This is a genomic window from Microbacterium marinum (genome assembly GCF_014204835.1).
Lineage (GTDB): Bacteria > Actinomycetota > Actinomycetes > Actinomycetales > Microbacteriaceae > Microbacterium > Microbacterium marinum.
The window spans coordinates 2540337-2594958 of the sequence record NZ_JACHMD010000001.1 but is presented as its reverse complement, the minus strand read 5'-3'; the positions used below and the strand labels follow the sequence as shown (position 1 = coordinate 2594958).

The window sequence follows — 54622 nt, the reverse complement described above, 5'->3', positions numbered from 1 at the left end:
CTGTCCGCCGATCAGGAAGATGTCTGCCTCGTGGTCCAGGAGGGCGGCGGCGATGGTGGGGCTGTGGGTGATGATCGTGCCGCGGAAGCTCTTCGGGAGCGCGTCGACCATGGCGAGCGTCGTCGTTCCGCCGTCCAGGATGATGGTCGCGCCCGGCTCGATCAGCCGAACTGCTGCCGCTGCGACCCGACGCTTGCTCTCGGGCGCGACCATCGAGCGTGCTGCGTAATCGGCTGTGGCTGGTGAGGCGGGGAGGGCCCCGCCGTAAACCCGCACGGCGAGACCTTGGGCGTCGAGTTCGCGCAGGTCGCGGCGGATGCTGTCCTCGGACAGCCCCAGCTCAGCAGCGATCTCCTTCGCGACGATGCGCCCGTCGGTGCGGAGGCGTTCGAGGAGGAGGTGCTTGCGTGCCGCAGCGAGCATTGTGCGGTCCTTCCTGTTTCTGCACGTTTCTGCTGTATTGTGCCGGATATGACCAAGCCTATGTTGATTCTGATCGCCGGGCCCTACGCATCCGGCACAAACGGGAACCCCGAACTGATGGCCCGGAACCTCAAGCGTCTGGAGGAGGCGGCCTGGCCGATCTTCCAAGCCGGCCACGTGCCGATGATCGGCGAGTGGGTCGCCCTGCCCGTGCTGGAGAGCGCCGGAGCGAGTGGGCCCACCGATCCGCTGGCGGCCGACGTGATGTATCCGACGGCCGAACGGCTGCTGCAGCACTGCGACGCGGTGCTGCGATTGTCCGGCGACTCTCGCGGCGCAGACCAAGATGTCGCGATCGCGCAGAGCCGTGGCATCCCGGTGTACTACTCCCTGGGTGAGGTGCCGAGCGCGGCGGGGTCAGCCTCGTGACTGGGTGAAGGCCCAACGGAAACACGCCTGGAGACGGCGTGCAGACCGAGCCGGGTGCGGCGGCGCCCTGAGGGCAAGGGTCGTCGCCGCAGTGGCGGCTTGTTCAGAAGATGTGCGCCTCGCAGGTGGCGAGGAATGCCACGCGTCGGCGCTGGAGTTCGCGGTACACGGTCGCGCGGGACACGCTGAACAGTTCAGCGATCTCGGCCTGGGTGTATTCGCCGCGGTCCTGCACGTCGAACAGGAGCTTGCGTTGCGTGTTCGACAGCTTCGGTTGTCTGCCCTTCAGATGTCCTTTCGCGCGAGCGACCGCCATCCCCTCCTTTGTGCGCATGCTGATCAGATCGCGTTCGAACTCTGCAACCATGGCGAGCACATTGAACAGGAGCCGGCCCACCGGATCTGTGGGGTCGTACCGACTCCCTCCAAGACTGAGCGCGACGCCTTTGATCGTCAGTTCGTCGGCGATGTCACGCGCGTCTCGCACCGACCTGGCAAGCCGATCGAGCTTCGTGACCACGAGCGTGTCGCCTGCTCGCACCGCCGCAAGCGCTTCGCGCAGCCCGGGTCTCGAGCGGTTCGTGCCGGTCAGCCCGTGATCGACGTAGATATTCGGATCAAGAACCCCGAGTCTTAGCAGCGCATCGCGCTGTGAGGTGAGGTCCTGATCGGTCGTGGAGACTCTGGCGTAGCCAATCTGTATTCCATCCATGGCGCCGAGCGTGCCACTCGCGAGACAGCCGCGCATCAGGGTGGATCCCTAATCGGGCATCGCGCGTAAGCGGGGCGGTCGCGTGCGACCAAGTGCACAGCTGCGGCTCCACGCGCGACCTGTTTCGGATCGAGCGCTTGCCGGAAACGATCGTTTTCGGTGGCACGACGGTTTTTGGTTACCGCGGCGGGCCGGAAACGGTGTCCGTTACGTGGTTTCGGCAGGCGTTTCCGGTGCGGATGCTGCTTCGCGTGTCGAGCTGTCGTCGTCCATCTCAGCGACACCACGTCGGCGGTGGGTGTTCTCTGCTTGGAGAAATGCGGCCGCGAGGGCGCCGGCCGCGAGGACGGTGAGGGTGATCGCGGCTGCGAGGAGGCTCGCACCGCCGAGCCATCCGGCGATGGGGTAGGTGATGAGGAAGCAGGCGTGGGAGAGCGCGAACTGGGCGGTGTAGACCAGGTTCCGGTTCTGCGGGGTGGAGGCTTCCGCGAGCAGGCGTGATGACGGGGTGTTCACGAGTGAGGTGCCCATGCCGAGCGCACCCCACGTCGCCAGCAGCAGCGGCCACCCGCTGGGGTTCGAGGTGAGTAGCCCGGTGATGAGGGTCGCGGCGGTGAGTCCGAGGACGATGAGGGTGCCGCCGAGGAGCATGGGGCGGGTGACGCCGAACCGGTCGACGAGCCAGGGGACGTTGAGGGCGACGACGAGGGAGCCGATGCCGTAGCTGGCGAGGGCGAGGGTAAGGGCGGTGTCGTCGAGCCCGAACACGCCGCGGGAGTAGACGACGGAGTTGACGAGGACGATCGCGGTGCCGGCGGCGACGACGATGTTGGTCAGCATCACGAACCGGAGCGTGGGGGTGCGTGCGAACACGCGCACACCGGTAGGGAGCCGCTGCCAGAACGTGTCCGATGAGGTGACGGGTTCTCGAGCGGGGAGCTTCGCGGTCACGACGAGGACGGCGGAGCAGGCGAAGCCGAGGGCGGTACCGAGGAACAGGTTGTTGTAGGAGACGACGGTGAGGAGCGCTGCGGCGATGATCGGGCTGAGTAGCGCTTCCAGGTCGTACGCGAGGCGCGACAGCGACAGCGCACGGGTGTAGTCGCGGGACTCAGGCAGCACGCTCGGGATGAGAGACTGGAACGCGGGCGTGAACGTTGCGGACGCTGACTGCAGGACGAACACGAGCACGTAGATCTGCCACGTCTCCGTCACCAGCGGCAGGGACAGAGCGATCGCGAAACGGATCGCATCCGCCCCGACCAGCACGGCCTTCTTCGGGAGCCGGTCAACGAGCGCGGCGACCAGCGGAGCGACACCGACGTAGGCGATCATCTTGATCGTCAGGGCGGTGCCGAGCACGGCGCCGGCGTTCTCGCCTGCAAGGTCGAACGCAAGCAGACCGAGCGCGACCGTCAACAGTCCGGTGCCTAGGAGGGCGAGGACCTGCGCCGAGAACAGCGCCCGGTAGGTCGCGTTTCGGAGGACGCGGATCATGCGTGGTGCCCCGGGGTCTCGTCCACCGCGTGCTCTGCTTGGCGGATCGCTTCGACGACGAGACGCATGGCGTGCTCGTCGGTCAGGCGGTAGAACGCCTTGTTGCCCTCCTGCCGGACCCGGACGATCTTTCCCCAGCGCAGCTTGGCGAGGTGTTGGGAGACTGCGGCGGGGCTGCGGTCGACGAGCTCCGCGAGGGTGTTCACCGACTGCTCCCCGTCGCGCAGCGCCAGCACGATACGGATGCGGGTCGCGTCCGCCAGGAGACGAAATACCTCGACGGCAACTTCGACGTACTCGCTCCCGGGAGTGAGATCATCCGCATTCGTATCTACGTGCATACGCAGATAGTACTACACGAGAGGGTGGCCCGAGCCGGCATTGAGAAAGAGCTAGCCCGAACCACCCTCCATGGGACTACGCGCGACGCATCACGAGCGGCGTCGACGCGCGAGAGTGACGGCGAGGAACGCGACACCAGCGGCGACGACCACCCCGCCGACCGCGAGCGTCACGACGCCCCACGTAGGGAGTCCGGCGGACTGGTCAGACTCTTCGGCTTCGGCGTCCGCGTGCGAGGTGTGCCCGTCGTCGTGGGCCTCGGAGACCGGTTCCGCATCGCCCACCGTGAACGGGATGGTGGAGGAGATGGGGTGCCCGTCACCGGAGACCACCCGCCACTGCACCTCGTAACCCGCGTCGGGCATGTCGGCGGCAAGCGGCACCGTCACGGCGGAGCCGTCGATCGTGACCTCACCGTCCACCCAGTCCTCGCCCGCGTCGTCGACCACGGCGATCTCTGCGCCCTGGGGGAGGACTTCGTCGGTGAAGACGAGTTCGACCTGCTGCGGGGCGGTGTCGAACTGCTGACCCTCGGTGGGGGAACTCGAGGTCAGGCTTTCGTGCGCGATCGCCGGAGCGCTGCTGGCGGTGATGAGGAGTGCTGCGAGGACTGCGGCCGCAGCGCCGCTGAACAGATGTGTGTGCCGCATGGGCATCCTTTCGGAATGTTCCCGACAGTGTGAGCGGGAACGAGCTGACACCCGCCGCAAGTAATGCGCGGGTCCGCGACGGCGACGCGCCGCCGCGTGGAGAAGGTCAGATACCGAAAGACAGCGGGGGGCCGCGATGCCGATCCCCCGGGAGAACGCACAGCGACCGCAACGCACGCACGACGCCCCGGACCACCTGGCGGGGAGAGTCAAAGGTCGCGGAGAGTGTGGCCGTGAAAGAGATGGTTTTCCGGTCCAGCCACGTCCGTGCTGCCCTGACGGCAGCCGCGGCAAGCAGCACAGACCGTTCCCCGACATAGATACCCGCGACCGTGATCACCGCAGCGACCGCGTGGGCAGCCCACATCACCCCGCCGTCATGGTCATGGGTCGTGGTGGCGGTGACCGTCGCCACCGAGGCTGCGACCTCCCCGTCGTGGTGACCGTGCAAGTGCCCGTGAAGCAGAAAAGCGCCTGAGGGGCCGCCGAGGGTGAACAAGGTGTGGAAGAGCAGCTGCGACGCGATCACCGCCACGGACAGGCGCCACATCGACAGGCGGTGACTCACCACCACCGTCGACACCGCGGACGCCAACACCAGCGGCACGAACACCCCGAGCCAGCCCGGAACCTCACCACCACCAGCGACATGAGACAGCAGCGCGACGAACGTCGCGAACAGCGCCACCAGACCACCGCGCGCAGCGCGAGCACCCCGATGCAGCCTCATACGACCATTGTCACCGACGGGATGCACTGTGCTCGCCGCGCCGAAAACGCCATCGTTTCCGGCAGGGGTGTCGTCTCGGCTGCCAATGTCACGACACGCCGTCGATGCGGTGGCCGAACCCCCCCCGCCGAAACGGCCACCCTCCGAAACCTCGCTCTGACGTTTTCGGCGCGACCTCGCGGTCTCTCGACTTGGTGTGGCTCGACCGGATCCCCGTGCGGGCATTGCCCGGATGAGGGACCACAGCGGGCGCAAGAGGCGACGCTGCATGTGGACTGTGGACGGATCAACACCGCGATCCCCTCTGAGCGACACGTTGTGCGATGTGCTCCATCCGGGCATGGCGGTGCGCCCTGCCGACGCCTATAGGCCAAGAACCAGGCTTCGCAGTCCCATCATCACCGCGCCGCCGCCGGACACAAGGATGACTGCGACGATCGCGGCAGCCACTACTGCGAGGATGACGACCAGGCGGCCGGTCGCCCCCCAACCGCCCTCGACCGCGGCGGTGATGGTGGACCACATACCCGCCTTGGTCTCAGCCTTCTTCGGATTCGGCGTTGTCATCGTCCATCACCTCCTTACTTGCGGGGTCCGGCTGCTTGCCTTGGCGTCGAGCCTGCGCGGCCTGCTGGAGAGCCTTGCGCGCCCTCAGGGAGAACTCGCCGTGGAGCACGTGCAGGGACGTTCGTCGGCGACCCTCCCCGGAGTCCGGATCGGACACCCAGCGCTCTCGGCTCTCCACGAGTCCCAGCATCCGTAGCTCGGCTAGGCCCTTCTCCGCGGCAGTTCGGGAGACGCCGTAATAGCGGTCGGCGCGGTCCACGGGCAGCTCAGCGTAGGGCTCCTGTCCGGTCTCCTTTAGGAGGATCAGGAGCACCGCGAGTGCGGGCCAGCTGAGCGTGCCGTGCAGCTCCTCGGTCCAGAACGCCGAGGGCAGGATGAAGTAGTTGTCTCCGGCACTTCCCTCGGGACGCTTGTACGCATCGCCAGAACCGCTCTCGTGCAGCGGTGTGACCTTTTTGAGCCGCTTCTGGTGGGTGCGGGTGACGAGCTGATTCTGTTCGAGAACCCCCCAGGCGTGGGAGAGGGACTGCGCGTTCCACGTCAGGGCGCCCGAAGCTTCGCACGTGAGGAACCGAATCCATGTGTCAGCGGGGAGTGCCTCATCGCTGCGGGACAACCACGACCAGTTGGTGAGGAGAGCCAGGTACAGCACCGCCGCGCGGTGGTTGCGTGCGAACTTCGGGAGAGTCCCAGGGTGGCTCTGTCCTCGCTCGGACGTGCGGGGGGACTGGACGAACGCGTTGCGTACCTTGGTGTAGCCGCTCGCGCCTCGACGCACGTACTCTTGACGTGTCTCCACGCCGGTGCTCGGCGGGGCATCCTCGGGGAACAGATTGGATTCGTCGGCATCGGAGGTGAAGGTTGGCTTCGGCATGTGGACACCATACCCCCTCGGTTGCCCGCGGTTTCGGTTTTCGCGGCACCTCACTTCGTCTTACGCGGCACAATGTGAGATAGAGGAACTCTGCTGAAACCGCTCGTGATACGGATGCACGGTCACGTAGGAGCCGTTTCGCCTGTCGCCTGCGCTCGTTGATCCCTACCAAGTGTCGACTCGCACGTTGTCGGCGCGGATATCGACGAAATGTGCACTGTCATGCCGTCCCGTCATAAACCTCGGTCGAACCCGCCTCGAGCGAGCACTCTTTGCTCGCAAGTTGCTCGAGGGTAGGCGCTCGGGGGATCTCGAGGTGCACGGGTCCTCCTGACCGGCGCGCGATGATTCACGGCGTCGACGCGGCTGGCCGGTGCGATTGCGCTCCTGGCCGGCGAGTCGGCCTCTGGGTACTCTGAGCGGCACTCTCCGCGTGCTCGCGCTCGCTCGGGATCGGCGTCGAGGAAGCTGAAGCGCGGCCTACGTAGCTGTGTCGTCTGCGTCCGGGTTGTCGACGTCGGGCCGTGCGCCCTGGACGAACGTCTCGATCGACTCGAGGTAGTACTTAACGCCGGCCGTCTGCTCGTCGTCATTCGTGAGTGGCGTCTCGACCCGGATCGTCGCTGTGACGAAGCTCTCATTTCCCACGGCGAGCCCGTCAGCTTCGGCGGTCGCTTCATCGGACATCGCCCCCTTGTATGCGGTGTTGGAGGCCGCGTCGATGATCTCGAACCGCTGGGTGCGCAGCACGAGGCCAGTGAGGATCCCACGACGAACGTTCACGTGGCTCACCTCGGGTGGCGCGTTGTCGATGAACTCGATCGCCGCCCGCACGCTGACGGGCTCAGCCGAAACGGCCTGAACCAGGTTGGTGTGAGCGATTGCAGTCGACAGCGTGAGGCCGCTCCCGACTGCGGCGAGCGGCTTGAGCATTGCGCGTAGCCGGCCACGAGTCTTCGGAGAGTGCTTCTTGAGCTCCTGCAGGAGCTGCGGGCCTTCGTTCGTCGCCACAGCTGCAATGAATGACGAGAGCTGCTCGAAGACGTTCGAGGTGACGTCAGTCGGCTCGACGACGCCAGCTGAGTCAATCGCCATGACCAGCACGAATGATGCCGCCTGCAGCTCGAGGGTCGAGACGCGCAGCTCGCGGGTGATCGGCGACTTTCGCTTGCCCACGTACTCCTTCGCGATCGACCCGATGGCGCCGTCGACGGCGACCTGCAGCTCGCCTGCGTTACGGGCAGGAAACTCCGTGATGCGCGCGCCTTCGTGCTCGACCTCGATCGCGAACAGCGTGCGCGACTGCGCCTGGGCGAGCGCAACGAGTCTCGACGGCTCGTACGGCTCGACGGTCGCCGTGGGCAGTGATAGCCGAGCGTCCTCGCTCGGCAACCACCGGGCCGGTAGGTCTTCCCCCAGCAGCTGCGAGATTGTCGGGACGGATCCCTGGCCGCCGAACGCGTCCTCGACCCACGCCCAGTCGACGCGGAACAGGGAGCTTCGCGCGGCCTCCGCGAACACCTCGCGGAACGGCACGATACCTGCCCGCATCGCACGAAAGCGATCACCGCTGACCGCGACGGCGAGCGTCACGAGGTCACCCGTCTCCTCATCCTCGTCGACGGTGTTCACGATGTAATACAGGTCAGGCATGCCGATCGACCGCATCGCGAACGTGCGCCGGCCGTCGAAGTAGACGTACGTCTCGACGTGCTCGAAGGGTGTGCCGACGAGATCGAGCGATTCGAAATCCATTAGCTCACCTCCAGCACTTCCACGATTGCGCCCTTTGGGACCAAGTCATAGGGGTTCGTCCACCAGTCGTGGTGACTGTGGCCCTCCGACGTGGGGCTGTGACGGAGGGGGCCGTCCAACGCACCGATCGTAACCTCAGCCACCGACTTACCCCTGACCCACGGTGTGAACGCGGTCGCTCCGCGGACGTCGGCGAGATCCGCAAAAACTGACAGGCCGTGCGCCTCGCAGTCGTCCTCCTTGCCGAACAGCTCGCCCCGGGGTGTCTCGTACGGGCGACGCCAGCAAATCGCCGTCGCCGCATCACCAACGGACATGCCCTTCGGCGCTAGGCGATAGTACTTTCCCGGCTTTGGTGCGGCGTCGGCAGGCGGGCAGTCAGGCGGGAACGGGACAGGCATCCTTCGAAGTAAACCATGAGCGCGAATCCTCCCGCGAGCAGCAGTCGCCGTGCGCACAGTCACTCCGCGCAGGCTTGTGCACGAGCACATCTGGCACGCGTAGGCCAGCCCGCTTAGCCGTCCAAGTCAGATTGCGCATTGGATGCCTCCCCCGCGCGGGTGGTTAACCGGAGGCTCCGATGGACGATCGCGGGCACGGCGTAGCATTCGTCCAATGAAGGGTCCTCGGGGAACTGACTCTACGAAGAAGGCATTGACTTGGCTCGTCATCAGCACGCTGACGGTCGTCCTGTCGGGTGCGCTGCTTGTGTATCTCAGCGCAGTGTTCACGAACCGTCCCGACGAGCTCTGGCTGGAGGCCGGAAAGGCCGGCATGCAGCTGCTCGTTTTGGGTGTGCTCGGAGGCCTTCTCACCGCTGGCTGGCAACGAGGTACAGAACAACGGAGTGCGGAGCGGGCTGAGCTCGCGGCACAACAGCAGCGGGATCACGAGGCCGCCGCGCGCGAGAGACAGACGGATTTGGAGGAGCACGAGCGCCGGCTTCAGAGGGAGCGGGAACTGCACGACCGCCAGCTCGCGACATTCCTACAAGTTGTGTCCGCGTACAACGGCGTCAAGGCGGTGCGTCGTCGACTGAAGAGCCTTGGGTTCGGTGACTCCGCGAGCCTTGTTGAGATCGACGAGTGGCAGGCGTCCGGATTCCACGAGGCGATGATGCAACTCAGCGAGCACCAGCTTGTGTTCGAGGCAATCGCGAGAGAGCTCCGCGAGACTCGATTGTTCGGCGAAGACTCGGATTCGATGGTGGCGGACTTGGAAGCCATCGAAAGCTACCTCAACAAGCACGTCGACTTCTGGGAGAAGCACGGCGCTGACGTTCGCAAGGGCATCGCCGCAGGCGCGGCAGCGCGAGGCGTACACGGCGTCGTCCGGTACTCCCCGTTCGAGCACGGCGTGGTGACCCACCGGCACCGATTGACTGAGTCCATGCACAGACACTTGTTCGAGCGCATCGATATCAGCGGGCCGGGCGGCTGAGTATCGTCACCCGCGGCCGTTTGCCGGTCGCCTCACGAGACATGGAAGTTGAGACACTGGTTCTGCGAGGATCTGCTCATGAGCGCAGCAGATCTCGAGGCCTCCTTCCCAGCCGTGAGAATCGAGTCGTGGACTCCTGAAGTCGAGATGGACACCGACGCGCTCGTCATGCATACGGTCTACGTCTTGCCGACTCGGACGGTAGTCGTGGACGAGTTGCCCGTTACGGTCTTCGACGACTCCGTCCGCTTTCTTCCGAAGTATGCACGCGCAGCCGGGGCGGAGGTACAGTTCGCCCCCATCCCTGGTGACCGTCGATTCGTGTCCGAGTACTCGCATGACCCGGGCGTCTGGGAGCTGGCGCTTACGTGCTACGGCTTCCTCAACGACTGGTTGATCATGGCGGTAACCGCATGGATCACCTCACGTTGTCAAGTGACCGGGCTGTCTGAGTCGGAGGCGCTGGAGCGCGAGATGGAACTCGAGATCGCCGAGTGGAAACCGAAGAAGGGCAAGTTCGTCGGGCTTCGGGTAAAGGGGCGAGGGTCAGATGTGATCGACGCGATACGCGAGCTTCGCGCGCTGGATGACTGAACTATGCGCGTTGGCGGCACGATAATTCAGTGGGGTCCAGTTCCGCCTCCGCGAGGACCGCTGCGAGATGCGTACCTCGACATGAATGGACGCGAACAGCTCCTCGTCGCAGAGAGCGAAATTGGACTAGCGATTATCGCCCTGGGCTCGTTGAACCCCACGGATCTCGATGTGCATCCCATCGAGTCAGAAGACGATGAGGCGCGACTTGAACAGCACTCGACGCTGAAGGCGCTCTGGGCCGACCGTCGACGTCAGATTGGCGGGACCAAGATCGCCGACGCCGAACCGCACATCCGATCAGCCGAACAGGCTGCCGTAAGGGCACTCAACTTTCTCGAAGATCACGCGCTCGGCGAAGCCGCGCACGAGGCCGTGCATAGAGCCGCTCAGTTGCGTCGTGGCTTGTTGGGTTGCCCCATTGAGTTCCGAGACGACGCCTACTGGACAACATGCCCGTTCTCCTTGGCGCACATCCGGGTCGGCTTTTCCGCGGGCATCACGGGATCGTTTGTTTGCTCGGTGTGCGAGAAGCCGATGGAGGACTGTGATCACCTCCCGGGAACGACATATGACCATGTCAAGCGCGGAGGAGACGGTTCATGCAACGTCTGTCACGAGTCCAACTGCGAGCACACTGACGGCGAAACCTATGCCGCTACGGCCACTCCCGTTGGCGTGGCTTTCAGCGCTCACGAGGTCTCCATGGTCCCGCGACCGATGTACCCGCAGGCGCGGTTCGGAGAGATCGAAGTCACTGACGATCTCGACTTTGAGGCTCGTGCGCTCGCGCAGGCGGGACGCTTGCACTGCGATGAATGCTTGGGGCCATGCGAAGGGCTGCTTGACGCGCGAACTTGGGCGTCCAGGGTCGGGCTGCCGATCGCATAGCCGCTGATGCGTACTATCGCGCGTCGAGTGCCGGTTGGCGCCCGAGCGCCAATACACGACGCGAACCCTCGGCGTACGTATCACGGTCGCTCTCCGGGCTTCGAGTGGATGCGCGGAGCGGTGTTTCGCCGCGGTTCAGGGGATGTCGTGGCCGAACGCGAGCAGGGTCCAGGGGGGAAGATCGGTTGCGGTGATGCGTGTCTCGTCCGGGCGCGCCCGGGCACCGAATTCGCGGTGCAGGTAGTCAAGCAAGTCGTCTCCGTACACGATCACGTCAGTCTGGTAGACGGACAAGACAGGAGCACGGGTTCCGTGCGGGGCGGCGGGGAGGTAGCGGTGCCCGTATAGCGGCACCAATTGCGGCCACAGACTGGTCTGAGTATCAACTACCTCGCGGCGGGCCCGTTCGTCCGACGGCCTCGCACCCCACGACGTAGGCCAGAACTCGTTGTTCTCAACATCGAAATGTGCGCCCTCCAGCGGCCACGAGATCGCGGCCCGGATGCGATCATCGTCCAGGTCTCGCCAGTTGAACCACCGGTCCCCGACGGGTAGCGCCTCGGATAGGAACTCGCGGTGGTCGGCGCCGAACTGCACGCCGTACGCGGACTGAGCGGCCACGATCTCCGCATCGCTCAGACCTGGCGTGAGGATCACACCGATGCCACGAAGGAGGTCGACGGCAGCGCTCTGAGACACCCCTGCAGGATATGGGGTGGCGATGCACTCCTCCTTCTCGCACTTCCAGTCGAGAACTCGCCTCGCACGAGTGTCGGTCGGCGCGCGAGAAGATTGCGGTGCGCCCACCACAGCGAGCCGCCGTCGCGAACAGGTGTCTCAGAAGGGCCGCCGTGAAAGACGCCCGCTGGCCGTCCGGTATGCGAGCGTAAGGGAGCTGCGTCCCGGCAGAGACTCTCGTGCGAGTCGAGTAGCGGCCGAGCGCCAATGTACGCAGGCGCGCCCGTGGGCATCGCCGTGCGGACCTCACGCAGTCGAGTGATCGTGCTGCCAGGACGAGGCGATCTATCTGATTACATGGCCAGATGGGAAGTCATTCCGGAATACCTGAGCCCGGTGAGGAGCGCATCCCTATTGCACAAGCGCTGCCGGGCCTTGAGGTGCACGCGCTCGAGCCAGGCGCGACCCCGGTCGAGGCGTTTGTACTCGTGAAGACTCTCGACGACGAGGGGTATACGTCATGGGCTTACCGCACGACCAACCGGCTCAACCGCGAGGAGCTGCTGGGTGCACTCACAGTGCAGGTAGCCGTACTGACGAAAGAACTGCGAGACGAATGGGACGACGACGAATAGCGCTCGTCACTTGCCGAGTGGGCGCTGAGCGCAGCCATCAGGGCTTCGATGCCTATCCAGAGGTGGGCCCCGTGGGGCTCGAACCCACGACCCGCGGATTAAAAGTCCGATGCTCTACCGACTGAGCTAGAGGCCCTCAGCGGTCAAGCCTACCGGCCCGCGCGGCTCGCGCTTCGCGCGTCAGCGCTTCTTCCAGGAGTCCACGATGATCCCGATCAGGATGCCGCCGGAGAGGCCGAACACAATCCCCATCGCGAAGTTGTCGAAGAACAGCAGCCCGATCGTCCCGCCGATGGGTATCCCGAGGGCGATTCCCATCGTGAGCCCGTTCGTCGAACCGCCGTCTTCGGAGTCTTCGTCGGTGCTGCTCATGCCTCGACGCTACCGACGGCGGTGCGACGCGGCATCCCCCTGCGGACGGAGCGCACGAAAAAGGCGACGCCGTCAAAGCCCGCAGAGCTTCAACGGCGTCGCCGGTCTAGAAGACCGTGATCACATCGGGGGCATCAGCACCGTGTCGATGAGGTACACAGTCGCGTTGGCGGTCTGAACGCCACCACAGATGACCGTGGCGTCGCCGTTGACCATGATCTCGTCGCCCGAACCGGTGACCTCGAGGTCAGCACCGTTCACCGTGGCGTGGGTGCCGTCGATGTCGTCCGGAGCGATCTGGCCGGGGACCACGTGGTAGGTCAGGATCGACGACAGCGTGTCGGCGTCGGTCTTGAGGCCCTCGATGGTCTCGGCGGGGATCTTCGCGAACGCCTCGTCCACCGGGGCGAACACGGTGAACTCGTCGCCGTTCAGCGTGTCGACGAGGTTGACGTCGGGGTTCAGCTCACCGCTGACCGCCGAGACGAGCGTCTTGAGAAGGGGGTTGTTGGATGCCGCGACCGCAACCGGGTCCTGCGACATTCCCTCGACCGAACCAGCGCCATCCGGCACAGCCTCGGCGTAGTCGGCGCAGCCGGCACCAACGAGGTTGGCGGCCGGGTCCATCGTGCCCTCGTCCGTCTCCTCAGGAGCCTGCGACTCCATGGGTGCCTGCGACTCCATCGACTCGTCGGTCGAGCTGTCGGTGCCGGTGGACCCCATCGAACAGCCGGCGAGAGCGAAGGCTCCGGCCAGAGTCAGAGAGAGTGCTGCGGTCATCTTCTTCTTCGTGCTGAGCATGATTACCTCCATGTGTTGGGACCGCCCTCTGCGGCGGCGATGTCTGGTCTTCGGAGTAGCTCAGGGAATGGATTGCAAGTTTTTCGAGATTCTTCGAAATGAATCCATTTCGGCTCCGTACGAGCCGACGCCGAGGTCGCGAAAAGGCCCGTTCACATTCGGTTCGGAGCAGGGGATGAGGCATGCTTATCGGGATGGTTATCGACGGTGTAGACGTCCCCGAAGACGGGCCCGCGGCGGATCACGCCGCCGACCTGCTGGTGCGTGTCGCCAGCGGCGACCAGGCCGCCTTCGCCGACCTCTACGACATGCTCTCGTCCCGCGTCTTCGGACTCATCCGGCGGGTCCTCGTCGACCCCTCTCAGAGCGAAGAAGTGCTGCAGGAAGTTTTCCTCGAGGTGTGGCAATCCGCTGCCGCCTTCGCTCCGAACAAGGGGCAAGGAAGAAGTTGGATCCTCACGATCGCGCATCGCCGAGCCGTAGACCGGGTGCGCGCATCGCAAGCAAGTACAGATCGAGATGTGCGCGTCGGAGCCCGTGACGCGCACACGCCTCAAGAAGGAATCGCAGAGCAGGTCGAGCTGCGTATCGAAGGACGCCGCGTCGTGCGGGCCCTCGGAACGCTTCCCGACCCGCAACGCGAAGCCCTCACCCTCGCCTACTTCGGGGGGTACAGCCAAAGTGAGATCGCAGCGCTGGTGGGAGCGCCGCTAGGAACGATTAAGACCCGAATGCGTGATGGCCTATCGCGCTTGCGTCAGGAGATGGGGGTGACACTGTGAACGAAAAGGACTTCGCCGAGCTCTCGGCCGGACACGCGCTCCACGCGCTGAGCCCCGAGGACGAGCGCGCTTACCGTGCTGCCCTCGAGACCCACCCGGAGTGGGCTGACCTCGTCGCCGCAGATGCCCAGGCCGGCGCTCTCCTCGCGGAGGGCTTCGGCGAGGAAGAGCCGCCGAGCGAGGTGCGTTCCGCGCTGCTGGCCCGTATCGCCGGGATGCCGCAGGTCGCTGCCTCGTTCGCGGGCGGGCCCGCCGCTTCGAAGCCCGCGCGCGACGTGCCGGTGGTCGACGAGCCGGCTGCTGCTGCTGAGGCGCCGGCTGCCGACGCGTCCGCCGCTGACGTTCCGCCCGTGCCGGAGGTGCCCGCCCCGGTCGCCGCCGAGGCTGAGCCCGTGGCGCCCACCGCCCCGCCGACCGAGGTCGTGCAGACCATCCAGCGCAAGAACTGGACCCGCGGACTGTTCGCGCTCGTGGCATCCGCTGCCCTGCTGGTCGGCATCGGCTGGGGAGTCGGCGCGATCGTCGAACAGGTGCGGACACCCGTCGAGGTGCAGGCGCTCGAGCAGATCGAAGCGGCGCCCGACGCGCAGTCGGTCGTCGGTCAGTTCGCCGACGGTGGCGAGGCGACCGTGCACTGGTCGCCGTCGGTCGGCAAGGTCGTGCTGACCACCGCCGAGACGCCCGAGATCGCCGACGACCGCAGCTTCGAGCTCTGGTACGTCCGTGGTGACGAGCCGATCGCCGCCGGCACCTTCGAGCCCGGCGAGGACATCACCGCCCTGTTGGACGGCGACATGGAGCCTGGCGACATCATCGCGGTCACGGTCGAGGAGCAGGGCGGATCGCCCGATGGCACCCCGACGACCGACCCGATCATCGCCATCCCGACCAACCCCGGCGACGCCTGACCCACCCCGCGCGACGCCCCGCTGCCGATCCGGTAGCGGGGCGTTGTGGTTGGGGCGTGTCGCTGGTGCGGCGCCCGCCCGTCCCGCCGCGGGTACCGTGGAGGGATGTCCGACGCGTCCCGCGACTTCCACAAACCGGTCCGCCGCTCACCCGACTCGTTCGACCGCAACTTCGCCGCCGACGACCCCGCCGAAGCCAGCCGGGTCGCGCACGCCACGGCATCCGCTCTGCTCTCCCGTGTGCGCGAGGCTCCGCACGACGAGGTCGTTGACCGCCTCGTCAGCTTCACCGACGCCCACGGCATCGCGACCATCGCGGAACTGTGGTCGCACTCGCCCGCGCGCTCACTGCCCGGAACGCTGTGGCGGCTCTACCTGCTGCAGCTGATGATCCACGACGACGCCGCCACCGCCGCGCTCCTGTATGAACGCGGACGCACGCGCCTCGCATCGGCCGACCCCGTCATCGCGGGCGCTCCCGCCCCGGCGAGCCCCGACGAACTCGTCGCGCTCATCGACCTGATCCTGCGCGGCGTGTTCGCGGGCGACTTCGCCCTCGCGCTCGAGCGTGCGTCGTCGTTCGCGCGCGTTGTCGCCTCCGGCGCGACCGACCTCGCCGACGACTACGACCAGACTGAGCCGCGCCGGGCTTCGCAGTTCACCACGCGCGCCCTGCGCCTCGACACCTACGCCGACGACCTGAACGCCGCGGCCGGACTCTGGCGGCGCGAAGGCCTCACCTGAGCGGATGCCGCGGGGGATCTGGCCGGGCGCGGCGGTGCGGTGCCGGTGCCCGGCGGGGGTGCGGTGCCGGTGCGCGGCGGGGGTGCGGTGCCGGTGCCCATCGGCATCCGGGCAGAAAAAGTGCCGGACCGCAGAACGCCTCTCGGCGCGTGGCCGCTCGGAGCGGCTGAAGATGGAGCCCGGGGTTACTGCGGCCCGGCTAGAAAAGTGTAACGAATCGGGCCGCAAGGTATTCCGATCGATGCCGAATCGGTCCGCGTTCCGCGGGACGGTGCCCGAAGGGATCCCGCCCGGAATGCGCCGCCGGGCGTGTCGACGCCATCGGCGGGGCGAGCGCCGGCGCCGAGCGTAGGCTCATCGCATGGCCTGGCGCTACGCACTCATGATCGACCCCGCGGCATCCGACGACACCCGCACCGACTTCGATTCGACCTTCTCCGAGGTCGACCCGTCGGCCCCCGCCCTGACCGTCGGCGAGCTCAGCACGCAGCGCGGTGACGGGATCTTCGAGTCCATCGGTGTCGTCGACGGACACGCGCAGGAGGTCGAGGCGCACCTGCAGCGTCTCGCGCACTCCGCGGAGATCTGCGAGCTGCCCGCCCCGCACCTCGGACAGTGGCGCGAGGCCGTCCGGCGCGCGGAGGCCGCCAGTGGCGCGGGGGAGTCGGTCATCAAGCTCATCCTCAGCCGCGGCGTCGAGCACGGCCCCACGCCGACCGCCTGGGTCACCGTCGCGCCGGCCGCCGACTTCACCGAGGCGCGCACGAGCGGCATCCGTGTCGCCGTCCTCGACCGGGGGTACAGCATCGACCTGCCCGGTCGCGCGCCGTGGCTGCTGCTGGGCGCGAAGACGCTGTCGTACGCGGTGAACATGGCCGCGATCCGCGAGGCGAAGCGCCGCGGTGCCGACGATGCGGTCTTCGTGAGCTCAGACGGCTTCGTGCTCGAAGCGCCGACGGCGTCGCTCGTCATCCGGCGTGGCGACACGTTCGTGACGCCCGCGCCGAACGGTGGCATCCTCCACGGCACCACCCAGCTCAGCCTCTTCGAGCACCTCGCCGACCGCGGCTTCGCGACCGCTTACGAGACCCTGCCCGTGAGCGCCCTGTACGAAGCGGATGCCGCGTGGCTCCTCTCCAGCGTCCGCCTCGCCGCCCCGATCACCGCCGTCGACGACCGTCCCCTCGCCGTCGACGCCGACCTCACCGCGTCCTTCAACGCCTACCTCCTGAGCCCCCGCGACTGAACCGTCTCGCGCGCCTGGCGTGCACAGTGGCGGATCGCTCGAGCGACACGCCGACGCGAGGCGCCACCGACCGGCATGTCGGACGTCCGATCCGCCGTTGTGCACGCGGCGTCGCGGGTGCCCGACGTCACACGAGGGCGAGGGCGCCGAGGATGGCCGCCTCCACGAGGTCCCATCGGTGCACGACCAGGGCGTAGTCGAACCGCAGCGTGGTGTACCCGCTCGCGGCGGCGACCGCGTCCCGCACGAGATCCTTGTGGCGCAGGGCCGGCCCGTCATGGTTCCCCCGACCGTCTGTTTCGATCAGTAGCCAGCCGTCGATGACAACATCGACCCGTCCGACGCCACCGATCGCAACCTGGGTGCGGATGTCGAATCCGTGTCCTCGGAGACGCCAGCGCAGCAATGATTCCAGTCCGCTGTCCGCATCATCCCGCGCGGCGTCAAGGGCTTCTCTGGTCGTCGCATCAGCCTTCGCCCGCAGCCACCCGAGAGCATCCGCAGACAGGCGCCCCAGCCGAAGCGCCGACTCGAGCGTCACGAAGAACGACTCCACTCCCATGCAGCGGCGGATCTGCAGGAGAATCCGGGCCAGGTCATCTTCACAGTCATCGGATGCCGCATCCCAATGCGTCACGCACTCACATCGTCGGTGGCGCTGGTGCCCTCCCGGCCCCACCCACACGTGCGTCTCACTGGGCGGTTCGAGAACCCACAGCCCGAGATGACGGGCGGCGCTCACGCAGGCAATCTCGCCGCCGTGCGCTGCTGCCGTGCGGACCGCGGAGCACGCGGCATCCGTGGCATAGATTCCGCGGCGGGGGCGGGTCAAGTGACCAGTCTTGAGTGCCGCTTCTATCTGCCGGCGGGAGACTCCCGCTGCACGCAACATCTCGTAGGTGGCGATCTGCGTTCCGGTGCACACGGGGCAAGGCTCGTCCGCGAGCCCAGCTTCGAGGGACGGGCGCGAGAGGACTGGGGAGAGGTTGGGCCAGATAGGTGTTGGGGAGAGTGTCGACGCCTTCTCGGCGGCTCGGGCCGAGCCTGCCGGTGTGCACAACGGCGGAGCCCACGCCCCGACACGCCGGTGGGGCGGTGCTGAAGCGGGGTGTCACACCCACCGATCCGCCGTTGTGTTCGACGCACGCCGGAGGCCCCAGGCCCAGACCCTAGGCCGCGCGTCGCACTGCCGCAACCCTCCCCGCCCGCACGCCACCACGAACAGACGCGCCGGCACGGAACCCGAATCCGTGCCGGCGCGTCACCGGCGTCGTCCAGCCCCCCGGCTGCGACGCGGGTCACCCGAAGCGGCCCGAGACGTAGTCCTCGGTGGCCTGGACGGACGGCTTGGTGAAGATGGTGCCGGTCTCGTCGTACTCGATGAGCTTGCCGGGCTTGCCGGTGCCGGCGATGTTGAAGAACGCGGTCTTGTCGGAGACGCGCGAGGCCTGCTGCATGTTGTGCGTGACGATGACGATCGTGTAATCGCTCTTGAGCTCCTGGATGAGCTCCTCGATCGCGAACGTCGAGATGGGGTCGAGGGCCGAGCAGGGCTCGTCCATCAGCAGCACGTCGGGGGAGACGGCGATCGCGCGCGCGATGCACAGACGCTGCTGCTGACCGCCCGAGAGGCCGGAGCCGGGCTTCTCGAGCCGGTCCTTGACCTCGTTCCAGAGGTTCGCACCGCGCAGCGACTTCTCGACGAGCGCGTCGGCGTCGGACTTCGAGATGCGCGAGTTGTTGAGCTTCACACCCGCGAGCACATTGTCGCGGATCGACATCGTCGGGAACGGGTTGGGCCGCTGGAAGACCATGCCGATCTGGCGGCGCACGAGCACGGGGTCGACACCCTGGCCGTAGAGGTCTTCACCGTCGAGCAGCACCTCACCCTCGACGCGGGCGCCGGGGATGACCTCGTGCATGCGGTTGAGGGTGCGGAGGAAGGTCGACTTGCCGCAGCCGGACGGCCCGATGAAGGCCGTGACGCTGCGGGGCTCGATGTCGAGGGACACGCCCTCCACCGCGAGGAAGTCGCTGTAGTAGACGTTGAGGTCGTTGACTTCGATGCTCTTTGACACGTCGGGTACTTTCTGTCGGATGCCGCGGGTCAGCGGCCGAACTTGGGGGCGAACTTCTTCGCGACGAAGCGCGCGATGAGGTTCAGAGCCATGACGATGATGATGAGGGTGAGCGCGCCCGCCCATGCGCGCTCGAGCGCTGCGGCGATGTTGGTGCCCGGGTTCTGGAACTGGTCGTAGACGAAGACCGGGAGGGTCATCATCGCGTTGTCGAACGCGTCGACGTTGAGCGACTGCGTGAACCCGGCGGTGAGCAGCAGGGGCGCGGTCTCGCCGATGACGCGGGAGATCGAGAGCATGATGCCGGTGGTGATGCCGGCGATCGAGGTGGGGAGGACCACCTTCACGATCGTGAGCCACTTCGGCACGCCGAGGGCGTAGCTGGCTTCGCGGAGCTCGTTGGGCACGAGGCGGAGCATCTCTTCGCTCGAGCGGACGACGACGGGGATCATCAGCACCGAGAGGGCGACCGAGCCCATGAAGCCGGTGTTCAGGCCCGGGTTGACGAGCGCGACGACGGCGACGATGAACAGACCGGCGACGATCGAGGGGATGCCGGTCATGACGTCGACGAAGAACGTGATCAGCTTCGCGATCCGGCCGCGGCCGTACTCGACGAGGTAGATCGAGGTCATCAGACCGATCGGCACCGAGATGAGCGTCGCCCATCCGGTCACGATGAGCGTGCCGTAGATGGCGTGGATCGCGCCGCCGCCTTCGCCGACGATGTTGCGCATCGAGTACGAGAAGAACATCGGGTCGAACCGGGCGATGCCGTCGGCGATGACCGTGAACAGCAGCGAGATGAGCGGGAGCAGCGCGATCGTGAAGGCGATCGAGACGAGCACGGTCGCGAGGCGGTCGGCCGCACGCCGCCGCGTCTCCACGACGCTCGAGAGCACCACGAGGACGATCGCGAAGATGATCACGCCGATGAAGACGGCCCCGGCGATGTTGAAGTCAGCGACCTCGCCGCCCGAGTTCATGATCGCGAAGACCGCGGTGGACAGCACGAGGCTTGCGGCCAGCAGCGCCCACGGCATCCATGCGGGCAGCTGGCCCGCCGTCAGCGAGTTGCCGACAGGCGTCTTGGTGGTCGGGCGGGTGAGGGTGGTCATCAGTTCGCTCCCGAGAACTCGGCCCGGCGGTTGACGATGTAGCGCGCGATCGCGTTGACGGCGAACGTGACGACGAAGAGGATGAGGCCGGTCGCGATCAGCACGTTCACGCCGTCGCCGTAGGCCTCACCGAAGTTGAGGGCGATGTTCGCGGGGATCGGCGTCGGGTTGTTCGAGTTGAGCACCTGGAAGGTGACGGCGCCGGTGGCGGAGAGGACCATGGTCACGGCCATCGTCTCGCCGAGTGCGCGGCCGAGGCCGAGCATGGCGCCCGAGACCATGCCGCCGCGGGCGAAGGGGAAGACGGCCATGCGGATCATCTCCCAGCGGGTGGCGCCGAGGGCGAGGGCCGCCTCTTCGTGCAGGACCGGGGTCTGGAGGAAGACCTCGCGGGTGATGGCGGTCATGATCGGGAGGATCATGACGGCGAGCACGAGGGATGCCGTGAGGATCGTGCGACCGGTGGGCGAGACGGCGCCGGCGAAGAACGGGATCCAGCCGAGGTTCTCGTTCAGCCAGACGTAGAACGGCTGGAGGAGCTGTGAGAAGACGAGGGCGCCCCACAGGCCGTAGACGACGGAGGGGATCGCGGCGAGCAGGTCGATGATGTACCCGAGCACGGCGGCGATGCGGCGCGGCGCGTAGTGCGAGATGAAGAGGGCGATGCCGATGGCGAGCGGGGATGCCACGACGAGAGCGATCACCGACGCCCACAGGGTGCCGAAGACGAACGGCCAGACGTACTCCCAGAAGGGGCGTCCGTTGAGGAACTGGATCTTCTCGGGGTCGCCCGTGAAGGCGGGCACGCTCTCGATGATGAGGAACAGGGTGACCGCCGCGAGGACGATCAGGATGATGATGCCGGCGCTGAGCGCGCTGCGCGAGAAGACGAGGTCTCCGCGGCGGCGGACGGTCCGCTTCGGGGTGGCCTGGTCGGTGGTGACCGACTCGGTGGTGGGGGGCATCGCAGTCCTCGGGATGGAAGCGGGCGGACGTGACTGCTGCTGGTGCCTCCCGACGAGCGGGAGACACCAGCAGCAAGGGTATTACTCGGAGGCGCCGATCAGGTCGATCGCAGCCTGGGCCTGCTCAGCGACCTCGGACGACAGCGGTGCGGAGCCGGCGGCCTCGTTCGCGGCGGCCTGGCCCTCTTCGCTGACGATGTACGCGAAGTACTCGCGGACGATGTCGGCGACAGCGGCGTCCTCGTACTCGACGCAGCCGATGAGGTAGCTCACCAGGGCGATCGGGTACGAACCCTCGGGGGCAGCGGCGGGGTCGACGGCGAAGACGAGGTCACCCTCGCCACGGCCCTCTTCGAGCGGCGAAGCCGAGACGAGCTTGGCGGCGGCGTCAGCCGAGAACGCGACGAACTCCTCGCCGACCTGGACGGCGGCGGAGCCGAGCTCGCCGACGCGCGATGCGTCGATGTAGCCGATGGTGCCCTGACCGCCGGTGACGGCCGCCTCGACGCCGGAGGTCTGCTGGGCAGCCTCGGAGCGCGTGGTGTCGACCGGCCACTCGTCGGCGTCCTCGTACGGCCATGCGTCGGGAGCGACGGAGGCGAGGTACTCGGTGAAGGTGCCGGTGGTGCCCGACGCGTCACCGCGGAAGACGGGGGTGATGGCCAGGTCGGGGAGCTCGACGCCCTCGTTGACCTCGGCGATCGCCGGGTCGTTCCACTTCTCGATCTTCTCGTTGAAGATGTTGCCGATGAGCTCGGGGGTGAGGTTCAGCGAGTCGACGCCCTCGAGGTTGAAGACGACGGCGACGGGCGAGATGTACGCCGGGACCTCGACGATCTCGTCGGTCGCGCACGCGCCGAAGCCGCCGGCCTCGAGCTCCTCGGCGTTGTACGCGCGGTCCGATCCGATGAAGTTGCTCGAACCGGCGATGAAGTTGTCACGGCCCGTGCCCGAACCGGTCGGCTGGTAGTTGATGGTGACGTCGCCGTTGGCGGTCTGGAACGCGGCGGTCCACGCCTGCTGGGCGGCACCCTGCGACGATGCGCCGGTGGCCTTGACCGTGCCGGAGAGGGTGCTCTCGGAGCCGGAGTTCGAGGAGTCGCCACCGGGGGCGGGCTCGTTCGCCGCGCAAGCGGAGAGGGAGAGAGCGGCGACGGCTGCGACAGCGCCCAGGCGGGCGATGCGGTTGAGCTTCACGTGTGATCCTTCGGATTTGATCGGGAACACCCCGGTGCAGGGGCTGGGCTCGACGCTAAAGTCCGCCGGTGTCCAGACTCCGGTGCCGAGGTGAACGACAGGTGAACGGACCTGGTCCGATCGGCGATGCCGCGTTCCGGATTGTTCATCCGTTGGAATGGATGCCGCGCCGCGGCATCCGGATCACACTTTGGGGTCGTGGGTCTCGATCGCGACGATGCCCGACCCGGGGTTCGTCGCCGACAGGTGGACGACGGAGAAGGCGCCGGTCTCGAGCGCTGACGCGCTTCCGAGGTACGACCCGCGGAGGGTCCCGGTCGCGAGGGCGAGCTCGCTGAGGATGTCGGGGAGCACGGGACCGTGCGAGCACAGGACCACAGGTTTGCGTGCCCGGATGCGCTTGCCGATGACCGAGCGCGGGTCGGACGTGCCCGCTTCCCACGCGTCCTGGGAGAGGGCGGCCGTCGTGCGCACCTGCGTGCGGAGAGCCTTCGCGAGAGGCGCCACGGTGTCGGCGCAGCGGACGGCGTCGCTCGAGATGACCTTGCGCACGCCGAAGGCGCGCAGTGGGCCGACAGCCGCCTTCGCCTGCCGACGCCCTCGGTCGGTCAGTGGCCGCTCCGCATCGGGACCCGACCAGTCCTCGCGGGCGACGGCTTTGCCATGTCGCAGCACGACGATCGGAAAGGTGGCGAGGATGCCGTCGTCGACGAAGGCGAGGAAGTTCTCGAGGATCTCGATGTCGACGGGGTAGCTCAGCCGTGCCAGTGCCTTGCGAGGAGTGAGCCACTCCACGGCGGCGATCTCCTTGTTGGGTACGAACGTCGACGCCCGGATCGCATCGTCGGACGCCTCGGCGCTCCAGTAGTGCACGATCTTCTGCCGCTTGCTGGGCAGCCGGTACTTGGACACCCCCACGGGCACACCGAGGGCGACACGGATTCCGGTCTCCTCGAAGATCTCGCGGGCAGCGGTCTCGGCCAGCGATTCGCCGGGCTCCACCTTCCCCTTCGGGAGGGTGAGGTCGGCGTACGCCGTGCGGTGGACGACCAGCACGTGCAGCTTGCCGTCGACGAGTCGCCACACCACACCGCCGGCTGCGTAGACGGCGGTGTCGGTCATCGCACCGCCCGTGCGCGCCGGCGGCGCTGCACCTGCGTCATCGTCTTCTCCTGGAGGTCGACCAGCGGGGCGCCGTCGGCATCGGTGCTGCGCCGGGTCCACTCGCCCTCGGCCCCGAGGTGCCACGAGCTCGTGGTGTCGGCCATCGCGAGGTCGAACAGTGCCGTGAGCTCGGCGAGGTGCGCCGGCTCGACGACGCGGACCAGCGCCTCGACGCGGCGGTCGAGGTTGCGGTGCATCATGTCGGCGCTGCCGATGTAGATCTGCGGGTCGCCGTCGTTGTGGAACGCGAAGATACGGGAGTGCTCGAGGTAGCGGCCGAGGATCGAACGGACCGTGATGTTGTCGCTGACGCCCGGGAGGTCGGTGCGCAGTGAGCAGATGCCGCGCACCCAGACCTCGACCTTCACCCCGGCCTGGCTGGCGCGGTAGAGCGCGTCGATGATCTGCTCGTCGACCATCGAGTTGACCTTGATGCGCACGCTGGCGGGCTTGCCCGCGCCGGCGTTGCGTCGCTCGTGGTCGATCTGGCGCAGCAGCCCCTTGCGCAGGTGCAGCGGCGCGACGAGCAGGCGCTTGAACTTCTTCTCGATCGCGTAGCCGCTCAGCTCGTTGAACAGACGGGTGAGGTCGCGGCCGACCTGCTCGTTGGCGGTGAAGAGACCGTAGTCCTCGTAGATGCGGCTGGTCTTCGGGTTGTAGTTGCCGGTGCCGATGTGGCTGTAGCTGCGCAGCACGCCGTCTTCCTCGCGGATGACGTGCAGCAGCTTGCAGTGGGTCTTGAGGCCGACGAGGCCGTAGACGACGTGCACGCCGGCCTTCTCGAGCTTGCGCGCCCAGACGATGTTCGCGGCTTCGTCGAAGCGCGCCTTCACCTCGACGAGGGCCAGCACCTGCTTGCCGTTCTCGGCGGCGTCGATGAGCGCCTCGACGATCGGGCTGTCGCCCGACGTACGGTACAGCGTCTGTTTGATGGCGAGCACGTGCGGGTCGCGGGCAGCCTGCTTGAGGAACGCCACGACACTCGTCGTGAACGACTCGTACGGGTGGTGGACGAGGACGTCCTCCTTGCGGATCGCCGCGAAGATGTCGGCGCGTCCGTTCTGCTCGGGCGGCTGGAAGGGTGTCGCCGTCTTCGGCACGTGCGCCGGGTAGCGCAGCTCTGGCCGGTCGAGTCCGGAGAGCGCGAAGAGTCCCCGGAGGTCGAGCGGCGACGGCAGGCGGTAGACGTCGTGCTCGGTGATGTCGAGCTCGTCGAGGAGGAGGTCGAGGGTGACGTCGTCCATGTCCTCGGTGATCTCGAGGCGGATCGGCGGGCCGAAGCGACGGCGGAGGAGCTCGGCCTCGAGGGCCTGGATGAGGTTCTCGGTCTCGTCCTCCTCGATGACCATGTCCTCGTTGCGGGTCAGCCGGAAGGTGTGATGCTCGAGGATCTCCATGCCCGGGAACAGGTCGTCCAGGTTCTCGGAGATGAGCTCCTCTATCGGCAGGTACCGCACGTGCGCGTCGGCCGTCTTGACCTCGACGAACCGGGGGAGCATCGGGGGAACCTTGAGTCGCGCGAACTCCTGGCGTCCGGTGCGTGCGTTGCGGATGCGAACGGCGAGGTTCAGCGACAGACCCGAGATGTACGGGAACGGGTGCGCGGGATCGACGGCCAGCGGCATCAGCACGGGGAACACCTGCGCCGAGAAGTACTCGTACAGGTCGCTGCGCTCGTCGTCGGCGAGGTCCGCCCAGGAGACGACCTCGATGCCGGCCTCGGCGAGGGCGGGGCGCACGTCTTCCGACCACACCCGCGCGTGGCGCTCCTGCAGCTCGTGCGCAGCCGTGGAGAGATCGGTGAGGACGTCCTGCGGGGAGCGCCCCACGTTCGTGGGGACGGCGAGCCCGGTGATGATGCGGCGCTTGAGTCCCGCGACGCGCACCATGAAGAACTCGTCGAGGTTGCTGGCGAAGATCGCGAGGAAGTTCGCCCGCTCCAGGACCGGCAGGTTGATGTCCTCGGCGAGCTCGAGCACGCGTTTGTTGAACGCGAGCCAGCTCAGCTCGCGGTCGAGATAGCGGTTGTCGGGCAGCTGCGAGTCGTACGCTTCGATGACGCCATCGAAGTCGTCGTCGTCGGCGTCGCCCAGTCCGGAGTCGTGAACCTGGGTGTCGATCATCCCCACATCATTGCAGGGGCGAGTGACCTCCGAGTGAACATGGCGCGCTCGGCGCCGCGGTCATGGGTCAGGCCGGGCTGCCGGGGAGCTGCTCGTCCTCGTAGACGTTGAACCGGTAGCCGACGTTGCGGACGGTGCCGATGAGCTGCTCGAGGTCGCCGAGCTTCGCGCGCAGCCGTCGCACGTGGACGTCGACGGTGCGCGTGCCGCCGAAGTAGTCGTAGCCCCAGACCTCGCTCAGCAGCTGCTCGCGGGTGAACACCCGGGAGGGGTGCGTCGCGAAGAAGTGGAGGAGCTGGAACTCCTTGTAGGTCAGATCCAGCGGGCGCCCGTGCACCTTGGCGGAGTACGAGGACTCGTCGATCGTGATGCCCGATGTCTGGATCCGCGTGGACACCTGCTCCTTGGACACGCGTCCCATCGACAATCGGATGCGTGCGTCGACCTCGGCGGGTCCGGCGGTGCCCAGGATGACGTCGTCGATTCCCCAGTCGGACGACACGGCGGTGAGGCCGCCTTCGGTGACGACGAGCACGAGGGGCGCGTCGGCGCCCGTGGTGCTGAGGATCTTGCACAGCGACTTCGCGCCGACGAGATCGATCCGCGCGTCGACGAAGATGATGTCCGCACTCGGCGCATTCACGAGCTGGGCGGCTTCGGCGGGGATCTGCCGGACCCGGTGGCTGAGCAGCTCGAGCGCGGGCAGGACGGCGTCGCCGCTGGGTGCGGAGCTCAGAACGAGCAGCTGTGCCAAAGGGGATCCCTCCCGATGCGGACCCGGAACCGGTCCCATCCTAGAGCGTGCCTGGATGCCGCCTGTGCATGCGTCCGTGCGGGCGCCCCGCCGGTGCGCAACAATGGACGACATGGCCACGCCCGAGTTCCCGCTCCGAGACCGCATCGGCGGTGTCGTCGCCGTCTGGGTCCTCGCCGTCGTGGTGGCCCTCGCGATCGGCGTGTTCGCCGAGCCGGAGTGGCGCGGCGCGTGGCTGCCGGTGGGTCTCGGGGCGTGCTTCTTCGTCGCCTTCGCGATCCAACTCGCCTACGGCCGATCGCAGGGCTTCATCGTGCGGGTGTCGGCGAGCGTGCTCGGCGCGATGCTCGTGATGGGACTCGTCGGCGCGGGCTTCGCGCTCGCCGAGCTCTTCGCCGGCTGAATCTGCGCGCGGCGCTCCGCGCCGACCGCTGCGCGCCGCGCGTCGGTAAAGTGGGGGTATGGACCTCCTCGCACTCGAGCTCTTCTTCGTCGGACTGCTCGGTCTCGCCTCGCTCGCGATCGTCTTCGTGTCCGGCGTCGTCATCAAGAACCTCTACCGCGGCCAGCGCTGATCACGTGATCGAACTGCCGACCGACCTTCCGGCCGATCTCGTCCCACTGTCGTGGCTGCTCGGCGTCTGGGAGGGCAACGGTGTGCTCGACTACAACGCGGGCGGCCTGTCGATGACCGGCGAGTTCACGCATCGCGTGAGCTTCAGCCACGACGGCGGCGACGCCCTGAACTACGCCGCCACGGCGTGGTTCGAAGGTGAGGACGGAGAGCGACACAACCTCGTCGCCGAGACGGGGTACTGGCGGCTGTCGCGTCCCGCGACGGAGGAGGATGCCGGCCCGGCGCTGCTCCCGGCTCTTCGCGCTCGTGCGGCCGCGCGTACCGTCGACGACGTCGAAGCGCTGCGTGCCGACGGCGGCGGCTTCGAGATCGAGGTCGCCCTCGTCCACTCGGACGGCATCAGCGAGCTCTACCTCGGCCAGGTCCGCGGTCCGCGGATCGACATCGCGACCGACGCCATCGTCCGTCCCGCCGGCGCTAAGGACTACACCGCGGCCACGCGCATGTACGGGCTCGTGGACGGCCATCTCCTCTGGGCGTGGGACATCGCCGCGCTCGGCAGCGAGCTCGGGTCGCACGCATCCGCCCGATTGGCGAAGCTCCCGTGACCGAGCCGGTCCCCGTCCCCGCGGCCTTCGAGCCCTTCGCCGCCCTTCCGGGCGCGGTGACCGACGCGAGCGGCATCGCCCACCTCGGAAACCCGGTGCGCGAGCAGCGCGACCTCGCGGCAGGACGCGCCCTCGCGCCGCTTGCCGACCGCGCCGTCCTCACCGTGTCCGGCGAGGACCGGCTCACCTGGCTCGACTCCATCACCTCCCAGGCGCTCACCTCGCTGGCGCCGGGCGTCGGCACCGAGCTGCTCGTGCTGGACCCGCAGGGTCACGTCGAGCACGCGGCATCCGTCGTCGATGACGGCGAGCGCACCTGGCTGCTGGTCGACCGCGACCGTGCTGCCGCGCTGGTGGGCTGGCTGCAGCGCATGCGGTTCCGGCTGCGGGTCGACCCGCAGGACGTATCCGACACCTACGCCGTCGTCGGCGGCACGTCGAGCGCCGTGGCGCCGCTTCCCGCCGCGGCGGTGTGGCGCGACCCGTGGCCCTCGGTCACCCTCGGCGGATGGGGCTACTCGCCGGTCGACCCGCATCCCGGCGGAGAGCGCGACTGGTCGGAAGCCATCGTCGCCGTCGCCGACCTCGCACAGCTCGCGGACTCCGCCGTCCGAGGCGATCAGCCCCTTGCCGGGTCGCTCGCCGTCGAGGCGCTGCGGGTCGCGGCGTGGCGCCCACGCGCGAGCCATGAGGCCGACGGGCGGACGCTGCCGCACGAGGTCGACTGGCTCCGCACCGCCGTGCACCTCGACAAGGGGTGCTACCGCGGCCAGGAGACGGTCGCCAAGGTGCACAACCTCGGACACCCGCCGCGGCGCCTCGTGTCGCTCCAGCTCGACGGTTCCGATGCGGAGCTCCCCGAGGTCGGCGCCATCGTGCGGCGTGAGGGTACCGAGGTCGGCGCGATCACCTCGGTCGCCCGGCACCACGAAGAGGGCCCCATCGCCCTCGCGATCGTGAAGCGCTCCGTTCCCGTCGACGCTGCCCTCGAAGTCGATGTGGCCGACGGCGTGATCGCCGCCGCCCAGGAGGTCGTGGTGCCGCCGGATGCGGGACGCGCGGCATCCGTCCCACGTCTGCCGCGGCTCTCGCAGCGGCGATGACGACCGAGCCGCCGGCCACCGCTCCGGTGCCGACCGCGCGGCGGTATCCGCGCGAGGGGTGGGCGCGTCTGCGGGAGTCGGCCCCCGCGATCGTGCAGCTGGTGGTCGCCGCGAGCGCCGCGTTCTCGATCGCCCACTACGGGTTCGGCCACCCCGCGCCGCTCATCGCCGCGACGGTGACGATCTCGAGTCTCGGGCTCGTCCGCGACGCCCGGCCCCGCCGCGTGCTCGAGACCGTCGTCGGCATGGTGCTCGGAGTGTTCGTCGCCGAGCTGGTGGTGCTCCTCGCCGGCAGCGGGTGGTGGCAGCTCGCCCTGACGCTGGCGGCGAGCCTCGCGATCGCGCGTTTCGTGTCGCCCCAGCCCGCCTTCGCGATCGCGGCGGCGATCCAGTCGATCATCGTCGTGGTGGTGCCCGCTTCGGCGCCGTTCCTCCGACTGCTGGATGCCGCGATCGGGGGCGTGATGGCGCTCCTCGTGACCGCGCTCATCCCGCGCAGCCCACTGCGGACGGCCGTCGCCGATGGTGCGCGGCTGTTCCTCGCGTTCGATCAGGCGGCCGGCACGGTCGTTCAGGGTCTCCGCCGTGGGAGCCGGGTGCGCGCGGAGCGCGGGCTCGAGAAGGCACGCGATCTGCAGCGGCTCGTCGACGACTGGCGGGTGTCCGTCGAATCGGGGCTGGCGATCGCACGGATCTCGCCGTTCCTGCGGCGGCAGCGTTTCGAGCTCGAGCGGCACGAGCGCATGCGGGCCAGCATGGACCTCGCCGTCCGGAACCTGCGCGTGGTCGCGCGTCGCGCGGTCTACCTGAGCGACGACGGGCGCGAGCGCGAGACCGCGGCCGATCTGCTCGTGGAGCTCGCCCGGGGCGCCGACCTGCTGTCCAGCTCGCTGACCGACATCGCCGACGAACCGATCGCGCGCGCCACGCTCGCCGCGGTCGCCGCACGTCTCGACCCGATCGCGCTGGTCCCCGACGGATCTCTCGGCGACCAGACCCTCGTCAGCGCGCTCCGCCCGCTCGCGACCGACCTGCTCTGCGCGACCGGGCTCGCATCCGCCGAGGCGCGATCCCTGCTGCCGCGCGTCTAACCCGCGACTCCGTCTGCGGGGGCGACCGCGCTCCACGGAAGGGTGACTTCGCCGAGCCGCCAGCGCGACCTGCCCTGGACCGGCCAACCCGCCTGGTCGAGCGCGTCCAGAGCGGCGCGCCAGCGCTGTTCGGGCCCGAAAGCGGATGCCGCGACCGCGCGCGTCCACTCCACCTCCAGTGCCGCGAGGACGTCGTGGATCCGCTCACCGGCGACATTCCGGTGGATCAGGGCCTTCGGCAGCCGCTCGGCGGCGACGGAGGGGGAGTCCAGCCCGCTCAGGCGCAGCGAGATCGTGAGCGACCGAGGTGCGGCATCCGACCCCACCTCCACCCACGTGCAGATCCGGCCGAGCTCATCGCACGTGCCTTCGACGAGGATGCCGCCCGGCTGCAGGCGCGCGGCCATCCGCTCCCAGGCGTCGCCGACCTCTCCCTCGTCGTACTGGCGCAGGACGTTGAAGGCGCGGATCACCGCCGGGCGACGGCCGCCCGGCACGGGCACCTCGAAGCCTCCCCGTGCGAAGGACACGCGGGCATCGGGGGCGAACGGGGTCGCGCCCTCGCGCACGCGTTCGAGCTGCGCGAGCGCCCGCTCGACCCGCGCCGGTTCGATCTCGAGTCCGCGCACCTCGACGTCGGGGCGCGCACGGCGCAGCCGTGCCTCGAGTTCGAAGGCGGTCACGCCGCTCGCGCCGTACCCGAGGTCGACGACGAGCGGATCGGCGGTGCGGCGGAGCACCGGATGGCGCGCGATCCACCGGTCGACGCGACGCAGCCGGTTGGTTCCCGTGGTGCCGCGCGTGAGGCGGCCCACGACCTTGTCTCCGCGCGTCATGCCCCCATGATCCCATCCGTCACGCCGATAGGATTGCGGCATGACAGCCCCCTACACGTTGATCCTCCTCCGGCATGGTCAGAGCGAGTGGAACAAGTCGAACCAGTTCACCGGCTGGGTGGACGTCCGCCTCACCGATCAGGGCAAGGCCGAGGCCCAGCGCGGCGGCGAGCTGATCAAGGAGTCGGGCCTGACCCCCGACATCCTGCACACCTCGCTGCTCTCGCGCGCGATCCAGACGGCGAACATCGCCCTCGACGCCGCGGACCGTCTGTGGATTCCCGTGAAGCGTTCGTGGCGCCTCAACGAGCGTCACTACGGCGCCCTGCAGGGCAAGGACAAGGCGCAGACCCTCGACGAGTTCGGCGAGGAGCAGTTCATGCTGTGGCGCCGTTCGTTCGACGTGCCGCCGCCGGACATCGCCGACGACGACCCCTACACGCAGCTGAACGACCCGCGCTACGCCGGGATCGACGGCGACGTGCCCAAGACCGAGTCGCTGAAGATCGTCATCGATCGCCTCCTGCCCTACTGGGATGCCGAGATCGTCCCCGACCTGAAGGCGGGCAAGACCGTCCTCGTCGCGGCGCACGGCAATTCGCTCCGCGCGCTCGTGAAGCACCTCGACGGGATCAGCGACGACGACATCGCCGAGCTGAACATCCCGACCGGCATCCCGCTCGTCTACCGACTCAACGAAGACCTGACGCCCGCCGGTCCCGGCGAGTACCTCGACCCCGAGGCCGCCGCCGCCGGTGCCGCCGCGGTCGCCTCGCAGGGCAAGAAGTAAGCCTCGATCGGGAGACCCCGAAACGACGAAGAGCGGATGCCGGTGGCATCCGCTCTTCGCGTATCCGGCGCGAGCCGGGAGTCAGATCTCGGCGTCGACACCTTCGATGTCGGCCGCCCACGTGCCGGTCGCGAGGTACGAGACCTTCTTCGCGACGGAGAGGGCGTGGTCGCCGAAACGCTCGTGGTAGCGGGAGGCGAGGGTCGCGTCGACCGTGGCGGCCGCCTCACCCTGCCAGGCTTCGCCCAGCACCTTCTCGAAGACGGAGAGGTGGAGGGCGTCGAGCTGGTCGTCGAGCTCGTGCAGCTTGTTGACGAGCGCGAGGTCCTCGGTGCGGAGGAGGTCGGCGAGCGTGCGGGCTACCTCGGAGTCGATCTCGCCCATCTTCGTGAACGTGCCCTTGAGGCCCTTGGGGACGGCGCGCTCGGGGAAGCGCATGCGGGTCAGCTGGGCGATGTGCTCGGCGATGTCGCCCATGCGCTCGAGCGAGGCACTCACGCGCAAGGCGGCCACGACGATGCGCAGGTCGCGCGCGACGGGCTGCTGGCGTGCCAGGATCTCGATCGCGAGCTCGTCGAGCTCGATCGCCTTGTCGTCGATCACCTGGTCGTTGTCGATGACGTCCTCGGCGAGGGCGACGTTGCTCGTGCCGAAGGCACGGGTCGCCTTGTCGATCGCGACGGCGACGAGGTCGGCGATCTCGACGAGACGGGTCTGCACGTCCTCGAGGGACTGGTGGAACACTTCGCGCATCTGGACACCTTCTCTTGTGCGGATGAACCCCGGCAAGCGGGGGATGCCCTACGGGCCGTAGCCGGTGCGGCGGAGGATGGGGCGCACGAATGCGCTGAGACCTCGGCGATCCTCCCGCGCCAAGGTTAACGGTCGGTGCCGACGTGGTGAACATCCGACGATCCGTGCGGCACCGGGACCATTCCGTCCGATGACGGGTCTGCGACCACCTTACGCTGGGGTCATGGACTCGACGCAGCTCGCGCTGCTTGGCCTCCTCGTCGGGGCGCTGATCGGTGCGACCGCCGTGGGGCTCGTCGTCTTCGCGCTGCGCTCCCGCGACCAGACCCGGCGGGTCACGTCGGTGGAGATCCCCGACGGGACGGACTCAGTCCTGCAGGGGATGGACGACGCCGCCGTGGTCGTCGATGCGTCGATGCTCGTGCTGTCCTCGTCGGCCGCGGCGGAGGTGTTCTCTCTCCACGTCGGCCAGACCCTGGGCTCCGACACGCTCAAGTCCCTCGTGCGGGGCGTCCGGGCAAGCGGACTGGCGGCGACCGAGAACATGCAGCTGAACCGCGGTGTGGAGCCGCGCCTGGTCGCCGCGCGCGCGAGCGTCATCACCCCGCGGCTGACCCTCATCGTCATCCGCGACATCACCGAGCGTGAGCGTGTGGAGCAGATGCGGCGCGATTTCGTCGCGAACACGTCGCACGAGCTGAAGACCCCTGTCGGCGCGGTCACCCTCCTCGCCGAGGCGATTGACTCGGCGGCCGACGACCCCGACCAGGTGCGACATTTCGCCAGTCGGCTGACGGCCGAGGCGGGTCGGCTCGGCCAGCTCACCTCCCGCATCATGAATCTGTCGCGCCTGCAGTCCGCGGACGACATCGCCGAGATGCGCAACGTCTCCGTCGACGAGGTGGTGACGGCGGCGATCGAGTCGCAGGGCATCACCGCCGAAGCCTCCGACATCACGATCGCCCGCGGTGGAGATCGAGGCCTGTTCGTCCGCGGCGACCCGCAGATCCTCATCGAGGCGATCAGCAACCTGTTGGCAAACGCCGTCGCGTATTCGCCGGCCGGCGCCCAGGTGGGCGTGGGCGTCCGTGAGGGCGACGGCACGGTCGAGATCGCCATCGCCGATCACGGCATCGGCATCCACGAGGACGACCAGCAGCGCATCTTCGAGCGCTTCTACCGCGCAGACCAGGCCCGCTCGAGGCGGACCGGCGGGACCGGACTCGGCCTGTCGATCGTCAAGCACGCCGTGCAGCGTCATGGCGGCTCGGTGGAGCTGTGGTCGCGGCCGGGCCGCGGGTCGACCTTCACCATCCGCCTGCCCATCGTCCATGCGCCCGAATCGCATTCCGAACCCAAACGAAAGCCCAAGAAGTCCATGAAGTCCGCCGCGAGAGTGTCGGCCAAAAGGGGAGCACTATGACCCGCGTCCTGATCGTCGAAGACGAGCCCGATCTCGCCGACCCCCTCGCATACCTGCTGCGGCGCGAGGGCTTCGAGGTCGAGATCGCCGAAGACGGCGGCATCGCCCTCGACGCGTTCACCGCGCGCGGCGCCGACATCGTCCTCCTCGACCTCATGCTCCCCGGGATGCCGGGGACGGAGGTGTGCCGCATCATCCGCACCACCTCGAAGGTGCCGATCATCATGCTGACGGCCAAGGACAGCGAGGTCGACATCGTCGTGGGACTCGAGCTCGGCGCCGATGACTACGTCACCAAGCCGTACTCCTCGCGTGAGCTTCTGGCGCGCATGCGCGCCGTCCTCCGCCGCAGCGAGGTCGACGAGCTCGACGTCGACGACCGCATCATCGAGGGCGGCCGGGTCACCCTCGATATCGACCGCCACACGGTCGCCGTCGACGGGGCCGAGATCTCGATGCCGCTCAAGGAGTTCGAGCTTCTCGAGCTGCTCATGCGCAACGCCGGTCGCGTGCTGACCCGGGGCCAGCTGATCGATCGCGTCTGGGGGAGTGACTACTTCGGCGACACGAAGACGCTCGACGTCCACATCAAGCGCATCCGCTCGCGCATCGAGCAGAACCCGAGCGACCCCGTGATGCTGCTCACCGTGCGCGGACTCGGCTACCGCTTCGAATCCTGACGCTCGCGACTCACGCCCTCATGAAGAACGCCCCCGCCATGCGGCGGGGGCGTTCTTCATGACAAGAGGTCCGATCAGGGAGTGGCCGTCGGCGTGGGGAGCGGCGTCGGCACGAACTCCTCGTAGTGCGGGAGCGTGCCGTCGAGGATCGGGATGGCGACCTCGACCCCCTCGCCTTCGCCCGACTGGAACGAGACCTCGACGTCGGACCCCGGCTTCGCGTCGAGACCCTCGAAGAGCATAGGAGCGGAGGTCACGCCGAGGCTCACGGAGCTTCGGGCGGGGACCGGAATGGTCTGCAGGTCGGAGCCGATGCCGACGTTCAGGACGAGGTCGTCGTCCGTCGAGTTGACGACGCCGGCGATGAGGTTGCCGAGCGAGCCGTCCTCGTTCGCGACGATGAGCGCGTTGCGCACCTTCAGCGGGCCCGACTCCGGCACGTTGCGACCGTCGGATGCCGAGTACTCGATGGTCGTCGCCTGGGGCGCGAGCATGTTGCAGCCGGTGGCGCCGAGGACGACGGCGGCGCCCAGGGCGATGGACGCGATGAAACGCGATTTCACGGATCCTCCAGGTGAAGCGAACGGCATCCCCTTCATCCTATGCGGTCGCCGCCCGAGGCCGCAGACGCTGGGCGGCAAACCTTAGCGCATACCGCCTGTGGTATTCTGGAGGTTGCCGAAAGGACACAACTGCATGCTTTTTGAGGTTGGCGAGACCGTCGTCTATCCGCACCACGGCGCCGCGACGATCATCGAGGTCAAGGATCGCGTCATCAAAGGCGAGACGAAGAAATACCTGAAGCTCAACGTCACGCAGGGAGACCTCGTCATCGAGGTCCCGGCGGACAACGTTGACCTCGTGGGCGTCCGCGACGTGATCGGCAAGGACGGTCTCGAGAAGGTCTTCGACGTGCTGCGCGCGCCGTTCACCGAGGAGCCCACGAACTGGTCGCGCCGCTACAAGGCGAACCTCGAGAAGCTCGCCTCCGGCGACGTGATCAAGGTCAGTGAGGTCGTTCGCGACCTGTGGCGCCGCGATCAGGACCGCGGGCTCTCCGCGGGGGAGAAGCGGATGCTCGCCAAGGCGCGCCAGATCCTCATCTCCGAGATCGCCCTCGCGCTGAAGGCCGACGAAGAGAAGGCGTCCAGCGTTCTCGACGAGGTCCTCGCCTCCTGACACTCTCGGAACGGCCGGGATTCCCGGCCGTTCGGCATTTCCGGGGATTCGACTCCCGGTGCGCCATGATGAGGCGATGACCTCCCGCACGGCCGCCGTCGACCTGTCGACCCGGGACCTCACGCTCGACCTCGCCCGCGTGGTCTGCGTCCTCTTCGTCATCGTCGTCCACCTGGTGCAGGTGGGCATCGGTCCGGGTCCAGACGGCGAGCTGATCGCGTCGCGCCCCGCCGAGCAGGAGCCGTGGTTCGACACGGTGACCTGGGTCGGCCAGATCATGCCGCTGTTCTTCGTGGTCGGCGGGTTCGCGGCATCCGTGGGCTGGCGGTCGTGGACGGCGAAAGGCGGTGACGCGGCGGGGTTCATCCGGACTCGTACCCTGCGACTCGCCCAGCCCGCCCTGCCCCTGTTCGCGTTCTTTGCGCTCGTCCTCGTCGGCGCGACCGCGATCGGTGCCCCGCCTGCGCTGGTGTCGGATGCCGCCATCGGCGCGGGATCCCCGCTGTGGTTCCTCGCGGCATACCTGATCTGCCAGGCCGCCGTGCCCTGGCTCGCTCGGGCGCACAGCCTCGCCCCGCGGCGGACGCTCGCGCTGCTCACACTGGGCGTCGTCGCCGTCGACGTCGCCCGGTTCTCGAGCGGCGTCACCGACCTCGGTCTCCTGAACCTCCTCTTCGTCTGGCCCCTCGTCCAGCAACTCGGGTTCTGGTACGCCGACGGATGGTTCGACCGGCGGCATCCGGTGACCCTGATCGCACTGGCCGCGGCCTGCTACCTGGTGCTGTGGCCGCTTACGGCGTGGGGCCCGTACTCGACGAGCATGCTCGGCAATCTCAACCCACCGACGGTGCCGCTGGTCGTCCTGGGCGTCGCGCAGGCGTGCCTGCTGCGACTGCTGCGTCCGGTGCTGTCGAGGCTGATGCGTGCCCGCGTCATGCAGGGTGCGGTGTTCCTCCTCGGATCGCGGCTGATGACGATCTACCTCTGGCATCTCCCCGTGATGTTGGCGCTGACCGGCGTGACGCTGCTCATCCCGGGCGCGGCGCCGACACCGTCGAGCCCGGAGTGGTGGTGGTCGCGGCCGGTCATGTTCGTCGCCGTGCTCGGCGTCCTCCTGGCGCTCTCTCTCCTCATCGTCCGATGGGAGGCGCTGGGCACCCTGTCGGCGACGCCGCCTCGCGGGGTCGTCGCCGTCGCGTGGCTCTGCGCGTTCCTTCCGCCGTTCGCGGTGATGCAGTGGTTCCTCGACCTGCCGATCGCCGTGGTCGGCGCACTCCTGCTCGCCGTTGCCGTCGTGCTGCTGCGCCGCGGGGCACGGCGCACCCAACCGGCGTCGGTACGCTCGGAGGCATGAGCCTCATCCCGGTACCCCGTGTCGCGGTCATCGTGGTCGCCGCCGGTGCGGGGACGCGCCTCGGCCAGGGGGCGCCGAAGGCCTTCGTCGGCCTGGACGCGCACACGATCCTCCGCCACGCCCTCCGGCACGTCTTCGCAGCACCCGTCGCGCAGGTCGTCGTCGTCGCGCCCGAAGAGCGCGTCGGTGAAGCGCTGACCGACGCCCGGGAGGAGGCGGGGGAGCGCGTGGAGCTGGTGTCGGTGGTCGCGGGAGGTGCCACCCGGCAGGAATCGGTCACCGCGGGTCTCCACGCCGTCTGGCCGGACGTCGAGATGGTCCTCGTCCACGACGCGGCGCGCGCGCTCACTCCGCCTGCGGTCTTCGCCCGTGTGATCGAGGCCCTCCAGGCCGGGGCGGATGCCGTGATCCCAGCGCTTCCCGTCGTCGACACCCTCAAGCGGGTCGACGGCAGCACCGTCGTGGCCGCCGTGGACCGCTCGGTCCTCGCGGGTGCGCAGACGCCGCAGGGGTTCCGGCGCGCGGTGCTCGACGCGGCGTACGCGTCGGCGGACAGAGAGCACACCGACGACGCCGCGCTGGTGCAGGGGCACGGCCACACGGTCCGAACCGTCGCCGGCGACGACCTCGCCTTCAAGATCACGACCGCCGCGGATCTCGAGCGCGCACGAGCCATCGTGTCACCCGCGCCCGCCGCGGCATCCATCCCGAGGATCGGCGTGGGGACTGACGTGCACGCCTTCGGCGGCGACGGGATCTTGTGGCTTGCCGGCGTCGAGTGGCCGGGCGAAGCGGCTCTGCAGGGGCACTCGGACGGCGATGCGATCGCGCACGCGATCGTCGACGCGGTGCTGGCCGCGGCCGGGCTCGGCGACATCGGCACGCACTTCGGCACCGACAAGCCCGAGTACGCCGGGGCGCACGCTGACGCGTTCCTCCGTCGCACGCGCGAGATCCTCGCCGATGCCGGCTGGCGGATCGGCAACGTCAGCGTGCAGGTGCAGGCGCGCCGTCCACGGTTTTCCGCGAGGCGACACGAGGCCGAGGCGGTCCTGTCCGCGGCGCTGGGCGCGCCGGTGTCGGTGTCGGCGACGACGACCGACGGACTCGGGTTCACCGGAACCGGTGAGGGCGTCGCGGCCTTCGCCGTCGCGCTCGTCCTCCCGGCCTGACGCGGCGCCGCGAGGGCGCTCTCAGAGCGTCTGCGTCATGAAGGTGGAGTGCCGGTCGGGTCGATAGGGCCCGAACGGGTCGCACACCGTGAACCCCTCGCTCGCATACAGGGCGCGGGCAGGAGCGAACGCGGCATCCGACCCGGTCTCGAGCCACAGCGCGCGAAGTCCCGCCGCCCGAGCCTCGGTCACGATGTGGCGAACCAGGGCCCGACCGACTCCGGTGCCCAGGTGTGCGTCGGCGACCCGCATGGACTTGATCTCGCCGTCGGCGTCGCCGAACCGCTTCAGGGCGCCCACGCCCGCCAGCGAATCCGAGCGCCACGCCGACCAGACCGTGACGTCGGGATGCCGCAACTCGCGGACGCCGAGCGCGTGCACACTCTCGGCGGGTGTCTGGGCGTGCATGCCCTCCAGGTGGTGGGCGATGAGGGCGACCGTCTCGCTCCCGGAGAGGTCGTCGACGGTGACGCGGAGGCCGGTCATGGTCACCCCTCCACCGCGTACGGCTGCGGATCGCGGGAGCGTCGGGAGCCCCAGGCGAGCGCCGCCAGTCCGGCCCCCAGAACGATCAGGCCGCCGATCGTCAGGGGGGACAGCTGTTCACCGAGCACCGTCACGCCCAGCAGCGCGGCGGTGAGCGGTTCGCCGAGCGTGAGGGTCGCCGCGGTCGCCGCCGTCAGGCCCTGCAGGCCCCAGGTGAACAGGGTGTACGCGACCGCGATCGTCGCAAGGCCGAGCCACAGCGTCATCACGAGGCCGCTCGGTTCGAAGACCCAGGCGAGATCGACGAAGGGGAGTGCCACCGCGCTGACGAGGGCGGCGCCGACACCCATCGCGCCGACCACGGTGAACGCATCCCAGCCGCTATCGAGCAGACGCCGCTGTGCGTTGGCGATGATCGCGAACGACGCGCCCGCACCGATCGCGCCGAGGACGCCGACCGGGTCGGCGCCACCGGACTCCGCGCCGCCGCCGACGCCCAGCAGCACGACGCCGACGGTCGCGAGCGCCGTGGCGGACATCCAGATCGGAGAGGGCAGGCGCCGGGTGAGCGCCCACTCGAGAAGCCCTGCGAGGACCGGCGCCGATCCGAGGGCGATCACCGTGCTGACGGCGACGCCGTTGCGCTCGGTGCCGAGGAAGAACAGCGGCTGGTACACGGCGAGGGCGACACCGGTCGCCGCCATCAGCAGGACGGGCGACGTGGTCAGGCGAGGACGCGGGACCGTGCTTGTCCGCATGTGCCGCGCGGCCAACAGGAACGCGATCACCGCCAGTGCCGAGCCACCGACGACCATCCGCGCCACACCGACGGCGAGCGGTGTCGTCCCCTCGGGTCCGAGCGCCTGGGAGGTGCCGGTCGTGCCGAAGAGCACGGCGGCGGCGAGGACGGCGAGAACGTGCAGCACGCTCTCCTTTCTACCGTCATCGCGGTGGGCTCCAAGCCACGCGCCGGTAGCATGGTCCGGTGACGGTACGGCTCTATGACACCCAGGCGCAGGCGCTGCGCGACTTCGCGCCCGCGGAGCCGGGCAACGTCACCATGTACGTCTGTGGTCCGACGGTGCAGTCCGGCCCGCACATCGGTCACGTCCGCGCCGCGCTGAGCTTCGACATCCTCCGCCGCTGGTTGGCGCACCGCTTCGGACGGGTCACCTTCGTGCGCAACGTCACTGACATCGATGACAAGGTGCTCGCGAACGCGACCGCCGAGGAGCCGTGGTGGGCGCTCGCCTACCGCATGGAGCTGGAGTTCTCGCAGGCGTATGCCGCCGTCGGCATCCTGCCCCCGACATACGAACCGCGCGCGACCGCCTCCATCCCGCAGATGCAGGAGCTCATCGGGCGCCTCATCGCCGCAGGGCACGCGTACGCGGCCGAGGGCGATGTCTACTTCGACGTCCGTTCGTGGCCGAGCTACGGCACGCTGACGCGGCAGTCCGTCGACGCGATGGAGTCGGCCGCTGACGCCGACCCTCGGGGCAAGCGCGACCCGCGTGACTTCGCGCTGTGGAAGGGCGCCAAGGCGGACGAGCCCGCCGGTGCCTCCTGGGAAGCGCCCTGGGGAGCGGGACGGCCCGGCTGGCACATCGAGTGCTCGGCGATGAGCCGTCGCTACCTTGGTCCGGAGTTCGACATCCACGGGGGCGGGCTCGATCTGCGGTTCCCGCACCACGAGAACGAGCTCGCGCAGTCCACCGCTGCCGGCGACGGCTTCGCCCGCTACTGGGTGCACAACGGCCTGGTCACCGTCGGCGACCAGAAGATGTCGAAGTCACTCGGGAACTTCCTCCTCGCGGAGGACGTCCTTGCTGAGCAGGACCCGCTTGTCGTGCGGTACGCCCTCGCGTCGGCGCACTACCGCTCGAACCTCGACATCTCGCCCTCGGCCTTCGCCGAAGCGGGTGCCGCACTCGATCGCATCCGGAGCTTCCAGGCACGGGTGGCCAGACTCGACACCTCGTTCGGAAGGTCCGCAGAGCGTCCGGAGACGGATGCCGAGCGCAAGAGTCCCGTCGTGCTGCCCGCCGCGTTCGAGGCCGCGATGGACGACGACCTCGGTGTGCCGCAGGCACTCGCCGCGGTGCACGAGACGGTGCGGCGCGGCAATGCCGCCCTCGACGCCGGCGACACCGACGCCGCGGCGATCGCCGCCTGGCAGGTCCGGGAGATGACGGGCCTCCTGGGCGTCGACCCGATGGCGCTGCAGTGGCAGCGGGGCGCCGCCGCGCCCGCGACCGAGGCGCTCGACGCGCTCGTTCGCACGATGATCGACCAGCGCGCGGACGCCCGCGCGAACAAGGACTGGGCGAATGCCGACCGTATCCGCGACGCGATCGCGGCGGCGGGCATCGTCTTGGAAGACGGTCCCTCCGGGACACATTGGAGTTTGGAAAATGGCTAAGTTCGGCAACCCCTCTGCAGGCAAGGGCAAGAAGGGCCCCACGAAGGGCTCCGGCGGCAAGAACAAGCGATCGCTCGAAGGACGCGGCCCGACCCCCAAGGCCGAGGACCGTGCCTGGCACCCCGCCGGCAAGCGCAAGGCCGCCCAGGAGCGCTACATCGCCGCCGGCGGCAAGCCGCAGCAGCGTTCGAGCCAGAACCGCGCGCCGAAGTCGAAGGCCGGCGACGACACCGAGACCGTGACCGGTCGCAACAGCGTCCTCGAGGCCCTCCGCGCGAAGATCCCCGCCACGGCGTTCTACATCGCCCAGCGCGTCGAGATGGACGACCGCGTGAAGGAGATGCTCTCGATCACGACGAACCGCGGCATCCCCGTCCTCGAGGTCACCCGACAGGAACTCGACCGGATGGCCGGATTCGACGGTGTGCACCAGGGCGTCGCCCTGAAGGTCCCGCCGTACGAGTACGCGCACCCCCAGGATCTGCTGGAAGAGGTCATCGACCGCGGCCAGCTCCCGCTCTTCGTGGCTCTCGACGGCGTCACCGACCCCCGGAACCTGGGCGCGATCATCCGCTCCACCGCCGCGTTCGGTGGACAGGCGATCATCGTGCCGCAGCGCCGCTCCGCCGGTGTCAACTCCGCGGCGTGGAAGACGAGTGCCGGCGCGGCCGCGCGGGTGCCCGTCGCCATCGCGCCGAACCTGACGACGACGCTCAAGGAGTTCAAGAAGCAGGGCGTCTTCATCCTCGGACTCGACGGCGGCGGCGACGTGTCGCTGCCGGCGCTCCAGCTCGCCGATCGTCCCGTCGTGATCGTGGTCGGGTCGGAGGGCAAGGGTCTGTCGCGCCTCGTGACCGAGACCTGCGACCAGATCGTCTCGATCCCGATCAACGCGGCCACCGAGTCGCTCAACGCCGGCATCGCGGCATCCGTCGCGCTGTACCAGGTGTCCACGCTCCGCGCAGCGCAGGAGTGATCCACCCCGCTCGAAAGGACCCCTCATGACCCGTATCGCCGTCATCGGAGGCACCGGCTACGCCGGAAGCCACATCGTCCAGGAAGCCGTCTCGCGCGGTCACTCCGTCGTCTCCGTCGCCCGCAAGGTTCCGGCTGAGCGGGTCGAGGGCGCCACCTACATCGAGGGGACACTCCTCGACGCTCCCGCCCTCGCCGCCGAGCTCGACGGTGTCGAGGTCGTCGTGTTCACCACTTCGCCGCGCGGCGACATGGCCGGCAAGATGCGCGATGCGGTGGGCGAGGTGGTCGCCGCGCTGCCCGCCGAGGTTCGCGTCGGAGTCGTCGGCGGTGCCGGCGGCAGCCTCGTCGCTCCCGGCGGCCCCCGCGTCGTCGACAGCGGATTCCCCGAGGAGATCAAGCCCGAGGCTCTCGAGGCGATCGGCATCCTCGAAGACCTGCAGTCGGACGACCGCGGCCACGACTGGTTCTACATCCACCCGGCCGGGGGCTTCGGTTCCTGGGCGCCGGGGGAGCGCACCGGTTCCTACCGTGACGGCGGCGACGTCGTCGTCACCGATGAGAAGGGCGAATCCTTCATCTCGGGCGCGGACTTCGCGATCGCCGTGCTCGACGAGATCGAGACGCCGCGGCACTCCCGCGAACGCTTCACCGTCGGCTACTAGACCAGATCGCGCCAGTCCACGTCGTCCTCGTCGCTCACCGGCACATCGCCGGTGACGACGGGCACGGCCATCGTCTCCGTCGGCGGGCCCAACACCGTCGCCTCATCCCGGCGATGACGAAGCACGCCATCGATGTACGACGACAGCACCTCGGCGATGGGAATCGACCTGCCCCGCGCCTGCGACATGTACCAGCGGTGCTCCAGCACCTGATGGAAGACCTCGGCCGGCTCGAGCTTGGCCCGCAGGTCCCAGGGGATCGCCTTCACGACCGGCTCGAAGACGCGGGTCAGCCACTCGTGCGCGACCATCTCCTCGTCGCTTCCGAGGCGTGACACACGTGCGGCGAACTCGTCCATGTCGTTGAGCAGTCGCCGAGCCTGGTTCTCCTGCACGTCCAACCCCGTCAGCCGGAGGAGACGGCGCTGGTGGTGCCCCGCGTCGACGACCTTCGGCTGAATGAGAACCCTCGCTCCGTCAGCGGCCTCGTCGATGGACATCTCGCCGATGTCGAAGCCGAGGGCGTTGAGGCGCTGCACGCGCTCGGTGATCCGCCAGGTCTCGTTGGCCGCGAACGATTCGGTGTCGGTGAGCGCGCTCCACAGCGACCGGTACGACGACATGATGCCGTCCGCGATCGCGACGGCGTCCACCCCGCCTTCCAGCCGGCCGCCGGCCTCCAGATCCATGATCTCGCCGGCGATGTTGGTGCGGGCGACATCCAGGTCGTGCTCGCGCTGTCCGCGCGTCAGACCGTTCTCGTGGAGCTCGCCCGTCTCGGCGTCGACGAGGTAGGCCGCGAACGCCCCGGCATCCCGTCGGAAGAGCGTGTTGGAGAGGGACACATCGCCCCAGAAGAACCCCACCGTGTGCAAGCGCACCAGGAGGACGGCCAGCGCGTCGACCAGACGGGTGGCGGTGTCGGGGCGGAGCACCTGGGTGAACAGCGCCCGGTAGGGGAGCGAGAACTTCAGGTGCGCGGTCACGAGAGCCGCGGGGAGTTCTTCCCCCTTCGGCGTGCGACGGCCGTCGATGACGGCCACGCGGCCGACGCAGGGAACGTCGAGTCTCGCCAGGGAGCCGAGCATCTCGTACTCCCGCCGCGCCATCTCGGCGGTCGTCTCCTTGACGGCGACGACACGGCCGGACAGGTTCGCGAAGCGCACGAGATGCCGCGACAGCCCCTTCGGCAGCGACACGATCGTGTCGCTCGGCCATTCGGCGAGGGACGTCGACCACGGCAGGGCGAGAAGCCCCGCATCGACACTGCTGGCGGTGATGCTCAGGGACTGGACCACGGCGTGACCTCCCGGTGACGCGCCGCGGCGCGGGGGGTCAGAAGACCCGCCCGCGCCGCGACACTGCTGGTGATGACGATCAGGCCGAAGCGATGGCCTTGTCGTTGAGGCGGTCGCCCGACTCGAGGTCGAAGGCGTGGACGTGTCCGGGCTTGGCAGCCAAGGTGACGGTCTCGCCGGCGTTCGGGTGGTTGCGGCCGTCGACGCGCGCGACGATGTCGGTGCGCTTGCCGTTGATGTCAGCGTGGCCGTACAGGTAGCCGTCCGCGCCGAGCTCCTCGACGAGGTCGACCTGAACCGAGAGGCCACGACCGTCGGCGGGGCCGACCTCGATGTCCTCGGGGCGCACGCCGACCGTGACCTGCGTGCCGTGCGCACGGCCGACGGTGTCGCGGTCGAGCGGCACGACCTCGGTGCCGAACTGGACGCCACCCTCGGCGAGGTCCGCGGCGAAGAGGTTCATGGCGGGCGAGCCGATGAAGCCGGCGACGAAGACGTTGTTCGGCTTCTCGTACAGGTCGCGGGGGGTGCCCACCTGCTGGAGGAGGCCGTCCTTCAGCACGGCGATGCGGTCACCCATCGTGAGCGCCTCGGTCTGGTCGTGGGTGACGTAGACCGTGGTGACGCCGAGGCGACGCTGCAGCGAGGCGATCTGCGTGCGGGTCTGGACGCGGAGCTTCGCGTCGAGGTTCGACAGCGGCTCGTCCATGAGGAACACCTGGGGCTGACGCACGATGGCGCGGCCCATGGCGACACGCTGACGCTGACCACCCGAGAGAGCCTTCGGCTTGCGCGTGAGGTACTCCTCCAGGTCGAGGAGCTTGGCGGCCTCGAGGACGCGCTGCGCACGCTCCTCCTTGCCGACGCCGGCGATCTTCAGGGCGAAGCCCATGTTCTCGGCGACGGTCATGTGCGGGTACAGCGCGTAGTTCTGGAAGACCATCGCGATGTCGCGGTCCTTCGGCGGGACGTCGGTGACGTCGCGGTCGCCGATGCGGATGGCACCGGAGTTGACCTCTTCGAGGCCGGCGAGCATGCGCAGGGACGTGGACTTTCCGCAGCCGGACGGGCCGACGAGAACCAGGAACTCGCCGTCGGCGACCTCGAGGTTCAGCTTGTCGACCGCGGGACGGGTGCCACCGGGGTACAGACGGGTTGCGTTGTCGAATGTGACGGACGCCATCGTTTCTTCTCCTTCACCGGCAGGTACGTGCCGGACGATCCGTTGTGAAGCGAGCGGGGGTCACCCCGCACACCCATCATTGGGTGCCCCCTCAGTATGCCACGGTGGGCCCCGGGCCGGGGAGGACGTCTCGTCAGGCTTCTTCCAGGACGTCTGGCTAACATCGATAGGTCCGCCGACACCCCCCTTCGGCGAAACCCGTACGACATTCCCGAGGTTCCATGTCTCACGACTCAGGCGAGAGCACGCCCGCCGCTCCTGATCGCCGCGAAGCGGTGCGCGAAAAGGCGCAGCTCGTCCACGTCCGCCAGTCGCGCGCGCGTGTGGCGCGACGCGTCGGGCTGAGCGTCCTCGCTGCCGGCGCCGTCGCCGCGGTCGCCGCCGTGGTCGTCTGGTCCGTCATGTCGACGATGGGCGGGCGGGATCTCGCCCCCCGGACGGTGACGGCCGACGGTTTCGCCATCACCTCCGTCACGGGCGCGGTGCCCGAGAGCGGTGCCGTGATGGATGCCGCGCCGTCTCCGACCACCGAGGGCACCGCCGCCCCCACGCCCGAACCCACGGAGACCGGAGAAGCGTCCGCGCCGGTCGACATCCGGGTCTATGTCGACTACCTCTCGCCCGGAGCCCGCGAATGGCACCTGGCCAACGTCGAGCAGCTGACCACGTGGGTCGACGAAGGCGCCGCCACCCTCTCGTACCACCCCGTGTCGATGCTCACCGCCAAGTCGAACGGCACCAAGTATTCGCTGCGCGCCGCCGCGGCATCCGCCTGCGTCGCCACCCACGCACCCGATGTCTTCTTCGCGTACAACAGCGAACTCCTCAGCCGTCAGCCGGCGATCGACTCCGACGGGTTCTCGGACGGCGAGCTGGCCGACATCGCGCAGGCGATCGGAGCGGCTGATCCCAAGAAGGTGCGTTCCTGCATCGAGGACGGCGACTTCGTCGAGTGGGCGAAGGATGCCACCGAGCGCGCGATCGAGAGCATCCCCGACACCGACGGGCTCGCCCTCACCGGCACCCCGATGATCCTCGTCAACGGCCAGCCGTACATGGGTGCGCTGACGGATGCCGCGGAGTTCTCGCAGTTCGTCCTCACCAACGCGAGCGACGCGTTCTACAAGGAGCAGGCCGAGCAGAGCCCGACTCCCACCGTCACCCCGACGCCGTGACCTCAGTCGCGCCCCGGTAGACTGGGCGTCCTTGCCGGCTTGGCGCAATTGGTAGCGCACCGTACTTGTAATACGGGGGTTGCAGGTTCAAGTCCTGTAGCCGGCACCACTTCTCGCCATTATCACCGTGGTGCGGTGCGGTCGCCGACCCGTGGCATGCTTGCCTGACCGCGTCGACCGGGAGCCCTCCTTCCGCAGCGTCCCTGATGGAAGGCGTGCGCAATGTCGTACCGAACGCGAGAGACCCTCGAGGCGTGGCTCACCGATTTCCGGAACGCGCGGTCAGCGGGTGGTGCGATCAAGGTTGTCATTCAGGACGGCTCCGGCGGACGAGACACCGGTCTGATCGTGGTCCCGCTGAAGAGTTCGAACGCATCGATCCACATCGAGCCGGGGAGCCCAGCGGGTGACGGGTGGCGCATCACGATCGACGCCCTCGAGGACACGACGATCCTCGACAGCCATCAGTTGCAGGAGCTGGCGCACGAGCTCGCGGTGGCGGCGGAGCTGTGCGCATACCTCGAGTCCCGTGCCGCGGACGGCTGAACCGCGCGCACGGATCGTCTCGGTGCCCTTTTGGACAGATCAGCCGGCAGCGCGCTCCCCGTCCGGCTCGGCGACGAGATGCAACCCCTGCGGTGAGTTCGCGGCGGACGCCAGCAACTCGATCCACCCCGGGTTGATCCGCGAGCGGGCATCGCCCCGGTAGCGGTAGGCCAGCTGCGACGCCCGATTGATCCACACGCAGGCGCGGCCACCACCCTCGGAAGTGTCGCGGGGCCACATGAACATGAACGACTCGCCGCGGCGGAGTTTGCTGCCGATCACCACCTCGAGGTGGGCGAGCGTGCGATCGTCGATCGACAGGCGTGTGTTGCTGCCGTAGGTGAAAACTCCCATGAGGCCCTGACTCGAGACGTGACTGAGTAGACGGAGCTGCGGCCTCCGGCATCCATTCTCACATCCGACGCCGCCCGCGGCGCTCAGGGGCGGCGTGTGTCAGGCCGGCGGGTCGGTCTCTGCAGTCCGTGACACGCGCACCTCGGCGATGCGGCGGCGATCCATCGCCGTCACCTGGATGACCGTGCCGTCGACCTCGACGGTATCCCCCACGACCGCGAGGCGTCCCAGCTGCTCCGTCACGAATCCGGCCACCGTGTCGGAGGCGCCGCGGGGCAGCTCGACACCCGTCGCCTCGGCGAACTCGGCCAGGTTCAGGCGGCCGTCGACGACGCCCTCTCCCGACGACGGCAGTGCCGCGGCGTCGTACTCGTCGAAGATCTCGCCCACGACCTCCTCGACGAGGTCCTCGAGGGTCACGATGCCGTCCGTGCCGCCGTACTCGTCCACGACGACCGCGATGTGGTGCCCCTCGGCACGCATCCTCGTGAGAGTGGGCAGGACGCCCGCCGTGGACGGGTAGTACGACATCGGGCGCAGCAGCGTGTCCAGCGGCGCCTCCGCGTCGGCTGCGGCCGCGTCGAACAGATCACGGACGTGGACGAAGCCAACGATGTCATCGATCGACTTGTCTGCGATCGGATACCGCGAGAAGGGGAGTTCGCGCACCTGCGCGACGGCTTCCGCGATGGTCGCCGACTCGTCGAGGGCGGTGACCTCCGGCCGCGGCCGCATCACCTCGCTGATCTGCCGGCCCCGGAGCGAAAGCACATCGTCGAGGATCTTCCGCTCGTCCTCGGGGAGACCCTCGTGGCTCGCGACGATGTCGCGCACCTCCTCGTCGGTCATCTCCTCGCCCGTCTTGTCGGGATCGCCGCCCAGCAGACGCACCAGGGCGTTCGTCGAGACCGACAGCAGCCAGATGACGGGCCGCATGAGGGTGGCGAAGCCGTTCAGCACCGGCGCGACGGCGTAAGCGAACTGCGCGTTGCGCTGGATCGCGAGCCGCTTGGGGACCAACTCGCCGAGGACGAGCGACAGGTAGGCGATGACGAGCGTCAGCAGGACGGTGGCGAGCGTCAGCGCGAGCGAGGACTCCACGCCCCAGCCCTCGAACAGCGGCGCCACCGACGGCGCGATGGAGGTCGCACCGTACGCGGCGGAGGCGAATCCGGCGACCGTCACACCGATCTGGACGGCGGAGAGGAAGGTGTTGGGGTTTCGGGCCAGCCCCGCGACCTTCTCCCCACGCTTCCCCCTCGCGGCGATCGCGCTCACCTGGCTTTCGCGCAGCGTCACGAGCGCCATCTCGGTCGCGGCGAAGACGCCGCCGACGAGGACGAACACCACGACGAGGGCGATGTTGAGGATGAGATCGCCGCTCATCGCGTGCGCTCCCTACGGTTGTCGAGTCGGGGGAGTGAGAGCGAGGATGCCGCAGTGATGCGGCCGGGTCTGTCGTCCACCGGTCAGCGGCGAGACTCGCCGGAGCGCTCGGTGTCGGCATCCTTCGCCGCTGTCACCTGCTCGCCGCGCACCTCGTCGCGGTCCGCCTTGCCCGGGTCGCGACGCGTCTTGATGAGGCTCGCGACGGTGGCGACGGCGATGGTCGCAGCGATGAACAGGAGCGAGAACCAGATCGGGATCTCGGGTGCCCACAGCATCGGCTCGCCGCCGTTGATGAACGGCAGTTCGTTGACGTGCATCGCGTGAAGCACGAGCTTGACGCCGATGAAGGCGAGGATCACGGCGAGCCCCTGCGCGAGGTACACGAGACGCTCGAGGAGGCCGCCGATGAGGAAGAACAGCTGGCGCAGACCCATGAGCGCGAAGGCGTTGGCGGTGAAGACGATGTACGCCTCCTCCGTCAGGCCGTAGATGGCGGGGATGGAGTCGACCGCGAAGATGAGGTCGACGAAGCCGATCGCGACGATCGTCAGGAGCATCGGGGTGACGAACCGCTTGCCGTTCTTGCGGACGGTGAGCTTGTCTTCGTGGTACTCGTCCGTGACCGCGAGGTGGCGGCGCACGAATGTCATAAACCGTCCCTTGGAGGGGTCGCTCTCGTGACTGCTGAAGGCCTGGCGGTACGCGAGGAACAGCAGGAGCGCACCGAAGATGTAGAAGATCCACGAGAAGTTCTCGATCAGTGCCGCACCGACCGCGATGAACCCGCCGCGCAGGATCAGCGCGATCACGATCCCGATCATCAGCACCTTCTGCTGGTAGATCTTCGGCACCGCGAAGCCCGCCATCACGATGAGGAACACGAAGAGGTTGTCGATCGACAGTGCCTTCTCGGTCAGATACCCCGCGAAATACTCCCCGCCGTAACGCCAGTCGGCCACGACACCGATGCCGACGCCGAACAGCAGCGCGAGACCGATGTAAAAGGCCGACCAACGGGCGGACTCGCCGATCGTCGGCTCATGCGGCTTGCGGACGTGGGCGAAGAACTCGTAGACGAAGAAGGCGATCGTGACGGCGATCGTGATGGTCCACACGAGGGGGGTGACGTTCACCGGGAGGTCTCCTGGAGGATGGCGTGAGCGAAGGACGCCAGAGTCTCCTCCATTCCGCGGTGCGGAACCGATGGCCCGGGATGCGATGCATCCGTAGTGACGAGCCGACCGTGCCGGAGTACTCCCCCTGGGGATTCCCATCGTAGAAGGGCGACCTCTCCCGATCCTGGGAACTCGCCCCACGTGGTCATCGGCCTGCCGGCTCCTTCGCCTCATCGTTCGCGTAAGGGACCGACTCGGTGGCGTGGGAGTACGGGATGAACCAGCTCGCAAAATCCATCGGTGGGACGGCCGACGCGGCATCCTCGTCATCGGGCGAGGGGACGTAGAGGGAGTCGATGTCGAGATCCTGGAAGAGCACGGCATCCAGGTGCTCTCGCCATCCCTCCGGCACGGAGCCCGCGAGGCGGTCGGCGTTGCGCTCTGCCTCATCCAGCACGATCTTCAGTGCGAGCTCGTGAGCCACCGTCTGCGGATAGACAGGCGAGGCGGTCAGTCGCGACGTCACCTCGATCGTGGCGGCGAGGAACTTCTGCGCGAAGCTGCGGTCGTAGTACTTCGCGAACTGCGGGGGCAACTGGGAGATCACGTGCGTATCCCTCCAGTGGGAGCGATCCGACCCGTGGGTGGCGAGAGAGACGATGTCCTCGAACAGGCAGTCGACGATGACGACCGATGCGTTCCAGATGAGGCCCTTCAGGACCGACCGCTGGCGCAGGTCGCGGGCACCTTCGGCGGGAGAGGCGCCCTCCGCGAAAAGCTCGTCCAGCGCCCAGTCGATTCCCGACAGCCGGGAACCCGCCTGGGCGACCCTCGTCTCGTCGCTCGTGCCCGCCGGCACCGAGCCCTCCCCGTCCCGCCACTCGGATGCGACGATGGACGCGTCGACGGCCTCGATGCGAGCGAGGTGGCGCGCTCCGGGCGCGATCACCACGTCGATCAGGGACAGGAGAGCCTCCTCGCCGTCCAGGCCGGCGCTCCCCATCCGCTGCTCATCCGAGAGCCCGTCGATCAGCTCATCGGGGTGCGCGCAGGTGAGATCAACGTCGATACGCACAGAGGCATGGAAGCGATCCGCAGCGGGCATGCGCTGATCGTACCGAGCCGTCGGCGAAGGCGGAAAGTCCGCCGTCCGCGCGCGGCCGTTCGGTCTGGTGCCCTGTCAGGAAGTGAGCTCGGCCGCCCCGACGACGTCGAGGATCCACGCCAGCTCGAACGCGCGTTCCCGCCACGAGTTGTACCGGCCGCTCACGCCGCCGTGGCCGGCGACCATCTCGCACTTCAACAGGGCGTCCGCTCCGACCTCGCGAAGCCTCGCCACCCACTTCGCCGGCTCGACGTAGAAGACGCGGGTGTCGTTGAGGGAGGTGACCGCGAGGATCCGCGGGTACGTGACACCCTCTCGGACGTTCTCGTACGGCGAGTACGACTTCATGTAGGCGTACACGTCGGGGTTGTGGAGCGGGTCGCCCCACTCGTCCCACTCGATGACCGTGAGGGGGAGGGAGGGGTCGAGGATCGTCGTCAGGGCGTCGACGAACGGCACGCCCGCGACGATTCCGGCGAACAGCTCCGGGGCGAGGTTCGCGACGGCACCCATGAGCAGACCGCCGGCCGAGCCGCCCTCGGCGACGAGGCGGTCGGGCTGCGTGTAGCCCTGATCGACGAGGTGCCGAGCGACGTCGACGAAATCGGTGAAGGTGTTGCGCTTGGCGAGCAGCTTGCCGTCCTCGTACCACTGACGCCCCATCTCGCCGCCGCCGCGCACATGCGCGATCGCGAAGATGACGCCGCGGTCCAGCAGCGACAGTCGTGCCACGGAGAACCCGGGCTCGATCGAGTGCTCGTACGATCCGTACCCGTACAGGTGCAGCGGGCGCGGAGCGTCGCCCGGGTGGCCGTGGCTCCGCTTCCACACCAGGGACACCGGGATGCGGGTGCCGTCTGCGGCGGTGGCCCAGACGCGCTCCTGCCCGTACTCCGTCGCGTCGTACCCGCCGAGGACCGGCTGCTGCTTGCGGAGGAGGAGCTGTGCGCGCTCCACGTCGTAGTCGAAGACGGTGCTGGGAGTGACGAACGACGCGAAGCCCAGGCGGATCACCGGCGGCGCCCACTCCGCCGAGCCGGAGGCGCCGACGGCGTACAGCTCCTCGTCGAAGCCGATCTCGCGGACCGCGTCCGTGGCGTAGTCGAGGATGCCGACGCGAGCGAGGCCGTCGCGGCGGTACTCGGTGATCGCCCAGTCGCGGTAGGCCGAGACGTCCAGCAGACGCCGACCCGGCTCGTGCGGTACGACGACGTGCCGCTCGCCCATCGGATCGGATGCCGCGACGCGCACCAGCTCGAAATCGAGTGCACCGTCGTTGTGGAGGATGTACAGCACGTCCTCGCCTCCCACGACGGCGTGGGTGAGCGAGTACTCGACTCCCTCGCGGCGCGGCCACACCGCGCGCGGCTCGGCCGTCAGGTCGTCCGCGTCGACCAGGAACTCCTCCGAGGTGATCGATGAGCCCACGCCGATGACGAGGTACTTGTCGCTGCGCGTGAATCCGGCGCCGACCCAGTACCGCTCGTCGGGTTCGGTGAAGAGCTTCCGGTCCGACGCGGCATCCGTGCCCACCTCGTGCAGCCACACCGTGTCGGGCCGCCAGGCGTCGTCGACCGTGGTGTAGACGACGTGACGGCCGTCGGGGGAGAAGACCGCGCCCGAGAAGGTGCCTTCGATGACGTCGCCGAAGTCGGCGCCGGCCACCAGGTCGCGGATGCGCAGCGTGTACCTCTCGTCGCCAGCGGTGTCGACGCCGTAGAGCATCCGGGTCCCGTCGTTCGAGATGTCGAGGCTCCCGAGTGAGAAGAACTCGTGACCGTCGGCCTCGACGTTCCCGTCCAGGAGCACCTGCTCGCCGGGGACGTCGGAATCCGGGGAGAGCAGGGGCGGCGTCCAGTCGGAGGGATCGGCGATCGGTGCGCGGCAGTGGATGCCATACTGGCGGCCCTCCACGGTGCGGGCGTAGTACCACCAGTCGCCGCGTCGCGAGGGGACCGAGAGGTCCGTCTCGAGCGTGCGGCCCTTGATCTCCTCGAAGATCCGCTCGCGGAGCGGCTCGAGATGGGCCGTGCGCGCCTCGGTGAACGAGTTCTCCGCGGTCAGGTGCGCCAGCACGTCGGCATCCTCCTTCGCGCGGAGCCACTCGTAGCGGTCCTCGACCGCGTCGCCGTGGTGGGTGCGGATGATCGGACGGGCGTCGGCGACGGGGGGCTGCAGTGCGTCGGTGGTCACCGGTCCACGCTAACCGACCCGTCGATGGCGGGAACGGGTTATGCGTACAGGCGTCGTGTGCGAGGATTTCTCAGGCCCGGTTGAACGACAGGTGACGCCAGGGTGAACTTTTCGTTCGCAACGCCGATCGCCGCGGCACCCGTTCCCCCGCCCCCGACGGAAAGCGAACTGTGGAAACCGCAGCCCTCATCGTCGTCCTGGTCATCGCCCTGGCGCTCTTCTTCGACTTCACCAACGGCTTCCATGACACGGCCAACGCCATGGCGACTCCCATCGCCACCGGCGCGTTGCGGCCCAAGGTCGCCGTGCTCCTGGCAGCCGTGCTCAACCTGGTGGGCGCGTTCTTGTCCACCGAGGTCGCCAAGACCATCTCGGGCGGAATCGTCCGGGAAGACCAGATATCGGTCGAGATCTTTCCGGCCATCATCTTCGCCGGCCTGATCGGCGCGATCACCTGGAACATGCTGACCTGGCTCCTGGGTCTTCCCTCCAGCTCGTCGCACGCGCTGTTCGGCGGCCTGATCGGTGCCACCCTGGTCGGTGCCAGCGTCTCCGCCATCGACTTCGGCGTCGTCCTCTCCAAGGTCGTGCTGCCCGCGCTCATCGCCCCGCTGACGGCGGGCATCATCGCCTTCACCGTGACGAAGGTCGCCTACGCCGTCACCCGGCGATACGACTCGAAGCCTGACGGGCGAGACGGATTCCGGTGGGGGCAGATCTTCACCTCGTCGCTCGTCGCGCTCGCCCACGGCACCAACGACGCCCAGAAGACGATGGGTGTCATCACCCTCGCGATGATCACCGTCGGATGGCAGTCCGCCGCGCACCACGAGCCGGAGCTGTGGGTGATCATCGCCTGCGGTGTGACGATCGCCCTCGGCACCTACATGGGAGGGTGGCGCATCATCCGCACCCTCGGCAAGGGACTCACCGACGTCAAGCCGGCCCAGGGCTTCTCGGCGGAGGCGTCGACGGCGTCGACGATCCTCGCCTCGAGCGCCCTCGGTTTCGCCCTGTCGACCACCCAGGTCGCATCCGGATCCGTCATCGGGTCCGGGCTCGGCCGCCGCGGTTCGAAGGTGCGTTGGGGGACGGTCGGTCGCATCATGATCGGCTGGGTCCTCACGCTCCCGGCGGCCGGCACGGTCGGAGCCCTCGCGGCACTCATCGTCGTCTGGCTGGGGCAGCTCGTGGGCGTGCTGGTCGGTGCGGTGATCGCCGTCGCGATCATCCTCGGCATCTTCCTCCGCTCGCGCCGCAACGAGGTCACGCACTCGAACGCGATGAGCGAGGTGGCGCACTCGGGGCGAGCGGTCAAGGTCAAGCGCAATCCGCCGCCCACCCGTCGGCAGCTCCGCGCGGAGCGCGCCGAAGCGCGGTCCGCGTCGACCGCGCGTCGTGACGAGAGCTCGGAGGAGGGACGATGAACGTCGCGATCGATTGGTTCGCCTTCCTGCAGGTGTTCATCGCCGCAATGCTGGCCGCCTCGCTGGTGGTCACCTTCTACGCGATCGGCGTCCGGCTGCTCGTGCGCGCCGGCAAGGCGCCCGTCGTCGCGCCGGCTGAGTTCACCGATGCCCTGACGGTCATCACCGATAAGGACCGCAAGCGGGCGGCGAAAGCCGCCGCGAAGGCCGCGCGGAAGAGTCCGCTCACCGCGGCGCAGAAGCGTGTCGCCTTC

The 54622-nt window shown here is 68.5% G+C and carries 58 protein-coding genes, 2 tRNA genes and 1 pseudogene (2 of these 61 only partly in view); 27 read left to right on the top strand and 34 right to left on the bottom strand.

Translation table 11 applies throughout. From position 1 onward, the window contains the following. Positions 1–423: the 5' portion of a DeoR/GlpR family DNA-binding transcription regulator gene (locus BKA24_RS12800; RefSeq protein WP_184218851.1), read on the bottom strand. Its footprint begins 333 nt before the window's first position; the window shows 423 of its 756 coding nt (coding positions 1–423); the start codon lies at positions 421–423; its stop codon lies beyond the left edge, outside the window. Positions 424–471: 48 nt separating this feature from the next. Between BKA24_RS12800 and BKA24_RS12795 the strand changes: the two genes are divergently transcribed. Then, the gene (locus BKA24_RS12795; protein WP_184218848.1) at positions 472–852 is read left to right on the top strand and encodes a TIR domain-containing protein; all 381 of its coding nucleotides are present in this window, start codon (positions 472–474) and stop codon (positions 850–852) included. A gap of 103 nt (positions 853–955) precedes the next feature. On the opposite strand, the gene BKA24_RS12790 is transcribed toward BKA24_RS12795, so the two are convergent. From BKA24_RS12790 to BKA24_RS12755, 8 genes are all read right to left on the bottom strand, one after another. Then, positions 956–1564, bottom strand: coding sequence for a recombinase family protein (locus tag BKA24_RS12790; RefSeq protein WP_184220791.1), 609 nt, complete (start codon positions 1562–1564; stop codon positions 956–958). 207 nt (positions 1565–1771) lie between these two features. Beyond that, positions 1772–3061: an MFS transporter gene (locus BKA24_RS12785; protein WP_184218845.1), complete on the bottom strand. Its 1290-nt coding sequence runs from the start codon at positions 3059–3061 to the stop codon at positions 1772–1774. Then, positions 3058–3402 carry an ArsR/SmtB family transcription factor gene (locus tag BKA24_RS12780; RefSeq protein ID WP_184218842.1) on the bottom strand — a complete coding sequence of 115 codons (345 nt, stop codon included), beginning with the start codon at positions 3400–3402 and terminating at the stop codon, positions 3058–3060. The genes BKA24_RS12785 and BKA24_RS12780 overlap by 4 nt, the downstream gene beginning before the upstream one ends. Before the next feature lie 90 nt (positions 3403–3492). Further along, entirely contained in the window at positions 3493–4053 is a 561-nt protein-coding gene (locus BKA24_RS12775; RefSeq protein WP_184218839.1) for a copper resistance CopC family protein, read from the bottom strand. 106 nt (positions 4054–4159) lie between these two features. Next, entirely contained in the window at positions 4160–4741 is a 582-nt protein-coding gene (locus BKA24_RS12770) for a hypothetical protein (protein ID WP_184218836.1), read from the bottom strand. Between the two features lie 405 nt (positions 4742–5146). Next, entirely contained in the window at positions 5147–5350 is a 204-nt protein-coding gene (locus BKA24_RS12765; protein WP_184218833.1) for a hypothetical protein, read from the bottom strand. Further along, the gene (locus tag BKA24_RS12760) at positions 5322–6224 is read right to left on the bottom strand and encodes a hypothetical protein (RefSeq protein ID WP_184218830.1); all 903 of its coding nucleotides are present in this window, start codon (positions 6222–6224) and stop codon (positions 5322–5324) included. The genes BKA24_RS12765 and BKA24_RS12760 overlap by 29 nt, the downstream gene beginning before the upstream one ends. A gap of 480 nt (positions 6225–6704) precedes the next feature. Continuing rightward, positions 6705–7979, bottom strand: a complete 1275-nt coding sequence (locus tag BKA24_RS12755; protein ID WP_184218827.1) for a hypothetical protein — start codon at positions 7977–7979, stop codon at positions 6705–6707. A gap of 654 nt (positions 7980–8633) precedes the next feature. Between BKA24_RS12755 and BKA24_RS12750 the strand changes: the two genes are divergently transcribed. The 3 genes from BKA24_RS12750 (at position 8634) to BKA24_RS12740 (ending at position 10904) form a co-directional block, all read left to right on the top strand. Beyond that, positions 8634–9419, top strand: coding sequence for a hypothetical protein (locus BKA24_RS12750; protein ID WP_184218824.1), 786 nt, complete (start codon positions 8634–8636; stop codon positions 9417–9419). Between the two features lie 78 nt (positions 9420–9497). Next, a complete protein-coding gene (locus BKA24_RS12745; protein WP_184218822.1) occupies positions 9498–10013 on the top strand; it encodes a hypothetical protein in 516 nt (171 codons plus the stop codon). A gap of 81 nt (positions 10014–10094) precedes the next feature. After that, positions 10095–10904: a hypothetical protein gene (locus BKA24_RS12740; RefSeq protein WP_184218819.1), complete on the top strand. Its 810-nt coding sequence runs from the start codon at positions 10095–10097 to the stop codon at positions 10902–10904. Positions 10905–11039: 135 nt separating this feature from the next. Here the strand turns inward: BKA24_RS12740 and BKA24_RS12735 are convergent, their stop codons facing one another. Then, positions 11040–11603 (bottom strand): SMI1/KNR4 family protein, encoded by a 564-nt coding sequence (locus tag BKA24_RS12735; RefSeq protein ID WP_184218816.1) that lies wholly within the window; start codon positions 11601–11603, stop codon positions 11040–11042. Between the two features lie 344 nt (positions 11604–11947). On the opposite strand from BKA24_RS12735, the gene BKA24_RS12730 reads away from it, so the two are divergent. Next, positions 11948–12217, top strand: a complete 270-nt coding sequence (locus tag BKA24_RS12730; protein WP_184218813.1) for a hypothetical protein — start codon at positions 11948–11950, stop codon at positions 12215–12217. A gap of 63 nt (positions 12218–12280) precedes the next feature. Here the strand turns inward: BKA24_RS12730 and BKA24_RS12725 are convergent. From BKA24_RS12725 to BKA24_RS12715, 3 genes are all read right to left on the bottom strand, one after another. After that, a tRNA-Lys gene (locus BKA24_RS12725) sits at positions 12281–12353 on the bottom strand. Positions 12354–12397: 44 nt separating this feature from the next. Beyond that, positions 12398–12589 carry a hypothetical protein gene (locus BKA24_RS12720; RefSeq protein ID WP_184220936.1) on the bottom strand — a complete coding sequence of 64 codons (192 nt, stop codon included), beginning with the start codon at positions 12587–12589 and terminating at the stop codon, positions 12398–12400. Positions 12590–12709: 120 nt separating this feature from the next. After that, a complete protein-coding gene (locus tag BKA24_RS12715; RefSeq protein ID WP_184218810.1) occupies positions 12710–13390 on the bottom strand; it encodes a fasciclin domain-containing protein in 681 nt (226 codons plus the stop codon). 194 nt (positions 13391–13584) lie between these two features. Here BKA24_RS12715 and sigK point away from each other — a divergent pair, with 194 nt between their 5' ends. From sigK to BKA24_RS12695, 4 genes are all read left to right on the top strand, one after another. After that, positions 13585–14172, top strand: a complete 588-nt coding sequence (gene sigK, locus BKA24_RS12710) for an ECF RNA polymerase sigma factor SigK (RefSeq protein WP_246367096.1) — start codon at positions 13585–13587, stop codon at positions 14170–14172. Further along, positions 14169–15080, top strand: a complete 912-nt coding sequence (locus BKA24_RS12705; protein ID WP_184218804.1) for an anti-sigma factor domain-containing protein — start codon at positions 14169–14171, stop codon at positions 15078–15080. The genes sigK and BKA24_RS12705 overlap by 4 nt, the downstream gene beginning before the upstream one ends. 105 nt (positions 15081–15185) lie before the next feature. Then, a complete protein-coding gene (locus BKA24_RS12700) occupies positions 15186–15824 on the top strand; it encodes a DNA-directed RNA polymerase subunit beta (protein ID WP_184218801.1) in 639 nt (212 codons plus the stop codon). A gap of 361 nt (positions 15825–16185) precedes the next feature. Continuing rightward, on the top strand, positions 16186–17070 hold the full coding sequence (locus BKA24_RS12695) for an aminodeoxychorismate lyase (RefSeq protein WP_184218798.1): 885 nt from the start codon (positions 16186–16188) through the stop codon (positions 17068–17070). A gap of 127 nt (positions 17071–17197) precedes the next feature. On the opposite strand, the gene BKA24_RS15960 is transcribed toward BKA24_RS12695, so the two are convergent. The 9 genes and pseudogenes from BKA24_RS15960 to BKA24_RS12655 all read right to left on the bottom strand — a co-directional run bounded on the left by BKA24_RS15960 (position 17198) and on the right by BKA24_RS12655 (position 26469). Beyond that, a complete protein-coding gene (locus BKA24_RS15960) occupies positions 17198–17707 on the bottom strand; it encodes an endonuclease domain-containing protein (RefSeq protein ID WP_343066150.1) in 510 nt (169 codons plus the stop codon). A gap of 177 nt (positions 17708–17884) precedes the next feature. Further along, positions 17885–17995: pseudogene (locus BKA24_RS15955) on the bottom strand (type IV toxin-antitoxin system AbiEi family antitoxin domain-containing protein); the annotation flags it as partial. Positions 17996–18368: 373 nt separating this feature from the next. Beyond that, the gene (gene pstB / locus BKA24_RS12685) at positions 18369–19148 is read right to left on the bottom strand and encodes a phosphate ABC transporter ATP-binding protein PstB (RefSeq protein ID WP_184218794.1); all 780 of its coding nucleotides are present in this window, start codon (positions 19146–19148) and stop codon (positions 18369–18371) included. 29 nt (positions 19149–19177) lie between these two features. Continuing rightward, positions 19178–20266: a phosphate ABC transporter permease PstA gene (gene pstA, locus BKA24_RS12680; RefSeq protein ID WP_184218790.1), complete on the bottom strand. Its 1089-nt coding sequence runs from the start codon at positions 20264–20266 to the stop codon at positions 19178–19180. Next, positions 20266–21231, bottom strand: coding sequence for a phosphate ABC transporter permease subunit PstC (gene pstC / locus BKA24_RS12675; RefSeq protein WP_184218786.1), 966 nt, complete (start codon positions 21229–21231; stop codon positions 20266–20268). Before pstC ends, pstA begins: the two co-directional genes overlap by 1 nt. 81 nt (positions 21232–21312) lie before the next feature. Then, positions 21313–22428 (bottom strand): extracellular solute-binding protein, encoded by a 1116-nt coding sequence (locus tag BKA24_RS12670; RefSeq protein ID WP_184218784.1) that lies wholly within the window; start codon positions 22426–22428, stop codon positions 21313–21315. A gap of 183 nt (positions 22429–22611) precedes the next feature. Then, on the bottom strand, positions 22612–23550 hold the full coding sequence (locus BKA24_RS12665; RefSeq protein ID WP_184218780.1) for an NUDIX hydrolase: 939 nt from the start codon (positions 23548–23550) through the stop codon (positions 22612–22614). Beyond that, positions 23547–25715 (bottom strand): RNA degradosome polyphosphate kinase, encoded by a 2169-nt coding sequence (locus BKA24_RS12660; RefSeq protein ID WP_184218777.1) that lies wholly within the window; start codon positions 25713–25715, stop codon positions 23547–23549. Before BKA24_RS12660 ends, BKA24_RS12665 begins: the two co-directional genes overlap by 4 nt. A gap of 67 nt (positions 25716–25782) precedes the next feature. Then, positions 25783–26469 (bottom strand): winged helix-turn-helix domain-containing protein, encoded by a 687-nt coding sequence (locus BKA24_RS12655; protein ID WP_184218774.1) that lies wholly within the window; start codon positions 26467–26469, stop codon positions 25783–25785. A 112-nt stretch (positions 26470–26581) separates the two neighbouring features. Between BKA24_RS12655 and BKA24_RS12650 the strand changes: the two genes are divergently transcribed. The 4 genes from BKA24_RS12650 to BKA24_RS12635 all read left to right on the top strand — a co-directional run bounded on the left by BKA24_RS12650 (position 26582) and on the right by BKA24_RS12635 (position 29848). Next, a complete protein-coding gene (locus BKA24_RS12650; RefSeq protein ID WP_184218771.1) occupies positions 26582–26872 on the top strand; it encodes a hypothetical protein in 291 nt (96 codons plus the stop codon). Between the two features lie 176 nt (positions 26873–27048). After that, entirely contained in the window at positions 27049–27654 is a 606-nt protein-coding gene (locus tag BKA24_RS12645) for a heme-binding beta-barrel domain-containing protein (protein WP_184218769.1), read from the top strand. Further along, positions 27651–28757: a CAF17-like 4Fe-4S cluster assembly/insertion protein YgfZ gene (ygfZ, locus tag BKA24_RS12640; RefSeq protein ID WP_184218767.1), complete on the top strand. Its 1107-nt coding sequence runs from the start codon at positions 27651–27653 to the stop codon at positions 28755–28757. Before BKA24_RS12645 ends, ygfZ begins: the two co-directional genes overlap by 4 nt. Further along, positions 28754–29848, top strand: coding sequence for an FUSC family protein (locus tag BKA24_RS12635; RefSeq protein WP_221417328.1), 1095 nt, complete (start codon positions 28754–28756; stop codon positions 29846–29848). The genes ygfZ and BKA24_RS12635 overlap by 4 nt, the downstream gene beginning before the upstream one ends. Here the strand turns inward: BKA24_RS12635 and BKA24_RS12630 are convergent. Beyond that, on the bottom strand, positions 29845–30684 hold the full coding sequence (locus BKA24_RS12630; protein WP_184218765.1) for a class I SAM-dependent methyltransferase: 840 nt from the start codon (positions 30682–30684) through the stop codon (positions 29845–29847). The two genes, BKA24_RS12635 and BKA24_RS12630, sit on opposite strands and share 4 nt — an antisense overlap. Before the next feature lie 40 nt (positions 30685–30724). On the opposite strand from BKA24_RS12630, the gene BKA24_RS12625 reads away from it, so the two are divergent. Further along, the gene (locus BKA24_RS12625) at positions 30725–31474 is read left to right on the top strand and encodes a phosphoglyceromutase (protein WP_184218763.1); all 750 of its coding nucleotides are present in this window, start codon (positions 30725–30727) and stop codon (positions 31472–31474) included. An 81-nt stretch (positions 31475–31555) separates the two neighbouring features. Here the strand turns inward: BKA24_RS12625 and phoU are convergent, their stop codons facing one another. Further along, on the bottom strand, positions 31556–32227 hold the full coding sequence (gene phoU / locus BKA24_RS12620) for a phosphate signaling complex protein PhoU (protein ID WP_184218761.1): 672 nt from the start codon (positions 32225–32227) through the stop codon (positions 31556–31558). A 223-nt stretch (positions 32228–32450) separates the two neighbouring features. On the opposite strand from phoU, the gene BKA24_RS12615 reads away from it, so the two are divergent. After that, complete coding sequence (locus BKA24_RS12615) at positions 32451–33650, top strand: sensor histidine kinase (protein WP_184218759.1); 1200 nt, start codon at positions 32451–32453, stop codon at positions 33648–33650. Next, positions 33647–34330 carry a response regulator transcription factor gene (locus tag BKA24_RS12610; RefSeq protein WP_184218757.1) on the top strand — a complete coding sequence of 228 codons (684 nt, stop codon included), beginning with the start codon at positions 33647–33649 and terminating at the stop codon, positions 34328–34330. Before BKA24_RS12615 ends, BKA24_RS12610 begins: the two co-directional genes overlap by 4 nt. Before the next feature lie 74 nt (positions 34331–34404). Here BKA24_RS12610 and BKA24_RS12605 read toward each other — a convergent pair whose 3' ends face one another. Further along, positions 34405–34893, bottom strand: a complete 489-nt coding sequence (locus BKA24_RS12605; protein WP_184218755.1) for a DNA modification methylase — start codon at positions 34891–34893, stop codon at positions 34405–34407. 133 nt (positions 34894–35026) lie between these two features. Between BKA24_RS12605 and BKA24_RS12600 the strand changes: the two genes are divergently transcribed. The 3 genes from BKA24_RS12600 to ispD all read left to right on the top strand — a co-directional run bounded on the left by BKA24_RS12600 (position 35027) and on the right by ispD (position 38035). Further along, complete coding sequence (locus BKA24_RS12600; protein ID WP_184218752.1) at positions 35027–35509, top strand: CarD family transcriptional regulator; 483 nt, start codon at positions 35027–35029, stop codon at positions 35507–35509. Positions 35510–35585: 76 nt separating this feature from the next. Beyond that, positions 35586–36863 (top strand): acyltransferase family protein, encoded by a 1278-nt coding sequence (locus tag BKA24_RS12595; protein ID WP_184218749.1) that lies wholly within the window; start codon positions 35586–35588, stop codon positions 36861–36863. Then, the gene (gene ispD / locus BKA24_RS12590) at positions 36860–38035 is read left to right on the top strand and encodes a 2-C-methyl-D-erythritol 4-phosphate cytidylyltransferase (protein WP_184218746.1); all 1176 of its coding nucleotides are present in this window, start codon (positions 36860–36862) and stop codon (positions 38033–38035) included. Before BKA24_RS12595 ends, ispD begins: the two co-directional genes overlap by 4 nt. Before the next feature lie 21 nt (positions 38036–38056). On the opposite strand, the gene BKA24_RS12585 is transcribed toward ispD, so the two are convergent. After that, positions 38057–38521: a GNAT family N-acetyltransferase gene (locus tag BKA24_RS12585; protein WP_184218743.1), complete on the bottom strand. Its 465-nt coding sequence runs from the start codon at positions 38519–38521 to the stop codon at positions 38057–38059. A 2-nt stretch (positions 38522–38523) separates the two neighbouring features. Beyond that, a complete protein-coding gene (locus tag BKA24_RS12580; protein ID WP_184218740.1) occupies positions 38524–39447 on the bottom strand; it encodes an EamA family transporter in 924 nt (307 codons plus the stop codon). A gap of 59 nt (positions 39448–39506) precedes the next feature. Between BKA24_RS12580 and cysS the strand changes: the two genes are divergently transcribed. Genes cysS through BKA24_RS12565 form a run of 3 tightly spaced genes read left to right on the top strand, consistent with a single transcriptional unit; the run spans position 39507 to position 42583 of the window. Beyond that, complete coding sequence (cysS, locus tag BKA24_RS12575) at positions 39507–40943, top strand: cysteine--tRNA ligase (protein ID WP_184218737.1); 1437 nt, start codon at positions 39507–39509, stop codon at positions 40941–40943. Next, positions 40936–41919: a 23S rRNA (guanosine(2251)-2'-O)-methyltransferase RlmB gene (gene rlmB / locus BKA24_RS12570; protein ID WP_184218734.1), complete on the top strand. Its 984-nt coding sequence runs from the start codon at positions 40936–40938 to the stop codon at positions 41917–41919. The genes cysS and rlmB overlap by 8 nt, the downstream gene beginning before the upstream one ends. Before the next feature lie 25 nt (positions 41920–41944). Further along, entirely contained in the window at positions 41945–42583 is a 639-nt protein-coding gene (locus BKA24_RS12565) for an NAD(P)-dependent oxidoreductase (protein ID WP_184218730.1), read from the top strand. Here the strand turns inward: BKA24_RS12565 and BKA24_RS12560 are convergent. Beyond that, positions 42580–43881, bottom strand: a complete 1302-nt coding sequence (locus BKA24_RS12560) for a DUF4032 domain-containing protein (protein ID WP_184218727.1) — start codon at positions 43879–43881, stop codon at positions 42580–42582. The two genes, BKA24_RS12565 and BKA24_RS12560, sit on opposite strands and share 4 nt — an antisense overlap. Positions 43882–43960: 79 nt before the next feature. Beyond that, positions 43961–45064: an ABC transporter ATP-binding protein gene (locus BKA24_RS12555; RefSeq protein WP_184218724.1), complete on the bottom strand. Its 1104-nt coding sequence runs from the start codon at positions 45062–45064 to the stop codon at positions 43961–43963. A 221-nt stretch (positions 45065–45285) separates the two neighbouring features. On the opposite strand from BKA24_RS12555, the gene BKA24_RS12550 reads away from it, so the two are divergent. The 3 genes from BKA24_RS12550 to BKA24_RS12540 all read left to right on the top strand — a co-directional run bounded on the left by BKA24_RS12550 (position 45286) and on the right by BKA24_RS12540 (position 46785). After that, a complete protein-coding gene (locus tag BKA24_RS12550; RefSeq protein ID WP_184218719.1) occupies positions 45286–46239 on the top strand; it encodes a DsbA family protein in 954 nt (317 codons plus the stop codon). 33 nt (positions 46240–46272) lie between these two features. Continuing rightward, positions 46273–46348: transfer RNA gene (locus BKA24_RS12545), tRNA-Thr, on the top strand. A gap of 113 nt (positions 46349–46461) precedes the next feature. After that, positions 46462–46785, top strand: coding sequence for a hypothetical protein (locus BKA24_RS12540; protein ID WP_184218716.1), 324 nt, complete (start codon positions 46462–46464; stop codon positions 46783–46785). Between the two features lie 39 nt (positions 46786–46824). Here BKA24_RS12540 and BKA24_RS12535 read toward each other — a convergent pair whose 3' ends face one another. The 5 genes from BKA24_RS12535 to BKA24_RS12515 form a co-directional block, all read right to left on the bottom strand. Next, entirely contained in the window at positions 46825–47139 is a 315-nt protein-coding gene (locus tag BKA24_RS12535) for a DUF7882 family protein (RefSeq protein ID WP_184218713.1), read from the bottom strand. Positions 47140–47238: 99 nt separating this feature from the next. Continuing rightward, on the bottom strand, positions 47239–48525 hold the full coding sequence (locus BKA24_RS12530; RefSeq protein WP_184218710.1) for a hemolysin family protein: 1287 nt from the start codon (positions 48523–48525) through the stop codon (positions 47239–47241). Positions 48526–48608: 83 nt separating this feature from the next. Beyond that, on the bottom strand, positions 48609–49661 hold the full coding sequence (locus BKA24_RS12525; RefSeq protein WP_184218705.1) for a TerC/Alx family metal homeostasis membrane protein: 1053 nt from the start codon (positions 49659–49661) through the stop codon (positions 48609–48611). Positions 49662–49848: 187 nt separating this feature from the next. Further along, positions 49849–50748 (bottom strand): hypothetical protein, encoded by a 900-nt coding sequence (locus BKA24_RS12520; protein ID WP_184218702.1) that lies wholly within the window; start codon positions 50746–50748, stop codon positions 49849–49851. A gap of 75 nt (positions 50749–50823) precedes the next feature. Then, complete coding sequence (locus BKA24_RS12515; protein ID WP_184220781.1) at positions 50824–52926, bottom strand: S9 family peptidase; 2103 nt, start codon at positions 52924–52926, stop codon at positions 50824–50826. A gap of 185 nt (positions 52927–53111) precedes the next feature. On the opposite strand from BKA24_RS12515, the gene BKA24_RS12510 reads away from it, so the two are divergent. After that, the gene (locus BKA24_RS12510) at positions 53112–54368 is read left to right on the top strand and encodes an inorganic phosphate transporter (RefSeq protein ID WP_184218699.1); all 1257 of its coding nucleotides are present in this window, start codon (positions 53112–53114) and stop codon (positions 54366–54368) included. Continuing rightward, positions 54365–54622 carry the 5' portion of a peptidase gene (locus tag BKA24_RS12505; RefSeq protein WP_184218696.1) on the top strand. 78 nt of this gene lie beyond the right edge of the window, so 258 of the gene's 336 nt are visible here — the first part of the coding sequence; the start codon lies at positions 54365–54367; the stop codon falls past the right edge of the window. The genes BKA24_RS12510 and BKA24_RS12505 overlap by 4 nt, the downstream gene beginning before the upstream one ends.

What these genes read in the sequence shown, in the direction of transcription:
- BKA24_RS12550 (WP_184218719.1), top strand. Translation starts at nt 45,286, where the DNA reads ATGTCTCACGACTCAGGCGAGAGCACGCCCGCCGCTCCTGATCGCCGC.
- BKA24_RS12535 (WP_184218713.1), bottom strand. Translation starts at nt 47,139, where the DNA reads ATGGGAGTTTTCACCTACGGCAGCAACACACGCCTGTCGATCGACGAT.
- BKA24_RS12740 (WP_184218819.1), top strand. Translation starts at nt 10,095, where the DNA reads ATGAATGGACGCGAACAGCTCCTCGTCGCAGAGAGCGAAATTGGACTA.
- BKA24_RS12555 (WP_184218724.1), bottom strand. Translation starts at nt 45,064, where the DNA reads ATGGCGTCCGTCACATTCGACAACGCAACCCGTCTGTACCCCGGTGGC.
- BKA24_RS12625 (WP_184218763.1), top strand. Translation starts at nt 30,725, where the DNA reads ATGACAGCCCCCTACACGTTGATCCTCCTCCGGCATGGTCAGAGCGAG.
- BKA24_RS12720 (WP_184220936.1), bottom strand. Translation starts at nt 12,589, where the DNA reads ATGAGCAGCACCGACGAAGACTCCGAAGACGGCGGTTCGACGAACGGG.
- pstA (WP_184218790.1), bottom strand. Translation starts at nt 20,266, where the DNA reads ATGACCACCCTCACCCGCCCGACCACCAAGACGCCTGTCGGCAACTCG.
- BKA24_RS12715 (WP_184218810.1), bottom strand. Translation starts at nt 13,390, where the DNA reads ATGCTCAGCACGAAGAAGAAGATGACCGCAGCACTCTCTCTGACTCTG.
- BKA24_RS12765 (WP_184218833.1), bottom strand. Translation starts at nt 5,350, where the DNA reads ATGACAACGCCGAATCCGAAGAAGGCTGAGACCAAGGCGGGTATGTGG.
- BKA24_RS12540 (WP_184218716.1), top strand. Translation starts at nt 46,462, where the DNA reads ATGTCGTACCGAACGCGAGAGACCCTCGAGGCGTGGCTCACCGATTTC.
- BKA24_RS12760 (WP_184218830.1), bottom strand. Translation starts at nt 6,224, where the DNA reads ATGCCGAAGCCAACCTTCACCTCCGATGCCGACGAATCCAATCTGTTC.
- BKA24_RS12785 (WP_184218845.1), bottom strand. Translation starts at nt 3,061, where the DNA reads ATGATCCGCGTCCTCCGAAACGCGACCTACCGGGCGCTGTTCTCGGCG.
- ispD (WP_184218746.1), top strand. Translation starts at nt 36,860, where the DNA reads ATGAGCCTCATCCCGGTACCCCGTGTCGCGGTCATCGTGGTCGCCGCC.
- BKA24_RS12795 (WP_184218848.1), top strand. Translation starts at nt 472, where the DNA reads ATGACCAAGCCTATGTTGATTCTGATCGCCGGGCCCTACGCATCCGGC.
- BKA24_RS12630 (WP_184218765.1), bottom strand. Translation starts at nt 30,684, where the DNA reads ATGACGCGCGGAGACAAGGTCGTGGGCCGCCTCACGCGCGGCACCACG.
- BKA24_RS12755 (WP_184218827.1), bottom strand. Translation starts at nt 7,979, where the DNA reads ATGGATTTCGAATCGCTCGATCTCGTCGGCACACCCTTCGAGCACGTC.
- BKA24_RS12660 (WP_184218777.1), bottom strand. Translation starts at nt 25,715, where the DNA reads ATGATCGACACCCAGGTTCACGACTCCGGACTGGGCGACGCCGACGAC.
- pstC (WP_184218786.1), bottom strand. Translation starts at nt 21,231, where the DNA reads ATGCCCCCCACCACCGAGTCGGTCACCACCGACCAGGCCACCCCGAAG.
- BKA24_RS12595 (WP_184218749.1), top strand. Translation starts at nt 35,586, where the DNA reads ATGACCTCCCGCACGGCCGCCGTCGACCTGTCGACCCGGGACCTCACG.
- BKA24_RS12585 (WP_184218743.1), bottom strand. Translation starts at nt 38,521, where the DNA reads ATGACCGGCCTCCGCGTCACCGTCGACGACCTCTCCGGGAGCGAGACG.
- BKA24_RS12600 (WP_184218752.1), top strand. Translation starts at nt 35,027, where the DNA reads ATGCTTTTTGAGGTTGGCGAGACCGTCGTCTATCCGCACCACGGCGCC.
- sigK (WP_246367096.1), top strand. Translation starts at nt 13,585, where the DNA reads ATGGTTATCGACGGTGTAGACGTCCCCGAAGACGGGCCCGCGGCGGAT.
- BKA24_RS12745 (WP_184218822.1), top strand. Translation starts at nt 9,498, where the DNA reads ATGAGCGCAGCAGATCTCGAGGCCTCCTTCCCAGCCGTGAGAATCGAG.
- BKA24_RS12695 (WP_184218798.1), top strand. Translation starts at nt 16,186, where the DNA reads ATGGCCTGGCGCTACGCACTCATGATCGACCCCGCGGCATCCGACGAC.
- BKA24_RS12565 (WP_184218730.1), top strand. Translation starts at nt 41,945, where the DNA reads ATGACCCGTATCGCCGTCATCGGAGGCACCGGCTACGCCGGAAGCCAC.
- BKA24_RS12780 (WP_184218842.1), bottom strand. Translation starts at nt 3,402, where the DNA reads ATGCACGTAGATACGAATGCGGATGATCTCACTCCCGGGAGCGAGTAC.
- BKA24_RS12665 (WP_184218780.1), bottom strand. Translation starts at nt 23,550, where the DNA reads ATGACCGACACCGCCGTCTACGCAGCCGGCGGTGTGGTGTGGCGACTC.
- BKA24_RS12775 (WP_184218839.1), bottom strand. Translation starts at nt 4,053, where the DNA reads ATGCGGCACACACATCTGTTCAGCGGCGCTGCGGCCGCAGTCCTCGCA.
- BKA24_RS12700 (WP_184218801.1), top strand. Translation starts at nt 15,186, where the DNA reads ATGTCCGACGCGTCCCGCGACTTCCACAAACCGGTCCGCCGCTCACCC.
- BKA24_RS12650 (WP_184218771.1), top strand. Translation starts at nt 26,582, where the DNA reads ATGGCCACGCCCGAGTTCCCGCTCCGAGACCGCATCGGCGGTGTCGTC.
- BKA24_RS12530 (WP_184218710.1), bottom strand. Translation starts at nt 48,525, where the DNA reads ATGAGCGGCGATCTCATCCTCAACATCGCCCTCGTCGTGGTGTTCGTC.
- BKA24_RS12610 (WP_184218757.1), top strand. Translation starts at nt 33,647, where the DNA reads ATGACCCGCGTCCTGATCGTCGAAGACGAGCCCGATCTCGCCGACCCC.
- BKA24_RS12730 (WP_184218813.1), top strand. Translation starts at nt 11,948, where the DNA reads ATGGGAAGTCATTCCGGAATACCTGAGCCCGGTGAGGAGCGCATCCCT.
- phoU (WP_184218761.1), bottom strand. Translation starts at nt 32,227, where the DNA reads ATGCGCGAAGTGTTCCACCAGTCCCTCGAGGACGTGCAGACCCGTCTC.
- BKA24_RS12635 (WP_221417328.1), top strand. Translation starts at nt 28,754, where the DNA reads ATGACGACCGAGCCGCCGGCCACCGCTCCGGTGCCGACCGCGCGGCGG.
- rlmB (WP_184218734.1), top strand. Translation starts at nt 40,936, where the DNA reads ATGGCTAAGTTCGGCAACCCCTCTGCAGGCAAGGGCAAGAAGGGCCCC.
- BKA24_RS12520 (WP_184218702.1), bottom strand. Translation starts at nt 50,748, where the DNA reads ATGCCCGCTGCGGATCGCTTCCATGCCTCTGTGCGTATCGACGTTGAT.
- BKA24_RS12790 (WP_184220791.1), bottom strand. Translation starts at nt 1,564, where the DNA reads ATGGATGGAATACAGATTGGCTACGCCAGAGTCTCCACGACCGATCAG.
- BKA24_RS12615 (WP_184218759.1), top strand. Translation starts at nt 32,451, where the DNA reads ATGGACTCGACGCAGCTCGCGCTGCTTGGCCTCCTCGTCGGGGCGCTG.